General features: G+C 59.9%; 53 protein-coding genes and 1 tRNA gene (1 of these 54 running past the window's edge). 30 read left to right on the top strand and 24 right to left on the bottom strand.

Annotation, left to right across the window (positions count from 1 at the left end):
- The 8 genes in view from xdhA to Q0908_RS14780 are tightly spaced (at most 58 nt apart) and all read left to right on the top strand, a layout consistent with a single transcriptional unit that may run on beyond the window.
- Positions 1–571: the 3' portion of a xanthine dehydrogenase small subunit gene (gene xdhA, locus Q0908_RS14815; RefSeq protein WP_299286016.1), read on the top strand. It extends 809 nt beyond the left edge of the window; the window shows 571 of its 1380 coding nt (coding positions 810–1380); its start codon lies beyond the left edge, outside the window; its stop codon occupies positions 569–571.
- Positions 568–2871, top strand: a complete 2304-nt coding sequence (gene xdhB, locus Q0908_RS14810) for a xanthine dehydrogenase molybdopterin binding subunit (protein ID WP_299286013.1) — start codon at positions 568–570, stop codon at positions 2869–2871. The genes xdhA and xdhB overlap by 4 nt, the downstream gene beginning before the upstream one ends.
- Positions 2864–3787: a xanthine dehydrogenase accessory protein XdhC gene (xdhC, locus tag Q0908_RS14805; protein ID WP_299286010.1), complete on the top strand. Its 924-nt coding sequence runs from the start codon at positions 2864–2866 to the stop codon at positions 3785–3787. The genes xdhB and xdhC overlap by 8 nt, the downstream gene beginning before the upstream one ends.
- Positions 3784–5298 carry an ABC transporter ATP-binding protein gene (locus Q0908_RS14800; RefSeq protein ID WP_299286007.1) on the top strand — a complete coding sequence of 505 codons (1515 nt, stop codon included), beginning with the start codon at positions 3784–3786 and terminating at the stop codon, positions 5296–5298. Before xdhC ends, Q0908_RS14800 begins: the two co-directional genes overlap by 4 nt.
- A gap of 54 nt (positions 5299–5352) precedes the next feature.
- On the top strand, positions 5353–6435 hold the full coding sequence (locus tag Q0908_RS14795; protein ID WP_299286004.1) for an ABC transporter permease: 1083 nt from the start codon (positions 5353–5355) through the stop codon (positions 6433–6435).
- Positions 6432–6839: a hypothetical protein gene (locus tag Q0908_RS14790; protein WP_299286001.1), complete on the top strand. Its 408-nt coding sequence runs from the start codon at positions 6432–6434 to the stop codon at positions 6837–6839. The genes Q0908_RS14795 and Q0908_RS14790 overlap by 4 nt, the downstream gene beginning before the upstream one ends.
- 1 nt (position 6840) lies before the next feature.
- On the top strand, positions 6841–7761 hold the full coding sequence (locus tag Q0908_RS14785; protein WP_299285998.1) for an ABC transporter permease: 921 nt from the start codon (positions 6841–6843) through the stop codon (positions 7759–7761).
- 58 nt (positions 7762–7819) lie between these two features.
- Positions 7820–8902, top strand: a complete 1083-nt coding sequence (locus tag Q0908_RS14780; RefSeq protein WP_299285996.1) for a BMP family ABC transporter substrate-binding protein — start codon at positions 7820–7822, stop codon at positions 8900–8902.
- An 81-nt stretch (positions 8903–8983) separates the two neighbouring features.
- Here the strand turns inward: Q0908_RS14780 and Q0908_RS14775 are convergent, their stop codons facing one another.
- The 5 genes from Q0908_RS14775 to Q0908_RS14755 all read right to left on the bottom strand — a co-directional run bounded on the left by Q0908_RS14775 (position 8984) and on the right by Q0908_RS14755 (position 12660).
- Positions 8984–9703: a hypothetical protein gene (locus Q0908_RS14775; protein WP_299285993.1), complete on the bottom strand. Its 720-nt coding sequence runs from the start codon at positions 9701–9703 to the stop codon at positions 8984–8986.
- Positions 9704–9922: 219 nt separating this feature from the next.
- Positions 9923–11029, bottom strand: coding sequence for a DUF6596 domain-containing protein (locus tag Q0908_RS14770; RefSeq protein WP_299285990.1), 1107 nt, complete (start codon positions 11027–11029; stop codon positions 9923–9925).
- Positions 11026–11379, bottom strand: a complete 354-nt coding sequence (locus Q0908_RS14765) for a YciI family protein (protein WP_299285987.1) — start codon at positions 11377–11379, stop codon at positions 11026–11028. Before Q0908_RS14765 ends, Q0908_RS14770 begins: the two co-directional genes overlap by 4 nt.
- Before the next feature lie 16 nt (positions 11380–11395).
- Positions 11396–11905 carry an SRPBCC family protein gene (locus Q0908_RS14760; RefSeq protein WP_299285984.1) on the bottom strand — a complete coding sequence of 170 codons (510 nt, stop codon included), beginning with the start codon at positions 11903–11905 and terminating at the stop codon, positions 11396–11398.
- 89 nt (positions 11906–11994) lie between these two features.
- On the bottom strand, positions 11995–12660 hold the full coding sequence (locus Q0908_RS14755; RefSeq protein ID WP_299285981.1) for a TIGR02453 family protein: 666 nt from the start codon (positions 12658–12660) through the stop codon (positions 11995–11997).
- A gap of 127 nt (positions 12661–12787) precedes the next feature.
- Between Q0908_RS14755 and Q0908_RS14750 the strand changes: the two genes are divergently transcribed.
- From Q0908_RS14750 to Q0908_RS14740, 3 genes are read left to right on the top strand one after another with little or no spacing between them, the layout of a single operon-like run.
- The gene (locus Q0908_RS14750) at positions 12788–13714 is read left to right on the top strand and encodes an aldo/keto reductase (RefSeq protein ID WP_299285978.1); all 927 of its coding nucleotides are present in this window, start codon (positions 12788–12790) and stop codon (positions 13712–13714) included.
- Positions 13711–14766: an FAD-dependent oxidoreductase gene (locus tag Q0908_RS14745; protein WP_299285975.1), complete on the top strand. Its 1056-nt coding sequence runs from the start codon at positions 13711–13713 to the stop codon at positions 14764–14766. Before Q0908_RS14750 ends, Q0908_RS14745 begins: the two co-directional genes overlap by 4 nt.
- 17 nt (positions 14767–14783) lie before the next feature.
- A complete protein-coding gene (locus Q0908_RS14740; protein ID WP_299285972.1) occupies positions 14784–15551 on the top strand; it encodes a GH25 family lysozyme in 768 nt (255 codons plus the stop codon).
- A 54-nt stretch (positions 15552–15605) separates the two neighbouring features.
- Here the strand turns inward: Q0908_RS14740 and Q0908_RS14735 are convergent, their stop codons facing one another.
- The 4 genes from Q0908_RS14735 to Q0908_RS14720 form a co-directional block, all read right to left on the bottom strand.
- Entirely contained in the window at positions 15606–18107 is a 2502-nt protein-coding gene (locus Q0908_RS14735; protein ID WP_299285969.1) for an FAD-dependent oxidoreductase, read from the bottom strand.
- Positions 18108–18289: 182 nt separating this feature from the next.
- Complete coding sequence (locus tag Q0908_RS14730; protein ID WP_299285966.1) at positions 18290–19705, bottom strand: FAD-linked oxidase C-terminal domain-containing protein; 1416 nt, start codon at positions 19703–19705, stop codon at positions 18290–18292.
- Between the two features lie 28 nt (positions 19706–19733).
- Positions 19734–21521, bottom strand: a complete 1788-nt coding sequence (ggt, locus tag Q0908_RS14725; protein ID WP_299285962.1) for a gamma-glutamyltransferase — start codon at positions 21519–21521, stop codon at positions 19734–19736.
- 51 nt (positions 21522–21572) lie between these two features.
- Positions 21573–22559 (bottom strand): D-glycerate dehydrogenase, encoded by a 987-nt coding sequence (locus tag Q0908_RS14720; protein WP_299285959.1) that lies wholly within the window; start codon positions 22557–22559, stop codon positions 21573–21575.
- A 160-nt stretch (positions 22560–22719) separates the two neighbouring features.
- Between Q0908_RS14720 and Q0908_RS14715 the strand changes: the two genes are divergently transcribed.
- Together Q0908_RS14715 and Q0908_RS14710 are read left to right on the top strand one after the other, a co-directional pair.
- Positions 22720–23178 carry an SH3 domain-containing protein gene (locus Q0908_RS14715; protein ID WP_299286241.1) on the top strand — a complete coding sequence of 153 codons (459 nt, stop codon included), beginning with the start codon at positions 22720–22722 and terminating at the stop codon, positions 23176–23178.
- A gap of 116 nt (positions 23179–23294) precedes the next feature.
- A protein-coding gene (locus Q0908_RS14710) for an IS630 family transposase (protein ID WP_299286238.1) occupies positions 23295–24217 on the top strand; the annotation gives its coding sequence in 2 pieces (ribosomal slippage) (positions 23295–23600 and positions 23603–24217; 921 coding nt in all).
- 12 nt (positions 24218–24229) lie between these two features.
- On the opposite strand, the gene Q0908_RS14705 is transcribed toward Q0908_RS14710, so the two are convergent.
- On the bottom strand, positions 24230–24619 hold the full coding sequence (locus Q0908_RS14705) for a RidA family protein (protein ID WP_299285957.1): 390 nt from the start codon (positions 24617–24619) through the stop codon (positions 24230–24232).
- A 100-nt stretch (positions 24620–24719) separates the two neighbouring features.
- On the opposite strand from Q0908_RS14705, the gene Q0908_RS14700 reads away from it, so the two are divergent.
- The 8 genes from Q0908_RS14700 (at position 24720) to Q0908_RS14665 (ending at position 30448) form a co-directional block, all read left to right on the top strand.
- Positions 24720–25712 carry an NADPH:quinone reductase gene (locus Q0908_RS14700; protein ID WP_299285956.1) on the top strand — a complete coding sequence of 331 codons (993 nt, stop codon included), beginning with the start codon at positions 24720–24722 and terminating at the stop codon, positions 25710–25712.
- The gene (locus tag Q0908_RS14695; protein WP_299285954.1) at positions 25709–27031 is read left to right on the top strand and encodes a mechanosensitive ion channel domain-containing protein; all 1323 of its coding nucleotides are present in this window, start codon (positions 25709–25711) and stop codon (positions 27029–27031) included. The genes Q0908_RS14700 and Q0908_RS14695 overlap by 4 nt, the downstream gene beginning before the upstream one ends.
- A 60-nt stretch (positions 27032–27091) precedes the next feature.
- A tRNA-Gln gene (locus tag Q0908_RS14690) sits at positions 27092–27166 on the top strand.
- Positions 27167–27427: 261 nt separating this feature from the next.
- Positions 27428–27862 carry a hypothetical protein gene (locus Q0908_RS14685; RefSeq protein WP_299285952.1) on the top strand — a complete coding sequence of 145 codons (435 nt, stop codon included), beginning with the start codon at positions 27428–27430 and terminating at the stop codon, positions 27860–27862.
- Positions 27859–28518, top strand: coding sequence for a MotA/TolQ/ExbB proton channel family protein (locus Q0908_RS14680; RefSeq protein ID WP_299285950.1), 660 nt, complete (start codon positions 27859–27861; stop codon positions 28516–28518). The genes Q0908_RS14685 and Q0908_RS14680 overlap by 4 nt, the downstream gene beginning before the upstream one ends.
- A 31-nt stretch (positions 28519–28549) precedes the next feature.
- Positions 28550–28876, top strand: a complete 327-nt coding sequence (locus Q0908_RS14675) for a biopolymer transporter ExbD (RefSeq protein ID WP_299286234.1) — start codon at positions 28550–28552, stop codon at positions 28874–28876.
- 4 nt (positions 28877–28880) lie between these two features.
- On the top strand, positions 28881–29258 hold the full coding sequence (locus Q0908_RS14670) for a biopolymer transporter ExbD (protein ID WP_299285948.1): 378 nt from the start codon (positions 28881–28883) through the stop codon (positions 29256–29258).
- A complete protein-coding gene (locus Q0908_RS14665) occupies positions 29255–30448 on the top strand; it encodes an energy transducer TonB (protein ID WP_299285946.1) in 1194 nt (397 codons plus the stop codon). The genes Q0908_RS14670 and Q0908_RS14665 overlap by 4 nt, the downstream gene beginning before the upstream one ends.
- 49 nt (positions 30449–30497) lie before the next feature.
- On the opposite strand, the gene Q0908_RS14660 is transcribed toward Q0908_RS14665, so the two are convergent.
- From Q0908_RS14660 to Q0908_RS14640, 5 genes are all read right to left on the bottom strand, one after another.
- Positions 30498–31088: a hypothetical protein gene (locus Q0908_RS14660; protein WP_299285944.1), complete on the bottom strand. Its 591-nt coding sequence runs from the start codon at positions 31086–31088 to the stop codon at positions 30498–30500.
- Positions 31089–31468: 380 nt separating this feature from the next.
- Positions 31469–32998, bottom strand: a complete 1530-nt coding sequence (locus Q0908_RS14655; RefSeq protein WP_299285942.1) for a hypothetical protein — start codon at positions 32996–32998, stop codon at positions 31469–31471.
- On the bottom strand, positions 32995–34746 hold the full coding sequence (locus Q0908_RS14650) for a trypsin-like serine protease (protein ID WP_299285940.1): 1752 nt from the start codon (positions 34744–34746) through the stop codon (positions 32995–32997). Before Q0908_RS14650 ends, Q0908_RS14655 begins: the two co-directional genes overlap by 4 nt.
- A 4-nt stretch (positions 34747–34750) precedes the next feature.
- Positions 34751–36490: a hypothetical protein gene (locus Q0908_RS14645; RefSeq protein WP_299285938.1), complete on the bottom strand. Its 1740-nt coding sequence runs from the start codon at positions 36488–36490 to the stop codon at positions 34751–34753.
- Positions 36491–36782: 292 nt separating this feature from the next.
- Positions 36783–37292: a LysR substrate-binding domain-containing protein gene (locus Q0908_RS14640; RefSeq protein WP_299285937.1), complete on the bottom strand. Its 510-nt coding sequence runs from the start codon at positions 37290–37292 to the stop codon at positions 36783–36785.
- Between the two features lie 306 nt (positions 37293–37598).
- Here Q0908_RS14640 and Q0908_RS14635 point away from each other — a divergent pair, with 306 nt between their 5' ends.
- Entirely contained in the window at positions 37599–38009 is a 411-nt protein-coding gene (locus tag Q0908_RS14635) for an aminotransferase class III-fold pyridoxal phosphate-dependent enzyme (protein ID WP_366869282.1), read from the top strand.
- Positions 38010–38198: 189 nt separating this feature from the next.
- Complete coding sequence (locus Q0908_RS14630; protein ID WP_299285935.1) at positions 38199–38570, top strand: hypothetical protein; 372 nt, start codon at positions 38199–38201, stop codon at positions 38568–38570.
- A gap of 117 nt (positions 38571–38687) precedes the next feature.
- On the opposite strand, the gene Q0908_RS14625 is transcribed toward Q0908_RS14630, so the two are convergent.
- Together Q0908_RS14625 and Q0908_RS14620 are read right to left on the bottom strand one after the other, a co-directional pair.
- Positions 38688–39923, bottom strand: a complete 1236-nt coding sequence (locus Q0908_RS14625) for a Tm-1-like ATP-binding domain-containing protein (protein WP_299285933.1) — start codon at positions 39921–39923, stop codon at positions 38688–38690.
- A 1-nt stretch (position 39924) separates the two neighbouring features.
- Positions 39925–40968, bottom strand: a complete 1044-nt coding sequence (locus Q0908_RS14620) for a substrate-binding domain-containing protein (RefSeq protein WP_299285931.1) — start codon at positions 40966–40968, stop codon at positions 39925–39927.
- Positions 40969–41097: 129 nt separating this feature from the next.
- Between Q0908_RS14620 and Q0908_RS14615 the strand changes: the two genes are divergently transcribed.
- From Q0908_RS14615 to Q0908_RS14595, 5 genes are all read left to right on the top strand, one after another.
- Complete coding sequence (locus tag Q0908_RS14615) at positions 41098–42609, top strand: tripartite tricarboxylate transporter permease (RefSeq protein ID WP_299285929.1); 1512 nt, start codon at positions 41098–41100, stop codon at positions 42607–42609.
- Entirely contained in the window at positions 42606–43070 is a 465-nt protein-coding gene (locus Q0908_RS14610; RefSeq protein WP_299285928.1) for a tripartite tricarboxylate transporter TctB family protein, read from the top strand. Before Q0908_RS14615 ends, Q0908_RS14610 begins: the two co-directional genes overlap by 4 nt.
- A gap of 44 nt (positions 43071–43114) precedes the next feature.
- Complete coding sequence (locus Q0908_RS14605; protein ID WP_299285926.1) at positions 43115–44083, top strand: tripartite tricarboxylate transporter substrate binding protein; 969 nt, start codon at positions 43115–43117, stop codon at positions 44081–44083.
- A gap of 70 nt (positions 44084–44153) precedes the next feature.
- Entirely contained in the window at positions 44154–45557 is a 1404-nt protein-coding gene (locus Q0908_RS14600) for an aldehyde dehydrogenase family protein (protein WP_299285924.1), read from the top strand.
- On the top strand, positions 45554–47041 hold the full coding sequence (locus tag Q0908_RS14595; protein ID WP_299285921.1) for an AMP-binding protein: 1488 nt from the start codon (positions 45554–45556) through the stop codon (positions 47039–47041). The genes Q0908_RS14600 and Q0908_RS14595 overlap by 4 nt, the downstream gene beginning before the upstream one ends.
- Before the next feature lie 175 nt (positions 47042–47216).
- On the opposite strand, the gene Q0908_RS14590 is transcribed toward Q0908_RS14595, so the two are convergent.
- The 4 genes from Q0908_RS14590 to Q0908_RS14575 form a co-directional block, all read right to left on the bottom strand.
- Entirely contained in the window at positions 47217–48086 is an 870-nt protein-coding gene (locus Q0908_RS14590; protein ID WP_299285918.1) for a CsgG/HfaB family protein, read from the bottom strand.
- Positions 48087–48176: 90 nt separating this feature from the next.
- Positions 48177–48497: a curli assembly protein CsgF gene (locus Q0908_RS14585; protein ID WP_299285915.1), complete on the bottom strand. Its 321-nt coding sequence runs from the start codon at positions 48495–48497 to the stop codon at positions 48177–48179.
- A gap of 151 nt (positions 48498–48648) precedes the next feature.
- Positions 48649–49284 (bottom strand): hypothetical protein, encoded by a 636-nt coding sequence (locus Q0908_RS14580; protein ID WP_299285912.1) that lies wholly within the window; start codon positions 49282–49284, stop codon positions 48649–48651.
- Positions 49285–49341: 57 nt separating this feature from the next.
- Entirely contained in the window at positions 49342–49911 is a 570-nt protein-coding gene (locus Q0908_RS14575; RefSeq protein ID WP_299285910.1) for a hypothetical protein, read from the bottom strand.
- 594 nt (positions 49912–50505) lie between these two features.
- Here Q0908_RS14575 and Q0908_RS14570 point away from each other — a divergent pair.
- Positions 50506–50919, top strand: a complete 414-nt coding sequence (locus Q0908_RS14570; protein WP_299285906.1) for a hypothetical protein — start codon at positions 50506–50508, stop codon at positions 50917–50919.
- A gap of 455 nt (positions 50920–51374) precedes the next feature.
- On the opposite strand, the gene Q0908_RS14565 is transcribed toward Q0908_RS14570, so the two are convergent.
- The 3 genes from Q0908_RS14565 to Q0908_RS14555 all read right to left on the bottom strand — a co-directional run bounded on the left by Q0908_RS14565 (position 51375) and on the right by Q0908_RS14555 (position 55941).
- A complete protein-coding gene (locus Q0908_RS14565; RefSeq protein WP_366869246.1) occupies positions 51375–54275 on the bottom strand; it encodes a UvrD-helicase domain-containing protein in 2901 nt (966 codons plus the stop codon).
- Positions 54276–54337: 62 nt separating this feature from the next.
- Complete coding sequence (locus Q0908_RS14560; RefSeq protein WP_299285903.1) at positions 54338–55651, bottom strand: type II toxin-antitoxin system HipA family toxin; 1314 nt, start codon at positions 55649–55651, stop codon at positions 54338–54340.
- Positions 55648–55941 carry a helix-turn-helix transcriptional regulator gene (locus Q0908_RS14555; protein ID WP_299285900.1) on the bottom strand — a complete coding sequence of 98 codons (294 nt, stop codon included), beginning with the start codon at positions 55939–55941 and terminating at the stop codon, positions 55648–55650. The genes Q0908_RS14560 and Q0908_RS14555 overlap by 4 nt, the downstream gene beginning before the upstream one ends.
- A gap of 301 nt (positions 55942–56242) precedes the next feature.
- Here Q0908_RS14555 and Q0908_RS14550 point away from each other — a divergent pair, with 301 nt between their 5' ends.
- Positions 56243–57274, top strand: a complete 1032-nt coding sequence (locus Q0908_RS14550; protein WP_299285897.1) for a hypothetical protein — start codon at positions 56243–56245, stop codon at positions 57272–57274.
- Positions 57275–57392 lie beyond the last annotated feature (118 nt).

Genomic DNA, 57392 nt, shown 5'->3' with positions numbered 1-57392 from the left:
GCAGGTGCGCAACGCAGCAACCATCGGGGGCAATGTCGCCAACGGATCACCCATCGGGGATGGTTCGCCCGCGTTGATCGCGCTGGACGCAACCCTGCATCTTCGCAGCGTCAATGGAACGCGCACCTTGTCGCTCGAGGATTTCTTTGTCGCCTATGGCAAGCAAGATCGCGCGGACAACGAGTTTGTCGAGGCCATCAGCATCCCGCGCCGCGCCGATCATCTGCGGTGCTACAAACTGTCCAAACGTTTCGATCAGGACATCTCGGCGGTGTGCGGCTGTTTCTGGATCGAAGTCACCGACGGCACCGTGAGCCAAGCCCGCCTCGCCTTTGGCGGGATGGCAGGAACGCCGTGCCGCGCTGGCTGGGCCGAGGCCGCGCTGAACGGCAACCCCTGGAACGAGGCCACGATTGCCGCCGCGATGACCGCCCTGTCCCAAGACTTTACACCGCTGTCGGACATGCGCGCCTCAGCCAGTTACCGGATGGAGGCGGCACAAAACATGCTGCTGCGCGCATGGCTCGAAGATCAGGGGCAAGCCGCCAACGTGCTTGAGGTCCTATCATGAGCGTTGCGAGCCCCCTGCCCCACGACGCCGCCCATCTGCATGTGACCGGAGCGGCGCGCTACGTGGATGATACACCCACGCCAAGCGGCACATTGCACCTCGCCTTTGGTCTCAGCCCGTCGGCAAGTGGCACGATCACGGCGCTTGATCTGGCAAAGGTCCGGGCCGCTCCAGGTGTTGTGGATGTTGTGGTGGCGGATGATTTGCCATTCGACAATGACGTGTCCCCTTCTGCCCATGACGAGCCGCTGCTGGCCAAAGAGACTGTGCACTATGTCGGCCAGCCCCTCTTTCTGGTGATCGCCACATCGCATCTTGCCGCACGGTTTGCAGCGCGTCAGGCCGAGGTCACGATCGCGGAGAGCACGCCGATTTTCAGCATCGAAGATGCTCTGGCCGACGGTGCGCGGTTCGAGGATGGCCCGCGCATCTATGAACGCGGGGATGCCGCGCAGGCCCTTGCCCAAGCCAAAAACAACCTGTCGGGCCAGTTCCATATCGGCGGACAAGAGCATTTCTATCTCGAAGGCCAAGCGGCCCTCGCCCTGCCCGGCGAGGACGGGGATATGCACGTCATTTCCTCGACGCAGCACCCGACCGAGATCCAGCACAAAGTGGCCGAAGCCATTGGCAAACCCATGCACGCCGTGCGCGTTGAAACCCGGCGGATGGGCGGCGGATTTGGGGGTAAGGAAAGCCAGGGCAACGCGCTTGCTGTCGCCTGTGCGGTTGCCGCGCTACGCACGGCCCGCCCGTGCAAAATGCGATATGACCGTGATGACGATATGATCGTGACGGGCAAACGCCACGATTTCCGCATCGATTATGATGTCGGCTTTGATGCTGAGGGGCGGATCACCGCACTGGACGTGCGTCACTTTACCCGCTGCGGATGGGCGATGGATTTGTCCCTGCCCGTCGCTGACCGCGCCATGCTGCATGCCGACAACGCCTATTGGCTGCCCGATGTGCGCATCGAAAGCCACCGTCTGCGCACCAATACCCAATCCGCCACCGCCTTTCGCGGGTTTGGTGGCCCGCAAGGGATGCTGGGGATGGAGCGGATCGTGGACCACATCGCCGCCCACCTTGGCCTTGATCCACTGCTGGTGCGCCAAAGGAACTTTTATACCTCCGGTGGCGGTATTTCTGGTCAAAAGAAGATGCAGACCACGCCCTATGGCCAGATTGTGGGTGACTTTATCCTGGATAAACTGGTTGCGCAGTTGCGTGCCTCATCCGAGTACGACGCGCGACGCGATGCCATTGCGCAGTGGAACGCTGACAATCCTGTGCTGAAAAAGGGCATTGCCCTCAGCCCCGTCAAGTTCGGCATATCGTTCACCCTCACCCACCTCAACCAAGCGGGCGCGCTGGTGCACGTCTATGCGGATGGATCAATCCATCTGAACCATGGCGGCACGGAAATGGGTCAGGGCCTGTTCCAGAAAGTGGCGCAGGTCGCGGCCAGTCGGTTCGGGGTCGATATGGCCGCCATCAAGATCACCGCGACCGATACCGCCAAAGTGCCCAACACCTCTGCCACTGCTGCTTCATCCGGCAGCGATCTCAACGGCATGGCAGTCAAGGCAGCTTGCGACACAATCCGCGACCGTATGGCTATGCATCTGGCGCACCTGCATCAATGCGCGCCCGACGCTGTGCAGTTCGTAGACGGTCAAGTGATCGCCGGCGAGGCGACCTACAGCTTTGCCGAAGTGGCGGCCCTCACCCATCAGGCCCGCATCAGCCTGTCCTCGACCGGGTTCTACAAGACACCCGACATCGAATGGGACCGCATCAAAGGCCATGGCCGCCCGTTTTTCTACTTCGCCTACGGGGCAGCCGTTACCGAAGTCGTCATCGACACGCTGACAGGCGAAAACCGCATCCTGCGCGCGGATGTGTTGCATGATGCGGGCACTTCGCTGAACCCTGCCTTGGACATCGGGCAGGTCGAGGGTGGATATGTGCAAGGGGCAGGTTGGCTGACCACCGAAGAATTGGTCTGGGACGATGTCGGGCGGCTGCGCACCCACGCGCCTTCCACCTACAAGATCCCGGCCTGCGGTGATCGGCCTGACGTGTTCAATGTCGACCTTTGGGACGGTGAAAACCGGGCCGACACGATTTACAAATCCAAGGCCGTGGGCGAGCCGCCCCTGATGCTGGGTATCTCGGCCTTTCTTGCGCTCAGCGATGCCGCGTCGGCCTGCGGGCCGCACTATCCTGACCTGCAGGCCCCCGCGACCGGCGAGGCTGTGATGTGCGCCATCCACAAGGCGCGCGGCGATGTTTGACCGCGCCCGCCTGATCGCGGAATGCGCGGCGCATGGCCGCGTGGTGCGGGTGGTGGTGGCCAATGTGCGCGGCTCTGCCCCGCGCGAGGTGGGTGCCGCGATGCATGTCTGGGCAGACGGGCAGTCCGGCACCATCGGTGGCGGCGCGCTGGAATTTGAACTGGCCGCACAGGCGCGCGGCCTGCTGCACGACACGCACAGCCGTCACGCGCTTGGGCCAGACCTTGGCCAATGCTGCGGCGGCGCGGTGGATATTCTGAGTGAGGTGTTTGACACGGCGCGCGCGCGCGGGGTGCCCGAGGATGTTTTCGCGCGTGGCACCGGGCCCATGCCGTTGGGCGTCAAACGGGCGCTTAGCACCGTCCGCAGTCAAGGGGTGCACCCCAAGGCAGCGCTGTATGATGGCTGGATGATAGAGCCTGTGCAGCCCCCCGACCGACCGCTCTGGATTTGGGGGGCTGGGCATGTGGGGCGCGCGCTGGTGGATGTGGTGCATCCGGTTCCGGGCCTTGCGATCACGTGGGTCGACACGGCCGAAGACCGGTTTCCGCGCACTGTGCCGGACGATGTCACCACCGTACCCGCCGCCGATCCCACGTCGCTGGTGCCCTTTGCGCCCAAAGACGCAGAGCACCTGGTTCTGACCTATTCCCACGAGATTGATCTCGCGTTGTGTCACGCCCTGCTGCGCCATTCCTTTGCATCCTGCGGGCTGATCGGGTCGGCCACCAAATGGGCACGCTTTCGCAAACGGCTGACCGATCTGGGCCACACAAGCGGTGAAATCGAACGCATTCAGTGCCCCATCGGCGATCCAAGCCTCGGCAAGCAACCACATTTGATTGCGATTGGGGTCGCCTATCGGCTAGCAATGGCGTCGCGAACCATACACCGGCCACTGGAGACCTTTGCGTGACCCCATTGCTTGCCTTGCGCGGCCTGACCAAAGCCTATCCCGGGGTCATTGCCAATGATGCGGTGACGCTGGAGATCGCTCCGGGTGAGATCCACGCTTTGCTTGGCGAAAACGGGGCTGGCAAGTCCACGCTGGTCAAGATGATCTACGGGCTGGTCAAACCTGATAGCGGTACGATGCAAATGCGCGGGGCCGACTATGTGCCGACCGATCCGCGTGCCGCACGCAGCGCCGGGGTCGGCATGGTGTTCCAGCATTTTTCCCTCTTTGATGCGCTCAGCGTGGCCGAAAACATCGCCCTCGGCATGGAAACACCCCCCGCGATGCGCGCGCTCGCGACCCAAATTCGCAAAGTCTCCGAAACCTATGGCCTGCCACTGTCGCCTGACCGCACGGTGGGCGATCTGTCCGCCGGAGAGCGGCAGCGCGTCGAGATCATCCGCTGTCTGCTGCAGGATCCCAAGCTGTTGATCATGGACGAGCCGACATCGGTGCTGACCCCGCAAGAGGTTGATATCCTTTTCGAAACCCTGCGCAAGCTGAGCGCAGAGGGCACCGCGATCCTCTATATCTCGCACAAGCTCGAGGAGATCCGCGCCCTGTGCGATGCGGCCACGATTCTGCGCGGGGGCAAGGTGGTCGGCACCTGCATTCCGCGCGATACATCAGCCCGCGACATGGCGGAACTGATGGTTGGCAGCACGCTGGCCACCCCGAAAGCCGCCGCACACAACACCGGCAACGTGGTGCTGGATGTGACCGGGCTGTCTGCCCCCGCGCCGTCGGCTTTTGGCATGGCGCTCAAGGATGTGACGTTTCAGGTCCGCGCTGGCGATGTGCTTGGCATTGGGGGCGTTGCGGGCAACGGGCAGGATGAGTTGCTGGCGGCGCTGTCCGGCGAAACCCCCTGCGCCCCCGGCATGGTGTCATTTCTGGGCGGCGATTTGTCCACCATCGCCCCCGAAGCCCGTCGCGGGCTTGGCGTGCTGTCGGCCCCCGAAGAACGCCTGGGCCATGCGGCCGCCCCCAACATGTCGCTCACCGAAAACGCGATGCTGACCGGTGCCGCGCGCGAAGGTCTGTCTGTGCGCGGGCTGCTGAACTGGCCCAAAACCCGCGCTTTCGCGGAACGGATCATTGCGGAATTTGACGTGCGCACGCCGGGACCGGACAATGCCGCGCGGTCCTTGTCTGGCGGCAACCTGCAGAAGTTTGTGATTGGACGCGAGGTGTTACAGCGCCCCGAAGTATTGGTGGTCAACCAGCCGACTTGGGGCGTGGACGCCGCCGCTGCTGCCGCCATCCGCCAATCGCTTCTGGATCTGGCGGCAGGGGGCGCTGCGGTGGTCGTGATCAGTCAGGATTTGGATGAGTTGATGGAAATCTCGGACCGGTTCGCGGCCCTGAACGAAGGACGTCTGAGCGCGCCGCGCCCCACGTCGGAACTGGATGTGGAACAGATTGGCCTGATGCTGGGCGGTGCCCACGGGATCGAGGTCGCACATGTTTGAGACCCGCCCATCACAAAGGACGCCCGTGGAACACAAAAACCAAGGATCGCGCCCATGATCCGGCTTGAGGCGCGTCCACAGCCAAGCGCCGTCATGGCCTATGCAACGCCGGTTTTGGCCGTGTTGCTCACCATGATCTTTGGCGGGGTGTTGTTCGCCGTTTTGGGCAAGGACCCGCTTCAGGCGATCACCACGATCTTTTGGGAACCTGTTTTCGGCGAATTCGCGTTTTTCTACCGCCCCCAACTGCTGATCAAAGGGGCGCCATTGGTCCTGATCGCGATCGGTCTGGCCCTCGGGTTCAAAGCCGGCATCTGGAACATCGGGGCCGAGGGGCAGTACATCGTCGGCGCGATCTGTGGCGCAGCAGCGGGCCTTGCCTTTTACCCGACCGAGAGCGCCTTTATCTTTCCGCTGATGGTGTTGGCGGGCGCATTCGGCGGGTGGGCCTGGGCGATGATCCCCGGCGTGCTCAAGGTGAAGTTCGGCACCAACGAGATTTTGGTGTCGCTGATGCTGGTCTATGTGGCCGAGCAACTGCTGGCCTCTATGTCATTGGGATTGCTGAAAAACCCGGAAGGGTTCGGCTTCCCAGGGTCACGCAATCTGCAGCAATACGCCTCCGCCCACAATGCCGAGTTGATCGCGGGCACGGGCATGCACTGGGGCGTGGTGGCGGCCTTGGTTGCGGTTATCTTTGCGTACGCCTTGTTGGCGCGACACCGTTTGGGCTTTGCCATTCGGGTTACCGGTGAAGCCCCGCGCGCGGCCAAGTTCGGGGGCGTCAACCCGGGCCGCCTGATCCTGTTCTGCCTTGGCACATCCGGTCTGCTCGCCGGTCTGGCGGGCATGTTCGAGGTGTCGGGCCCCGCCGGACAGATCAGTATTGATTTCAATGTCGGCTATGGGTTCACCGCGATCATCGTCGCCTTTCTGGGGCGCCTCAACCCGCTTGGCATCGTGGCGGCGGGGCTGCTGATGGCGCTCACGTATATCGGCGGAGACATTGCGCAAAGCCAGTTGGGCCTGCCCGCAGCGGCCATTCAGGTGTTTCAGGGCATGTTGCTGTTTTTCCTGCTCGCGCTGGATGTATTGACGAACTATCGGGTGCGGTTTGGGTCTCAGGAGGTCGCATGATGCATTGGACAGCCCTCGTTTTGACGCTTCTTGCGCCGCAGGTCGCACTCGCCAATTCGTATCATCACTGTGGCGCGCCGCTCGTGAGTGCCGCAGATCACAATGGCCTTCCGCAGCCTGAGTTTTCATTCCGCTTGACCCTTGGTGATCACAGTTATCCGGCACGATTTCTAGGGCAAGGCCACGCCTTTGACGGCACTACCTTCAAACACATGACATGGACCGGGACGTGGGCCTATTTCCAACACGACCTACAATTGGTGGGTGAAGTCTCGACCGAAGGGGACGCAAAGGAATGGCGCGCGTCTGCCGTTTTCTCGGACACGTCAGTCATGATCCTTAATGTAGATCGCGGTGATGGCGACACTCTGATGATCCGCTGTTTGCCAACGGACGGAGCCTGAAATGGACCTTTCTGCCATCAATCCCGTCCTCCTCGTTGCAGCCATGATCGCTGCCGCCACACCCATCTTGCTAGCGGCCATCGGCGAGTTGGTCGTCGAGCGCGCAGGGGTGCTGAACCTTGGGGTCGAGGGGATGATGATCACCGGTGCCGTCTGTGGGTTTATCATCACGGTCAATACCGGTTCGCCCACAGTGGGTTTCATTGCTGCAGCGATCGGTGGGGCGGTGTTGTCACTGTTGTTCGCATTTTTGACCCAGGTGGCGCTGGCAAATCAGGTCGCCTCGGGCCTCGCGTTGACCTTGTTCGGGCTGGGTCTGTCGGCACTGATGGGCCAAAGCTATGTCGGCATCAAACCGCCCCGGATGGAGGCGACCCCGCTTGGACCTCTGGCAGATATACCCGTCATCGGACCAATCGTTTTCGGACATGACATGGTCGTCTACCTCGGGTTGGCCATCGTGGCTGCGACATGGGCCACGCTGAAATTCACGCGTGCCGGTCTGGTGCTGCGCGCGGTTGGCGAAAACCACGACGCAGCCCATGCGCTCGGCTACAAGGTCAAGCGCATCCGCACTCTGGCGATCCTGTTCGGCGGTGCCTGCGCAGGCTTGGGCGGAGCTTATATCAGCCTCGTGCGCGTGCCCCAATGGACCGAAGGGATGACAGCCGGTGTCGGCTGGATCGCACTCGCTCTGGTGGTATTTGCGTCTTGGAAACCCTGGCGCGTGTTGCTGGGTGCCTATCTTTTTGGCGGGATCACCCAATTACAGTTGAACCTGCAAGGCGCAGGCGTTGCCATTCCGGTCGAGTATTTGGCAATGTCCCCCTACATCGTGACGATCATCGTGTTGGTGATTCTTTCGGCGGACAAATCGCGCGCGCCCGGATCACTGGGACGTACCTTTCACGCTTCGGGTTAAGAGGCACATAACAAGCGCGCAACGCCGCGCGGGACATAACTGGGGAGTTATTACTCACATGAAATTCACCACACTCATGGCAGGCGCTGCGCTTGCCCTTGGTCTGGCCGGTGCCGCAGTCGCGGACGGGCACGAGAAAACCAAAGTCGGCTTTGTCTATGTCGGCCCGGTCGGCGATGGCGGCTGGACTTACGAACACGATCAGGGCCGCCTCGCGGTCGAAGCGGAATTTGGCGACGCAGTCGAAACTGTGTTCGTTGAAAACGTCGCCGAAGGCCCCGACAGCGAGCGCGTGATGACGCAGATGGCGCTGGACGGTGCCGATCTGATCTTTACCACATCCTTTGGCTACATGGATCCGACCAACAACGTCGCCGCAAAGTTCCCGGATGTGAAATTCGAACACGCGACCGGCTACAAGCGCCTGCATCCCAACGTGTCGACCTATTCGGCTCGCTTTTACGAAGGGCGCGCCATTCAGGGTCACATCGCCGGCAAAATGACCAAATCCAACATCATCGGCTACATCGCCTCCTTCCCGATCCCCGAAGTGATCCGGGGCATCAACTCGGCCTATATCCACGCCAAGAAGGTGAACCCGGATGTCGAGTTCAAGATCATCTGGGCCTACACATGGTTCGACCCCTCCAAAGAGGCGGACGCGGCCAAGGTGCTGATCGAACAGGGCGCGGATGTCGTGCTGCAACACACGGACTCCACCGCACCACAAGCGGCGGCTCAGGAAGCGGGCAACGTGATCACGTTTGGCCAAGCTTCGGACATGGGCCAGTACGCGCCCCTGCCCCGCGTGTCGTCGATCATTGATGACTGGGCCCCTTACTACATCGCGCGCACCCGCGCCGTGATGGAAGGCACATGGGAGCAGAAAGACACATGGGACGGCATCGGCGCTGGCATGGTCGGTATCGGTGAAATCTCGGACGCGGTGCCTGCCGACATCAAAGCTGAGGCGCTGGAGATGAAAGCCGCCTTGGCGGACGGGTCTTATCACGCATTCACCGGCCCACTTAACAAACAGGACGGCTCACCCTTCCTGGCAGAGGGCGAAACGGCTGATGACGGCACGTTGGCTGGTATGAACTTCTTCGTCGAGGGGATCGAAGGCGACATCCCCAACTGATCCGACAGATACAATCAGAAAAAGGCCCCGTATAACGCGGGGCTTTTTTATGTGGGAAAGTGCGGGTTTTCTCCGGTCACATCAGCCGGAGAAAATCGCCTCCATCCGGGCATCGAAATAGGCCCAAGTGATGCTGGCCTTGTTGCCTGCATAGCCGTGATAGTGTGACTTGCCGGTGTCATTGGGCAAACCCGCCCAGATTTTTGCCAGATTGTTCATGAAGGCGTGCCGCTCAAGCTCCCCCGACACGAAGCGATCCAACCCCGCATCCGTCAACAGAATATCAGCCAACTGGTCCTGCACCTGTGGTGTGAACCTTGCCGAGGGATCAATGCCCGCCCTTTTGACCAAGCGGCGCAGGGTCGGCGGAATGAACTGATACCGGCCAATTGCATGGGGTTGCCCGGGGGTTGCGTCGATCCAGTCATAGATCTGTTGAACGGTCATGCTTGTCGGCGCGTCATCAGGTCGGATCGTGGCCCCATACTGGACGGCATCATAATCCTTGGGCCCGGCTTCGGCCTTGGCGATCAGGGCGCGCAGCTGATCAATGGGCCCGTCGGTTGGGGCCCGCAACGCGGCGCGCGGCTGTGCGCGGGGGGACGGTGCAAACAGGCTTTTGCCGGAAACGCCCGCAAACAGGCTGGGAGAGGCGCGTGTGTTCGGTTGGGGGGCTGCAATCAGCGGCGCACGGGCCACCATCAGACTGGCACGCGACACCATCGGCATCGCCTCGGACCAAGCCATTGCGGCCTGAACACATACCCCAACGCAGGCCAAAGGGCCCCACATCTTGCGCATAGCAACCTCATTCTGAAATCATCGCGTGGGGTCTGAATGACGCAAAGCCGTTGACAGAAGGTTGCCCGCACACGGCGCTCGGGCGGGAAATTACTTCAAATCCGATCTATACCATCGCGCGGACGCTCAGCCGTCGAGGGCGGCGCGCAGGGCTTGCAGAAAGCGGACAAGCGGCGCGTCCTGCGTCAGACAGATCGCCTGATCATAGGCAGCGCGGGCCTACGCGATCTCGCCTGCCTCGGCCAGTAAATCGGCGCGCGCGGCCCAAAGGGGCTGAACATCCGCGCCGACTGATCCCGCCACTGCATCCAATGCCGCGAGCCCCGCAGCGGGCCCGTGGACCTTGCCCGTCACCACCGCCTGCGCAACCAACGCCCCGGCCGAGGGCGCGACTTGAAGCAAAGCGAAATAGAGCTTGTTCAGCGCCGCCCAATCCGTCGCTCCGGTTGCGGCGCGGGCCATGTGGACCTGTTGGATTGCCGCCTCGATCTGGAACCGACCGGGAGCCGCATGCGCCAAGGCAGCCGCCAAATGCCCGTCCCCATAGCGCGACAGGTCCGCATCCCAAAGCGCCATATCCTGCTGGTCGGTCGGCACCAACACATCATCGACGACGCGGGCCGCGCGGCGCGCGTGGCCATAGGCGATCAACGCCGCCAATCCCCGCGCTTCAGGCAGGTCCGGCAAAAGCCTCACCAGCAGGTCAGCCAAATAGAGCGCCTCGCCGCCCATCATGTCCGACGGGGCAAGCCAATCGACTGTGTGGGCGGCATAGACCGCCTCCATCACCGCCTCAGCCCGTTCGGGCAGGGCATCAGGGCCGGGAATAACAAAGGGGATACGGGCGTCGCGGACCTTGGACTTGGCGCGCACCAACCGCTTGGTCAGGGCCGGGGCAGAGACCATGAACACGCGCGCAATCGTGGCGGCATCGAGCCCCAGAACGGTCTGCAACATCAAAGGCGTGTGCAGATCGCGCGCAATCGCGGGATGGGCGCAGACCAGCAGCAAGGCCAGGCGATCATCGGGCAGCGCGTCGGCCCCTGCGTCGTCGGGTGCGACCATCTCCGGGGACTCCTCGGGGCTGTGAAAGCGGGCGATATGGCGTTGTCGATCCGTCATGGAGTTACGCGCCACCCGCAGCAGCCATGCATCAGGAGTGTCAGGCACCCCCCGCGTCGGCCAATGGGTGAGCGCGGCGGCAAAGGCCTCGGCCAACGCATCCTCGGCCAATGCAATATCGCCCGTGCGCGCTGCCAGAAACGCGAGCAGCCGCCCATAGCTGTCCCGCGCCGCCTGTTCAGCAGCGCGGGCGGTTTGGCTCACCCCTCGCTCATGGCCGAGGGACGGATTTCAATGCGCCCATGCCGCGCGGCAGGGCATTTTTCAGCCCAGGCCAGCGCCGCATCCAGATCAGGCACATCGACGGCGAAGTAGCCACCCAACCGCTCTTTGGTTTCGGCAAAGGGGCCATCCTGCACTTGTCGGGTGCCGCCCTTCGTTGTCAGCGTCGTGGCGGTATTGACAGGCTGCAACCAGTCCGTATCCAGAAAGGCCCCCGCCTCGTTGAGGGCCGCAATGTAGGCGCCATAAAGCTGTTTCTCAGCCTCCCAATCCTCGGGTGTCATGTCGGCAAAATCTGCCGGGTCCGAGTACAGCAAAAATGTATAACGCATGGTGAAATCCTTCTTTTCAAATCGCGGTGGCCAGGTTGCCAAGGCCCCGCTCAAAAGTTTTGCCGATCATGGCGTCCATGAACAGACCCATGACGCGCCCAACCGGATTAAAGCCCATATCGGCGTCCATGCTCCACGTCACGACGACCCCGTCGGGAACGGATCGGGCGGCAATCATCTGCGTGGGCTGACCCATCGCGCCAAGGTCGATATCATAGCGCACCGCATCCTGTGACACGGCCGAAACGACCTGCGTCCCGGTCCCGTCCTTGCCATCAAAGGCAAAGCCGGAGCCGATACCGGTCTCTGGCCCGAACGGGTCGATCTTCAGATCGGGGTCGGTGCTCAGATACGGGTTGAAGCGTTGATAGCCGGTGTTCGAGGCCGCCAGCGCAAGCACCGCGTCCGCGTTCCCTGCAAGCGTCGCCTGCCGCTCAACATGTACATGGCGGGGCAGCAGCAGAGCGCCCGCAGCAAGCAGGACAACCGCACATGTGCCGCCCCCGAGAATAGTCCAAATCGTCATTATGTCCGTCCTTCAATCGATGAAAGCATCAGCGCTTTCACCAACATGACGAACGGGAACCGGGCAAATGGACATCTGCGCGAAAAAAATCACAAATGTTTGTCAAACATCTCCCAGACGGGCAGCAATCCCCTAATGCTGTCGACACTCGCCTTGAGCACACCCTGATTGCGCCAATCGGCGGGCATCGGTGCCGACACGGCCAGCGCCTTGCGCTTCAACAACACACCGTGAGGATGATCGGGCTCGTAGGGTTTGGGCACGCGCTTGAGCGGCTCAGGCCCCCAATCGCTAATCTGCGCGTCGATCGATTGTCCGGCCGCGTCAAGCGCGTCCCGAAGCCCATCCCCCCACTTGTCGACAAAGGCGCGGTAGCGGGTCAGGCTTTCGCCCTGTAACCCCATCACCCCCATACCAACGATGAAATAGTCCGGCGACAGGCCCCAGAACCAGGACGGGGCCAGCGCGTCCTTGTCCGCCGGGCTCCACATCAGATGCAGATGCGTGTTGAGCGGCGTCTTGTCATTGGAAAACCGTACATCGCGGTAGATGCGGAACACTTTGGGGCTGTGGGGTTTGCCAGTCAGGCGGGCAATATCCTCGGCCATCAGGTCCGCAAATAAGCCGGCGGGGGCTGCGATGGCGTCCTTGTAATGGGCCTTGTGCGGCTCGAACCAGTCTTTGGTGTTGTTCTTGTCCAGCTTGGTGAAAAAGGTCAGCGCCTCGTCCACCATCTGCTCAAATCCATCGGCCATCGGGGTCACTCCCTCTCGTCGTGTCAGGCGGAAGGTTAGCATCGCGGCCCACCCGAACAACAGGATTTCCGCAGAGACCCGGGATTTCACATTGCGCGCACGGCACCCACATGGCACGAATTTCACCATGATCAGCGCACCCAACGGCACCCCGCTTTCGCCCCTGACCTTTGGCACGATGCAATTCGGTGGCAACGCGGATGCCCATGCCAGTCGGGCCACGTTCGACGCCGCCCGCGCCGCCGGGATCACGCATTTCGACACCGCTTTCGTCTATACAGGCGGGCAGTCCGAAACCCTGCTTGGGCAGATGATCAAGGACGACCGGGACGGCCTGATCATCGCAACCAAAGCCGCCTATGACGGCGGATCGAGCCGCGCCAATATCCTGTCAGGTTTTGCGACCTCGCAACAACGCCTGGAACTGGATTGTGTCGACATCCTGTATCTGCACCGCTTTGACGATGATACGCCCTTGCAGGAAACCTTTGACGCGCTCGCGACCCTCAAACACGAGGGCCGGATCAAGCATATCGGCGTCTCCAACTTTGCGGCCTGGCAAGTGGTCAAGGCACAGGGGGTGGCCGCCCAGTTCGATGTGCGCATCGACATCGTGCAGCCCATGCACAGCCTTGTAAAGCGGCAAGCCGAGGTCGAGATTTTCCCGATGTGCATCGATCTCGGGATCGAGATTGCGCCTTACTCTCCGCTCGGGGGTGGGTTGCTGACGGGCAAATACGCTGATGGCGGCACCGGGCGACTGACCCAGGATGAACGGTATACCGCGCGCTATGATGTGGACTGGATGCACAAGGCAGCCCGGCAACTGACCGCACTTGCCGCCGATCTGGGCACCAGTCCCGCAACCCTCGCCGTCGCTTGGGCCATGGCGCACCCCGCGCGCCCCCGGCCCATCATTTCAGCGCGTAACGTGGACCAGTTGGCCCCCTCGCTGGCCGCGCTCGGCTTTGACATGACGCGCGACCTTTATGATCGGATCACAGCCCTCAGCGTGACACCGCCCCCCGCCACCGACCGCATCGAAGAGGCATGAGGGACGTCATCGTCATCGGCGGCGGGATCGCCGGCGTCTCTGCCGCTGCGCGCCTGTCCGAACACGCCACCGTCACATTGATCGAGGCCGAAAGCGTGCTTGGCTATCACGCCTCTGGCCGCTCTGCCGCGCTGTTTGAAGAAAACTATGGCTGCCCGTCCGTTGTGGCGCTCAACCGCGCCAGTGCGGCATTTCACCAGCCGTATCTCAGCCCACGAGGTTTTCTTCTGCTTGGCCGTGCGGGTGAGGATGCGGGCTTTGACGCTGACCTGAAAGCGCTGCAAACGCAGGAGATTTCGGTCGATACCGCACGGGCGCATGTGCCGATCCTGAACGACACCATCACCCGCGCCGCCTATCACAACGGGGCGCAAGACATCGACACCGACCGGATGATACAGGACTTTGCGAGACATCTGCGCGCGAACGGGGGCCGGATCATCACGGGCCAACCGGTCCACGCAATCAGCCATGCCCGGCATTGGACAGTGCAATACGGAACGGACCAGCTCACAGCCCGTACGCTGGTAAATGCAGCAGGCGCGTGGGCCGACACGATTGCAGAGATGGCCGGGATCAAGCCCGTAGGGATCACCCCGATGCGCCGCTCGATGGCGCGGATACCGGCACCGGGCGGGCACGACGTGTCAGGCTGGCCGATCTTTTTCGGCGTGGGCGAGACATGGTATGCCAAACCGGATGCGGGCAAACTGCTCGTCTCCCCTGCGGACGAAGACCCGATAGCTGCGCAGGACGCGTGGGCCGAAGACATGGTCATCGCCGAAGGGCTGGACCGATACGGCCAGCACGTCACCACACCCGTTTCCCGTGTCGAAACCACCTGGGCCGGTTTGCGTAGCTTTGCACCGGATCGCACGCTGGTATTGGGGCCAGACCCGGCCAACCACTCATTCATTTGGTGTGCGGGCCAAGGCGGATACGGATTTTCCACGGCCCCCGCCGCGAGCCAGCTTGTTGCCGACCTCGCTCTGGGTCATGCTTGCGCCGTGGACGCAGATGTCATCACCGCCCTCTCTCCCGCCCGATTCTGATCACGAAAGGGACATTCATGTTCAAACGCGTCATCGCCGCCCTTGCCCTCCTGGCCGCCTGCACCAGCACCCCGGCCCCCACGCCCTTTTCCGGGCCCATGGTGATCGGCGACAGCGACCCGGTGCGGTTTTCGGGCCGTCAGCCCACGACTTTTCCCGTGCGTGGTATGGACGCCGCGCGGTTCCAGACCTTTGTAGACTGGCCACGCGCCAAAGCCGTCGGCATTGAATTTGTATTCCTCAAAGCAACCGAAGGCGGCGACCTGCTGGACATCAAGTTCAAGGATCACTGGGCCGGGGCGGCGCAGGCTGGCATCAAACGAGGAGCCTACCATTTCTACTATTTCTGCACGTCTCCGGAGGTACAGGCGCAGTTCTTTATCGACACCGTGCCCCGCACACGTGGCACATTGCCCCCGGTGCTGGACATGGAATGGAACCCGTTTTCACCCACCTGCCAGCGGCGACCCGCTGCCGCCACGGTGCGCGATGAAATGCAACGCTGGATCAACATCGTGCAGGCACATTATGGCCAAGCGCCGATCATCTACACAACGCCACGGTTCTATAAGGAGAACGAGCTGGCGGCCTTCCGCAACACCGAGTTCTGGCTGCGCACCACCGCCAAAACTCCTGCCGAGGCTTTCCCGGGCCAAAAGTGGACGTTCTGGCAGTACACCTCGACAGGGACGCTGCCCAACACGCCGGGCGCCATTGATATCAACGCGTTCAACGGATCGACGGCGGCGTGGGAGGCATGGCTGGAGCGGCGCACGCTACGTTAGGGTCGGTGGGCGGGCGCATTTGCCAATCGGCAAACAGAACCGCCCGACCGGCACTTATCCATCCTTGCGGATCGTCTCGTTCTTGGGGTCGTAGGGACTGTCGACGACAATCTCGGCGTCCCACATCTGGTCCAGCATCTTTACCTTCAACTTGGTGCCCGGCACCGCCAGATCGGGGCTGACATAGCCCATCCCGATGGACTTGCCGAAAGCCACGGAATACCCGCCCGAGGTCAAACGACCCACACGCGTGTCGCCGTGATAGAGCACCTCGCGCCCCCATGGGTCCGCATCCTCTGGCCCGTCGATCAAAACGGTCACGCATTTCGAACGCACGCCAAGCGCCTCCATCGCCGCCTTGCCGTGGAAGTCCTTGCTGAGGTCCACAAAGCGGGGCAGATCCGCCTCCAAAGGCGTCGCATCCCGGCCCAACTCGGTCCCGAAGGCGCGATAGGATTTCTCCTGCCGCAACCAGTTCTGCGCCCGCGCCCCGACCAGCTTCATGCCGTGTGGCTCTCCGGCGGCAAGCAGTTGATCCCAAAGGTAATTCTGCATCTCAATCGGGTGGTGCAACTCCCAGCCCAGCTCACCGGTATAGGCCACGCGGATCGCGCGCACCGGGCACATCCCCAACTCGATATTGCGCATTGTCAGCCACGGGAACCGCTTGTTGGACAGGACAGTCGACGGATCGCCGTCCTTGACCAGCGCGTTCAGCACATCGCGTGACTTCGGCCCGGCAATTGCGAACACACCCCATTGGGTTGTTACGTCATGGCACTCAATATAACCAAACTCGGGCGCTTTATCCTCAATCGCCTTGCGCAGATAATCACTGTCATAGGCCGTCCAGGCCCCCGCGCTCACGAGGTAATATTCGTCCTGCGCAATGCGCACGATGGTATATTCCGTCCGCGTCGTACCCGCGCCCGTCAGCGCATAGGTCAGGTTGATGCGCCCCACCGAGGGCAGCTTGTTGCAGGTGAACCAATCCAGAAACGCGGTCGCGCCGGGCCCTTTGACCACATGTTTGGTAAAGGCCGTCGCGTCGATCAGGCCGACGCCCTCACGGATCGCCCTAGCCTCCTCCACCGCATATTGCCACCACCCGCCACGGCGGAACGACCGCGTATCATGGTCGAAGTTCTCGGGCGCGTCGATTGGCCCATAGTAATTAGGCCGCTCCCACCCGTTCACGAACCCAAACTGCGCGCCCTTGGCCGCCTGACGGTCATAGGCGGGCGAGGTGCGCAGGGGGCGGCAGGCGGGTCGCTCTTCGTCGGGATGGTGCAGGATATAGACGTGGTCGTAACACTCCTCGTTCTTGCGCGCCGCGAACTCGGTCGTCATCCAGTCGCCGTAACGTTTGGGATCAAGCGAAGCCATGTCGATCTCGGCCTCTCCGTCCACCATCAGCTGCGCAAGGTAGTACCCCGTGCCACCGGCGGCCGTGATCCCAAAGGAAAAGCCCTCAGCCAGCCACATGTTGCGCAAGCCTGGCGCGGGGCCGACCAGCGGGTTGCCGTCCGGCGTGTAACAGATCGGCCCGTTGAAATCGTCCTTTAGGCCCGAGTCCTCGCAAGACGGAATCCGGTGGATCATCGCCATGTACTGCTCTTCGATCCGCTCAAGATCCAGCTGGAAGAGGTCGGCGCGGAAGCTGTCCGGCACGCCATATTCAAACCGCGCAGGCGCGTTTTTCTCATATACCCCCAAAATCCAGCCGCCGCGTTCCTCGCGGACATAGGACTGCGCGTCCGCATCGCGAATGACGGGATGTTCCACATTGCCCTCGGCGCGAAACTTCACCAACTCGGGGTCCTGCTCCATCACGATGAACTGGTGTTCGACGGGGATGGCAGGCATCTTGATGCCCAGCATCTTGGCGGTGCGCTGTGCATGGTTACCGCTGGCGGTGACGACATGTTCGGCGGTGATCACCTGCTGCTCGTCCGAGGGGATCAGGTTGCCGCCTTTTTCGACCATCTTGGTGACGGTGACCTCCCAGGCCTCGCCATTCCAGTGAAAAGCGTCCGCCTGCCACTTCCGTTCGATCATCACGCCGCGCTGCCGCGCCCCCTTGGCCATCGCCATGGTGACATCTGCGGGATTAATATAGCCGTCGGTCTGGTGATACAGCGCGCCCTTCAGATCCTCGGTGCGGATCAGGGGCCACTTCGCCTTGATCTGGTCGGGGGTCATGAACTCATAAGGCACCCCGCAGGTCTCGGCGGTCGAGGCATAGAGCATGTATTCGTCCATACGCTCGTCCGTCTGGGCCATGCGCAGGTTGCCGACAACGGCGAAACCGGCGTTCAGCCCAGTCTCTTCCTCAAGTGTCTTGTAGAACTTGATCGAGTAGTCGTGGATGTGGGTCGTGGCGTAGGACATGTTGAAATAGGGCAGCAGGCCAGCCGCGTGCCAGGTGGAGCCGGACGTCAACTCGTCCCGCTCGAGAAGCATCACATCATCCCAGCCCGCGCGGGCCAGATGGTAGGCAATCGACGTGCCCACAGCGCCACCGCCGACCACAAGCGCCTTCACATGCGTTTTCATGTCCCCGAATCCCTCAAAAACCTGTTGAGCCATTACTAGAAAATGCGCGACAAACCCGCGCGAGCAAGCCGACCGCTCAGTAGACAAAAACGACTCCGGGTCGCGTGTGTCATTAAGCAGATCAGCGCGGCAGGACGGCCGCAGAGCGTACCAAAGCCGCGCGTCGCGTCATCTTTCTGGCGCTACGTGCCTCCGCGAGGCGCAAAAATCTTGCCGGGGTTCATGATATTGTGCGGATCAAGCGCCCCCTTGATGGCAGCCATGTATTCCGTCGCTGCGCCAAGTTCCTTGACGAGGTAGGGCATCTTGCCCTGCCCGATCCCGTGCTCCCCGGTGCAGGTGCCATCCATGCGGATCGCCTCATCCGCGAGATAGGCAGTGAATTCCTCGGCGCGGGCGACCTCACCCGCATCCTCCATGTCGATCAGCACCAGTGAATGGAAATTCCCGTCCCCCACATGCCCCACGATGGGTGCCAACAGACCCAATTCTTCGGCCTTGGCCTGCGCGCCTGTCACGGCCTCTGCGAGCCGCGAAATCGGCACGCACACATCCGTGGAAATGCCCTGCGCACCGGGGCGCAGTTGCAGCGTCGCCCAATAAAGATCGTGGCGCGCCTTCCACAGCTTGTTCCGCTCTTCCGCCGTTGCGGTGGTGGCGAAATCCGTCCCACCCGCGTCTTCGGCGATGGAGCCGAACATCTCGGCCTGTTCTTTCACCCCGTTGTCCGAGCCGTGAAATTCCAGCAGCAACAGCGGTGTTTCAGGCAAATCCAGCCCCGCATAGGCATTGGCCGCGCGCACGTTCAGCGCGTCCATCAGCTCGATCCGGGCAACCGGGATGCCGTATTGAATCGTCGTCATCACCGCCTGACAGGCCGCATCGATCGACGGGAACGACATGCGTGCTGCCGAGATCGCCTCGGGGATGCCCTGCAATTTCAGCGTGATCTCGGTGATCAGCCCCAACGTGCCTTCGGACCCGATCAGCAGCCGGGTCAAATCATAGCCGGCGGACGTCTTCTTCGCCCGCTGCGCCGTGCGGATCACGCGACCATCCGCCATCACCGCCTCAAGGCTCAGCACGTTGTCCTTCATCGTCCCGTAGCGCACCGCGTTGGTGCCGGATGCACGGGTCGAGGCCATGCCCCCAAGCGAGGCATTGGCACCCGGATCAATCGGAAAGAAGAGGCCGCGATCGCGCAGATAGGTGTTGAGCTGTTCGCGCGTCACGCCAGGTTGTACGACGCAATCCAGATCCTCGTTGTTGACGCACACGATCTGATCCATCTGGGTCAGATCCACCGAAATCCCCCCGGCAGGCGCGTTCACATGCCCCTCAAGCGAGGTGCCGGTGCCGTAGGGAATGACGGGCACACGGTGCGTCGCGCAGACCTTGACGATGTCGGACACCTCTTGGGTCGAGGTCGGAAAAACCACCGCATCCGGGGCCTGCGCGCGGATATAGGTGGTCGTGTGCGCATGCTGGTCGCGCATGGCCTGCCCGGTGTGAAACCGATCCCCGAATTGCTGTTTCAGCACCCCGAGTGCGGTCGCAATCCCGTCCTCATTGCGTGGCAGATCAATCGCTTGCGCCATATCCGTCGTCTCCCCTTGGCAACAAGGCTCAGTCGCCCAGTGCAATCCCTTCACGGCGCGGATCAGCGCCGCCTTTCAGCCCGTCCGGCCCGATCTGGATCGCGTGCAGCCCGGAATTGAGGCCGCGCACGTTGACCTCAAACCCCATCGCCTCAAGCGCGGGGGCCAGATCGGCAGCAGTTGTGCCTTCCTCGAAATCATACGTGCCGAAGCGGTTCACCGCATGTGGCAGATCAATGGCCGCCTGCACGTCCATACCCCAGTCAAGATGGGCGATGATGGCCTTTGCCGTATAGCCGATGATGCGGCTGCCGCCGGGGCTCCCGATGGCCAGCACGGGCGCGCCGTCCTTCATCACGATGGTGGGCGACATGGACGAGCGGGGCCGCTTGCCCGGCGCAATCGCATTGGCGATTGGTACCCCTTCGGCATGGGTGCGAAAGCTGAAGTCCGTCAACTCGTTGTTCAGCAGGAAGCCATGCACCATCAGCCGCGAGCCGAACGCGTTTTCGATGGTGGTCGTCATCGAGGCAACGTTGCCAAAGCTGTCGACGATGGAGATATGCGAGGTCGAGGGCAGTTCGAGGCTTTCATCATCCGCCCAGTTCGATGCGTGATCAAAGCCGGGATTGCCCGGAGGTGTCGTGCTCAGCGCCGTATCCCCGCCCAGCAATGCCGCGCGCGCCGCGAGATAGTCAGGGTCCACCAGCCCCGCCGTCGGCATGGGCACGAAATCACTGTCGGCCATGAACCGTCCCCGATCCGCGAAGGCAAGGCGCGAGGCGTCCCCGATCAATCGCCAGCTTTCGGTGTTTTCTGCGCCTAAAGTGGCCAGATCATAATTGTCCAGCATCCCCAGGATTTGCCCGACCGTCAGCGCGCCCGAAGACGGAGGCCCCATGCCGCAGACCTCATGCGCGCGGTAGGTGGCACAGACGGGCGCGCGTTCCTTCACTTCGTAGATCGACAAATCGACCGCGGACAGAACACCGGGATTGGACGCATGGCCTGTTACCGTGGCCACGATATCCTCGGCGATTTGCCCGGTATAGAACGCATCCGCGCCACCTGCCGCCATAGCGCGCAACGTCTTGGCATAGTCCGCGTTGATCAGCGTGTCGCCCGCCTTCACCGCCACGCCTTCTGGATAGAAGTAGGCGGCGGTGACATCCGATGCGACCGTCAGACGCTCGGCATCGCCCTCCACCAGCCCGGCGAGACGGGGCGAGACGACAAAGCCGCCCTCGGCATGATCAATAGCCGCGTCAAAGAGACCCTCCCACGGCTGACTGCCCCACTTGTCATGCACCAACTGCAACAACGCAGGCGTGCCGGGCGTCCCGACGGACCGTCCGCCCACGACCGCGTCGAAAAAGCCCATCGGCTCGCCGCCGTCTGTCTGGAACAGTGTCGGTGTGGCCGCCAAGGGCGCGGTTTCGCGGGCATCGAGTGTCGTCAACTCCCCCGCCTCGGCATCGTACCAGACCAGAAACGCGCCTCCGCCCAGACCCGAAGATTGCGGCTCGACCAGACCCAACACTGTCTGCACCGCGACCAGCGCATCCGCTGCGGTGCCACCTTCGGCCAACACATCAACGCCCGCCTGCACAGCCAGTGGGTTCGCCGCCGAGACCATGTAAGTCGCGGCAGAGACCGGTGTGCCCGCCTCTTTCGCCGCCTGCGACGCGGCAGCGGCGTCGGACAGGACAGCACCCGCGCCCTCGGTGCCGGATTCCGGTTGTACCGCATCGGCGGTCTGTTGGGCCAGCGCAGCCCCCGCGATCAGAGAAAAAGCAACAGTCAGACAAAAGCGCATGTGGTCTCTCCTTGGGTCAAAATCTCTCGGGAACAGACCGCCCCCGAGGTCTTACAGCATAGATGGCACAACCTGATCGGGCGGGCGGTGGCCATCATCGAAGGTCTTGATGTTGATGATGACCTTTTCGCCCATCTCGACCCGGCTTTCGCGGGTGGCCGAGCCCATATGGGGCAACAGGACCACGTTTTTCAGTTCGCGCAGACGCGGGTTCACCTCGGTGCCCTTTTCGTAAACATCCAGACCCGCTCCCGCGATCTCGCCCGCGCGCAGCATCCGGGTGAGTGCGTTTTCGTCGATCACCTCACCGCGCGACGTGTTCACGATCACCGCATCCTCTTTCATCAGCTTGAGGCGGCGGGCGTTCATCAGATGAAAGGTCGAGGGCGTGTGCGGGCAGTTGATCGACAACACGTCCATGCGCGCCACCATCTGATCGAGGCTTTCCCACCATGTCGCCTCCAGATCCGCTTCGATCTCCGGGCGCAGACGGCGGCGGTTGTGATAGTGGACCTGCATGCCGAATGCGGCGGCGCGCCGTGCGACGGCCTGCCCGATCCGGCCCATGCCCAGAATGCCCAGACGACGGCCCGCAACACGGCCCCCAAGTAAGGCGGTCGGTGCCCATCCGTCCCATGTGCCCGACTGCATGGCCGCCAGCCCTTCGGGCAGACGCCGTGTGACGGCGAGGATCAGGCCCATCGTCATGTCAGCAGTATCATCGGTCAGAACGCCCGGCGTATTAGACACAAGGATGCCGCGCTGGCGGGCCGTGGCCACATCAATATTGTCGACCCCCGCGCCGTAATTCGCGATCAGTTTCAGGCGATCCCCCGCCTGCCCGATCATCGCGCCATCAACCGTGTCAGTGATCGTGGGCACCAGCACATCCGCTGATTTCATCGCCTCCACAAGCTGCGTCCGGGTCATGGGTGCGTCACTGTCGCGCAGTGTGACGTCGAACAACTCACTCAACCGGGTCTCAACCTCGGCGGGCAACCGTCGCGTAACAACAACACTCAGACGATCCTTTGGCATGTGGGCCCTCCCTGACCTTGGCGTACGCGCCGTTTCCATGGCATGGTGGCGGATGTGAGCACGAGGCACAAGAACCTCGGCCATATTCAAGAGGCGCGTGATGAGCAGAACTTCTCTGATGGGATTGCCCGGACGGTTTGCGGCGGTGATATGCGCAGTGATGTGCATGCTTGCACCCGTCGCCGCGCAGGACGTGGGGCCGGTTACGAACCTGCCTCTGCCCCGCTTTGTCTCGCTCAAGGCCGCCGAAGGCAATGTGCGCCGTGGTCCGTCGCTGACGCACCGTATCGACTGGGTGTTTCAACGCCGCGACATGCCCCTGCGCATCACCGCAGAACACGGCCACTGGCGCCGGGTCGAAGACCGCGATGGCCTTGGCGGCTGGATCCACTATTCGCTTTTGTCGGGTACCCGTACCGTGATCATCGAACAGGACATGATGACCCTGCGCAGCCGCCCCGAACCCCAGGCCCCCGTCACCGCCGCCCTTGAGGCGGGCGTTATTGCCCGCCTTGGCAAATGCGATCTGGAGTGGTGCCGCGTGTCCTCGGCAGGATACAAAGGCTGGGTGCCCAAAGCGCGGCTTTGGGGTGTGGCCATGGACGAAGTGCGCGACTAAAGCATTTCTGTTTGAACCTGAAGCGCTTGGGATCCCCATGAGGTTTCAGATGTGATTCATCCTGCTTGGGAGAATGGATCATGTCAGCACCGTTACCCTTGGCACTCTAGACGCGGATTCAGAGGTATATTGAAGAAGGGTTAAGCGGGCGCGCGGCGGCGTTGCGTCTGAGGCTGTCACCGGCGACAGGTGCGCGATGGGCGCGCCAGGTAAGAACCAAGGGCCACGCGGAACCCGCACCCCAGGGACCGCCGCGCGGCAAAGGCAAGCTGGCACCGCATCAGGCTTTCCTTGAGGAGTTGATCGCACTGGACCCTGACATCACCCTCTTCGAGCTACGCGACGCTCTGGCCGAGGCAGAGGGCGTGCAAGTGCATCACTCTTCCATCGCCAACCTACTGTCCCGTCTCGAGTTCACGTACAAAAAAAGTCGCTGGTCGCGAGCGAACGTCGTCGCGCCAAGGTAAGGCAGCAGCGCGGCGATTGGTTCAAGCATCGCCTGCCCGCCATCTCTGAGATACCAAACCGTGTTGTCCTTATTGACGAAACCGCAGTGAAGTCGAACCTGAACCGCCTGCGAGGCAGGGCGAAACGGGGTGAACGCCTGACCATGGACGCGCCCTTCGGAAGTTGGGGAACGCAGACCCTGATCGCGGGTCTGACGCAAGATGCCCTGATCGCGCCATGGGTCATCAAGGGCGCAATTGACGGCCCGGCATTTGCCGCCTACTTCCGCGAGGTGCTTGTCCCCAAGATCGCGCCCGGCACCGTCGTCATCCTCGACAACCTGGCCACGCATCGGAACAAGGACGCGGCGCAGGCCTTGCGCGACCACGGCTGCTGGTTCCTCTACCTGCCACCGTACTCGCCTGATCTGAACCCCATCGAGCTGGCATACTTGAAGCTCAAAGCCCACCTGCGACGGATCGGGGCAAGAACTTTCACCGAGGTCTTCGACGCTATCGGATCAATCTGCGATCTCTACGATCCAGAAGAGTGCTGGAACTACTTCAAGGCTCCCGGATATGCCTCAGGTTAATGTCGAAACGCTTTAGTCCAGCGCGGCAATCACCCGGATTTCGACCACAGCCCCTTCGCGGCGCAAACCTGCGACCTCAACAGCTGTCCACGCCGGGTATGGTGCAGTAAGGTAGGCCGTGCGCACGTCGTCAAACGCCCCAAAATGCGCCCGCAACCCCACGTGATAGCTGGTCATTTCGACGATGTGCGTCAGCGCCATGTCGGCCTCGGCCAGCACGGTGGCGATCTTTTCAAAACACGCATGAAATTGCGCCTTCTCGGTGTCGGGCATCACACCATCTGCGCCAGCACCCGTCACACCCGTCATGAATACGTGCCCCCCAGACAGGATGCCGGGCGACATGCCGGCACTCTCACAGGCATCGCGCAAAGCGGGTGGGATCAGGGCACGTCTGGACATGGAGGCACTCCTGCGGTCGCGGCCCTGCGTTTCACGGCTGGCCTTTTTGGCTGTCGCGGCTAGGCTACACGGACCGACATTGAATTGACGAGACCCATTGATGAAATCCATATCCTATTCCGCCTTTGGCCCCGCATCCCAAGTGCTGCATCTGGTGGATATGCCCACTTCCGAACCCGGCGCGGGCCAGGTGCGCGTCGCGCTGCATTTTTCCGGGGTGAACCCATCGGACGTCAAAGCGCGTAGCGGCAGTCGCCCCGGCGTGACCAAGCCTGCATTTGACCAGATCATCCCCCACAGCGACGGCGCGGGCGTGATCGAGGCGGTCGGCCCCGGCGTGTCCGACACCCGCATCGGTGAGCGGGTCTGGATCTGGAACGGCCAGTGGCAGCGCCCCTTCGGGACGGCGGCGACGCATATTGCGCTGCCCGCAGAACAGGCGGTGCCCTTGCCTGACGATGTGTCGATGGAAACCGGTGCTGTGCTTGGCATTCCGGGCCTGACCGCTGCCCATGCGGTATTTGGTTCGGGCGATGTGCGTGGAGAAACCCTGTTGATCCATGGCGGTGCGGGCACCGTCGGGTTCCTTGCCGTGCAACTTGGCAAGTGGGGCGGCGCGCGCGTGATCGCAACGGCACGGGGCGACGGGATGACCCGTACTACGCAGGCCGGGGCTGATACGGTGCTTGACTACACGGACCCCGACCTTGGCGCGGCGATTCTGGCGGCGAATGACGGCGCGCTGATCGACCGGATCATCGATACGGAGTTTGGCGTGAATGCCGCGCTTGATGCCGAGGTGATTGCGCCCAATGGGGTGATCGCTGCCTATGGGTCCGCCAAGGACCTGTCACCCACCCTGCCCTTCGGTCCGTTGCTGTTCAAAGCCGCCACCATCGACATTCTGCTGATCTACCTGCTGCCGCCACCTGAGCGGGACGCGGCGATCAAACGCCTGCATGCGGCACTGGGGGACGGCGCGTTGGTGTGCCCGGTCCACGACACGTTTGCCTTGGCAGATTGCGCCGCCGCCCATGAGGCAGTTGAAGCGGGCGGGCGGGCGGGTGCAATCCTTGTGGATACACGGACATGATCCGCGCCCTGATCCTGACGCTGTGCCTGATGGGCTCAGTCGCATTTGCCCAGACCGCAGACCAGCCCCAAGGCACAATCACCGTCACCGACAGCGCCACGCAAGACGCCGCCATCGCCGTGCGCATTCGCGACATTCTGGGCGAGCTCGACGGCTATGACGGGGTAACGGTGGCAGTGTCCTCGGGCATCGTGACATTGCGTGGCACCACGGTCGACACGGCCGCAGCGACCCGGCTCAGCGAGTTGGTCACGCGGGTTGAGGGCGTCGTGGCCATCGAAAACGAAGTCACCGAAACGACAGATGTGGCCGCGCGGCTGAACCCGGCAGTCAACAGGTTCCGCACGCGGATTGAACAGGCGGTTGCGCTGTTGCCACTGATCGGGGTCGCGGTCGTCGCCTTTGGCCTTGTATTGCTGGCGGGCATCTTGATCGCTCGGATGAAATACCCTTGGGACCGGATCGCGCCCAATGCGTTCATCGCCAACATCTACCGGCAAGTCGTGCGCATGGTGTTCTTTGTCAGCGGGCTTGTTATTGCGCTGGATATTCTGGGGGCGACGGCCCTGCTTGGCACGATCATGGGGGCCGCCGGGATCGTCGGTCTCGCCATTGGTTTTGCGGTGCGTGACACGGTCGAAAATTTCATCGCCTCGATCATGCTGTCGATCCGCCAGCCCTTTCGGCCCAATGACACGGTCGAGATCGAAGGCGACATCGGCAAGGTGATCCGGCTGACAAGCCGCGCGACAATCCTGCTCAGCTTTGACGGCAATCATATTCGCATCCCCAATGCGACCGTCTTCAAAAGCCGGATCGTGAACTTTTCCACAAATGTCGAACGCCGGTTCGAGTTTGAAATCGGGGTCGCCTCGGACGCGGATCTGTCGGCCATTCGTGACCTTGCGACGCAGACGGTCGCCGACCTGCCCTTCGTGCTGAAAGTGCCCGAGCCTGTAGTCTGGATCGAACGGATCGGGGACGGCGCGATTTTCATGTCGGTCACCGGCTGGATTGATCAGGGTGCCACATCGCTTGTGCGGGCCAAGGGCGAGGCGCTGCGCCTTGTCAAATCAGCCATCGAGGCCGCGGGCGTCGAGGTGCCCGACACGACCTATCGCATCCAGTTGATGGGCGGCGGACAGGCCATCGCCACTGAAACGACAAACGCCCCTGCGCCAACGCCCGCGCCTGCGCCACCGCTCAAGGCCGAAGACGTGCAGGAATTTTCGGACGCCGCTCTGGATCGACTGGTCGACGCGGAACGCAGCGACCCGCAGGCTCCCGATTTGTTAACTGAAGACGCACCCAAGGAATGACTTTTTTGCTGTCAGGGGGCTTGCACGCACGCCGCGAGCAGACTAGTTAGCGCGTCACGTTGGGATGTAGCCAAGTGGTAAGGCAACTGTTTTTGGTACAGTGTACCGTAGGTTCGAATCCTACCATCCCAGCCACCTCCATATCGATGCGCCGCTCGGCGTGAATTGCAGCTGCGATCCAATGCAATTATGGCTTGCGATATCTGAGCGGCGACGACCCTCGCAGCAACACCAATTCGGCCACATTCCGCACCGATACCAGCGACGGTTCACAATGACGTCCGCAGGCCTTTGCAGTGGCACAGCCCTGTACTAGTTTGCCCCAGACATCCCCCGCTCGAGGCGGGATGCTCCGGTTGGTGGCGCGACCGGCATTGATACGTCAGGAGCCTTTGGATGCTTTTTCGCTACACCGCTGCCTGTGTTCTACTCGCAGCAGCATTTCCGGCCCTTGCGCAGGCCGATACCGATGCGCAATCCCCACCCACCGTCGATCTTGAACTGAACACAATCACCGACACCGACTCTGCGTGCCGTCTGAGCTTTGTGGCGCACAATCGGACCACCTCGGCTATCGACAAAGTAGTTTTCGAAACCGTCATCTTTGACGGCGCGGGCGGCGTGGCCACCTTGTCGCTTTTCGATTTCAGGGATTTGCCGCAGGGCAGACCCCGGGTGCGCCAGTTCGATGTGCCCGGCATCCCCTGTGCCTCCATCGCGCGCGTTTTGATCAACGGCGCAAACACCTGCACCGCCGCCGGGGCAGAGAGCGATATCTGTGACAGTGCCCTGTCGACCCGCAGCCGGATCGACGTGGAGTTGCTCGGATGACTGTTTTTGACACTCTCAGCGGTTTTTTCGCACTTGGCGGCCCGGTCGTCCTGGTCCTGTTTGCGATGTCCGTGCTGACGCTGACCGTCACTCTTTACAAGATATGGCAATTTTCCGTGTCCGGTGTGGGGCGTCACCGGGTCTTGTCGGACGCTTTGCACCTCTGGGACAAGGGTAAACAAGGTGCCGCGCTGACGCGATTGGGCGCGAGCCGAAGCTATCTGGCCCCTCTTCTGGGCAATGCGATGGCCGGATCGCAACGGCCCGGGATCGAGGCGCGCCTTGATGCAGAGGCCGGTCTCGCATTGGCGAGCCTTGAGCGCGGATTTCGCGTGCTCGACACCATCGCCCAGATTGCGCCCCTGCTTGGGCTTTTCGGCACGGTCATCGGTATGATCGACGCCTTTCGAAGCCTTCAGGAGGCCGGATCGTCGGTTGATCCCTCATTGCTGGCGGGCGGCATTTGGGTTGCACTGCTGACGACGGCCGTGGGCCTGGCGGTCGCGATCCCCACCTCGATGGTGCTGACCTGGCTGGAGAGCCGGACGGCGCGCGAACGGGTCTTTGCCGACAAGGCGCTGCGCACGGTGCTTGTCCCCGAAATGGCTGCGCCGGAGGTCGCCGACCCGACCTATGGCGCGCGCGTCAATGCGTAACACCGCACCTTTCAAAAGACGCGCGGTGTCGATGACACCCTTGATCGACGTGGTCTTTCTGCTGCTCTTGTTCTTCATGCTGACATCGACCTTTTCGACCTTCGGAGAGATCGAGCTCAACCAGGCCGCGGGCGGGCGTTCTGTCCAAGGTGAAACGCAAAACCGCGCCTTCGTGCAATTGGGCGAGGATCGCCTGACGCTGAATGGATCGGACGTGACACTGGATGAACTGGCCGAAACCATCGAAGAGGGGCAGGTTCTGGTCAGCCTTGATGAGGATGCGACGGCCCAAAGAGTTGTGGACCTGTTGGTCCGGCTGCGCGGGCGCGACGCGTTGAGCGTTCTGGTGCTGGAATGACGCGATGATCAGACCCACGCCGCAGACACGCAAACGCGACCCCTCCATCGCCTTGATCAACATCGTGTTCCTGATGCTGGTGTTCTTTCTGATCGCCGGGACGATTGCAGCGCCTTTGGATCCAGACCTGAAACTTGTCGAAACAGACGAGCTTGAAGGCCGCGAACCGCCCGATGCGCTGGTGTTGCGCGCCGATGGGACGCTGAATTTCCGCGGCGACCAGATGGATGTGGAGGCGTATATGCAAATCCACGCGGATGGCCCTGTGCGCATCGTCCCCGACCGAAATGCGAGCGGGCTGCGGATGATGGAGGTCTCGCGCGCGCTGCGCACCTCAGGTGCCTCGTCGGTCATCCTCGTTACCGAGCGATCTTTGGAATGATCCGCAGATCGACTGCCATTGGCGTTGGCGCGCTGATCCTGTCCTTGATCATCCACGTGGTCGGCCTTTCGCTGACCGGGGCCGACGTGGCGTCGCCCGAAACGGCGGATCAGGGTGTCGAAAGAGTCGAGGTGGGCGATGATTTTGCCGACCTTGCCGAAACCAGCATAACACCGGTCGAACCCACCCCCGCCGAGCCTCCCGAACCGCCTGAGGAAACCCCGCCAGAACCGACCGAAGCCGAAGCCCCCACCAGCGAGGCGCTTGTTGCGTCGTCCAACCCGCAAGCGACGTTTGCGCCAGATAGCGGCCCTGCTGATGCGGTGCAGCCGACCGTGAACGAGCCGGTATCGCCGGAGACCACAGATGGGCAAGAGGGGGGTGCCTCTTCGGACGCTCCGCAAACCACCGCTCCGGCGCCTGCCCCTACACCGCCGGTCGAAACGGAGACACAAGAGGTCGCGGAGGGCAGTCCGGACGCAGACCCCTCGGCCTTACCACCTGTCGCCGCGCCCTTTGCCCCTCCCGCGGTCACAGAACCGGTTGTGACCCCGCCCACCGCACCGCTTGCTGCTGCGCCCCTGCCCGACGTGATCGCCGCGCTGCCGCCCGAGGCCCAGCCTCCGGAAGTCCCGCCCGCTAACGTCGAGGTCCAAAATCAGCCCCCCGAGAGCGAGACGTCAGAGGCCGGCACAACGACCTCTCTGCGGCCGCAACTCCGCCCGACGCCTCCGTCTTCGCAGCGGTTCGGAGCGGTCGACGGAAGCGCAGGCCAATCCAGTCCGCCTCCGCCCGCGCCCCCGACCAACCTGATCGAGTCACCCCTGACAGCCTTTAAACGAGACGGCACAAACCTGTTTGCGGGACGACGCGCACGGTCGCAATCCAGCGGGTCGCGCTCTGGCGGGTCCCTTGGTCCGGGCAATTCGAATGTGACGAATTACGCGGGCCGGGTCCTGATGCAATTGAACCGCGTGCCGCCGGTTGCCGTGTCCGTGCGCGGTTGGGCGCGCGTGTTGTTTCGGATCAACCCTGACGGGACGCTGGCGACTGTGGACATCATCGATGGCAGCGGATCATCCGAAGTCGAACGGGCCGCCCGAGAGCATGTGCGCAGAGGCGCACCCTTCCCACCGCCGCCGGGCGGGCAAAGCAGGGCGCTCAATTTCGTCTACAGGGTTCAGCAGTAGGCGGACCTGAGTGCGTTGCGCGATAGGTCTGCTGTCTGCTCTCCCGGCCCTATCTTTTGACCCGTAAGGCAGATGGCACCAGGCAGGCCACGGCAACGGCGACCGCAAACATGCCGGACACGAACCCAACTTGCTCAATCACCAACCCGGTCAGCACGACAGAAATGGCACCAATGGCTCGTGTCAGCATAAAGCTGTTGCCAAGCACCCGGCTGCGCAGATGTTCAGGCGTCGGATTTTGCAGGACGATATTGTTGCCCGTCCAGATGTAGCTGCTGCCAAGGCCAAGACAGAACAGCCATCGCGATCCATCGCCCAAGCCCGGCGTCAACAGACCCATCCACGCGACACTCGCCGGTGCAAGCCCGGTGCCCACTTGTATCCACAAAACGGATTTCAGGAACTGGAAGCGGTCGCCGCGATCTGCCAAGGCCGATGCCCAGGGCGTGACAAGAACAACTGGAAAGAGGTCACAAAAGAACACAAAGCCGACCCATGCCGCAGACCCCGTCGTCTCCCACATCCACCAGCCGACAGCGAGCAGGGTAATCCAGTACAGTGTGTATGAGATGCCGTAGCCAATGACGAACAGGCGGTAGCTGCGTTCGCTGAGAACGTCGAACCGTCTGGGCTTGTCCAAATCATGTCTCCAACCGCGTGCCCAGTTCCGACAAGCGCCCGGCGAAACGCTCAGTCGGTGGGCGCGGGCGAACAACCCTCAAATCGGCCCACCGCTCCGACATGGCGGGGCGGGTCTGTCGTGGTCAAGAGGTGTTGGTGATCAGCGCTGTAGTGACGGGCTCAGGACCGGGCGCACATCCCTCATCGGCAGTTGCACCCACCCGGCAGACCATTCGTCCCGATGGAGGACGAGCAGCATTGCCCGCCAAGGGTTGCGCTGCAGCAATACTGCCTCTGATCCACACGGTCAGCGGCGCAATGGGGAAGACTGACATCGGATGTTGCCAGCAACAAAACTAGTCCAGCTAATGTTTTCATGCCTTACCTACTCACTTTCGCTCATCGGAACACGCCCATGGGGAACGCACCTTCAATGGCCCGGGACACCGATTTGGCAACCGGTCTAGAGATGGTTGCCTTGGGTCTCACCGAGATTTTTCGGGTCTTCAGCGGGGCCGCCGCCTTTGTTGCTCCGGCTGGTTTGGGCCCTTTGGCAACGTCGCCTTCGATCACTTTGCTGATTGCCGTGCGGGTAATCGGCCCCAGCCGCCCATCAACCGCAACACGCTCGCCCTGTTCATTGAGTTCTTCTTGGATGGCGCGGATGGAATAGCGTTTGTCGGTCATTTTCCAGTTCGCCGGAATCTCTTCGAGGTCGCGGATCACTGTGACCTCCTCGATATAGCTGGGAAAGCCGTCGCCGGTCACCACGACCGCCAAGCGCCCGTTCCTGCTCAGCTTCACGGTCCGGATGGGCTGATCAAAGTTCCAGGCCCCGAGATATTCGAATTGGCGATCGACAAGGCGGAACCGGTGCAAACGCTTCTGGCCCACGCCCGACACAAGGATGACGCCGCCATCATCGCTTCCGGTGAGAATGCCAAAACGTGACCCGTTTTCGATGGTCGGAAAGCTGATGTTTTCCTTCGCATTCACCGATTGGTAGACCTCCAAGAAAATCTCGCCAAAGAAGGAAATGATCGGCGTGGCCACCAGCGCGCGCGTCTCGAAATCGAAGGTGACCAACGAGAAATCGCCCGTCTCCTTGTTACGCGTCAGAACGTGGTTGAGCGAGGGCATACCAACGCTGCCCGGGGTCTTGTCGTCGGATCCGGACTGCGAGATGGACACGCATTCCGCTTCCCCACGTCCGGTTTCCAAAACGTCCAGCGACCCGATTTCAATCGTTTTGCTGCCGCTGATCGACACCACATAGAATTTCTCTTCGCCCGATGGATCACCGATGGACAGCTGGTTCGGCGTGCCACAGCGCGTGATCAGAAACGGATGACGAACACGTTCCGACTCCGACAGTTTCCCAAACTCGATCACATTGATTTCGTTGGATGTCACGCTCGAGATGAAGCTTCGATTGCCGTCGTCAATCTCGAGGATTGTGGCCTGTTCCAAGCGGTTCTTGGATCCGTTGCCAATCGTCTTGTCAAAGGTCAGAAACTGATACTCGATATCCTCCGATGGACCTTTGGGCGAGACACCCAGACCGCGAAAGATCTGGCCACGTGCGTTCTTGGTTTTGCCATCCAACAGGGTCACCTGCTGTTCGACATATCCAAGGGCAAACACGAAATCCTTGGACGCGCGGATGATTTCTGGGACGAAATCGATCTTCTTCCGGCTGACCGTCTCAATCGGGAAGGTGGACACTTCCAGAATTTCAGCACCGACGCTCAGAACAAGCTTGTTGCGATGCTCGTCAATCTCGATTGGTCCAAGGTTCTCGAGATCGAAAATACCATCCACATAGCTCTTTTCCTCGGGTGTCGGCTCTTCTGCAGCAGCCTGCTGCGTGCCCAACAGCAGGCAGGCCGTCAGGATCGTTGCCGTTTCAGTGAATAGACGCCTTATCACACGCAGTTCTCCGTTAACTTCTCGATGTCCTCTTCATTGAGCTTGAACCCGTCGTCGAGATCTGGTTGCTCTACCGCGAGATGGCTCACAGCGACCAGCGGTGCATCCCGCAGTCTTTTTATCTTGCCACACCGTTTCACGGCGTAGGGTCTGTCTTCCATGCGCGCATTCGTTTCGCCTTCAAACACATCGACAAGCAGGCTTGCCATGATGTAGTCGCGCGGGTTTTTGCTCTTTTTCTGCGGGTCTATGATAACCACAAAAAACTCACCGTACCAGTTTTCCCCGTCTTCCAACGTCTCGATGATGTTGTTCAGCTCGCGATGGTCCACCAGACGGGTAAACCGCCCGTTGTTCACCCGCGTGATATCTTCGGCCTCGCTGTGTTCTGCATCCGCGCAAGCCTTTGAACCATTTATGATATCGCGGCTGAGCAGACCCTTGATGTAGCTTTCGTCGCTGGAATCCGGGCCGACAAGCGGGAAGGCGCATATTTGCAGGTATTCGCGGTAGGGGCGGGCCAGCAATGCGCGTTCATAAGTATAGTCAATTTTAAGCTGAAACTTCTTTTCACCATTGAGAACCGCACCGACATTCAGCCCCCAGTCCAAACTGGCAAGGGATGCCTTGAGCGCGCGAATGTCGTCGCCGATGGGAACAAAATCGTCCTGATCCATCTGTTCTTTCAACTGAATGACAACCTCGCTTGTGATCTGCTCGGCCTCGAACAGGTCTTTGCTGTGTACCGAACGCACGGCGACTTCTGATTTGCCATCAACCGGTTCGATCGCTGTGTTGATCCGCGTTTGAACCAGATCGATAAACGTCTCTTCGACCGGAACAGGCAGGCCGTTGATCTGTCCAAAGACGTAACCTTCAAGCGCCTCCAACCGGCTGACAACCGCGTCAAACTCATCGCGCAGCACCCGTGTCGTGCATTCGACTCGCGCATCTGTCGGCACAAGTTCAAGGAAGGACGCAACCGGCGTCAGGAAGATGACATTCTGCTCGGTCGATTTGATCGTGGCCGACAAGAGCCCCACAACCTCGCCCTTCGCATTGACCACCGGCGCGCCGCTGTCGCCTTGCTGAAGTTGCCGCCCATTGGTCGTGCGGCTTTCGCTGTGCACGACCAGCGTCGACAGATTGAGATCAACGAAGTCCGGATATTGCTGCAGGTTGACCTTGAACACCTGCGGTTTGCGCGCGTCGCGCTTTGCCTCGTCGCCATTCAGGAAATCGAACGTATGCACGAAGTAGTCTTCGTCCGCACTCAGCCCGCACGCATTCAGCGGGAGGGTTCCAAGCGCTATCCTGCTCTTGGTGATATCAATCCGGGCCACATCCACGACATCCAGCCCGAAGGGACTGTTGCGCGTCTTGAACCCTCCGGCCTCTTGCTTGAGCGTTCGGGCCGTCAGATCGCCATTTGTATCCAAGGCCGTGTAGCTGACGGCGATTTCGCGCACAAAACTTGGCACATTCGCCAATTGCCCATCCGCCGACCGGGTTGGATTGTTGCGGTCCTGAAAAGCGTGCAGGTCGCCGGGCACATGCCCAGCCGTCAAAAGTACGCCGTTGCCAATCGCAAACGCTATTCCGACGCGATCAATATCCCTCAGATCGGTGTCTTCCGGCGTGCCGGTGACATTGGCCACGAAAACCGCGTTTTTATCGAGCGTGGGCGGGTCGGCCAGCGCGACGGATGCAAGAAGAATGGCGGGAATGAATGAAAAGAAGCGATGCATGAAATCAACCTTCCGATGACAGAACGTAGACAGTCGTTTCTCCAAGCGAAACGCCGTCCATCAGAACTTCGTAAAGATAAATGCCCTCGACCTCGGGGCTAACGGGAGACCCGCGGAAGACCGCGCGCAAATCCGTTTCCTCGGCCAGCGACAACGTATCGCTCAGGTCCTGGGCCGCTTGGTCAGCACCGTCATCAAGACGGGTATACTGAAGACCATAGCGCAGGCCCTCCAAGGCCACCTGATCAAAGGCGTTCCCGTCGCTGTTCACCCTGTCCACAATAAAGGCCAATGGCAGGCTCTGCCCCGGCTCGACGATGCTTGGTACAGCCTCAAAGCTGGTGGCGTCGATCGTGGCACCGGCGATTTGAAGGTCATCCCTCTCAGCTGACGACCAAGCGGGCGGCGGCGCAACCTCGTCAATCACAAATCGCCCCAGATAGCGCTTGGTCGCGCTGTCGCGAAACAGCGCCTGATGTTTGGTGAATGCTACAAGGCCTTCGTTCACACCGGCCTGTCCGGACGCGCCGGGGGCCTTTGCGCTGAATTCATGCACCGTTCCATCACCGTCCAAGGACCCGTCCACGACGACGCTGTCCTGGGCGTTGCGAAACGGACGTTCGACATAGTATCGCGAAGGCGTGTCGCTGGTCTTGGTCCCCCGCAGGACGTGGTTTGATTGCACGCCATCGGGCAGCTTGTCGGCCATGATCTCGTCCAGCAGCGCGCGGTTGGCCAAGCCGATCTCGATGATCGCGGCCCGTTGGTCGCAGTTGGAAAAGCCACAAGGTGACGTTGTGATCGGCACGATCTTACCCATCCAGTGATCGCGGATGAAACTGTCGCGGAACAGGTTGAGCTGCCGAAAGCTGTCGTCATCGGTGCTTTTGATCCAGCAACAGTTTTCATATGTGGGTGTCAGTTCAAAAACGCCGACCATGGATGTCGAGACGTCCTGCAGATGCGTCAGCCCGCCAAGCAAGCGGTTGGCCAGATTGCTTCCCGACCCATCGCGCATCGTCGACACAGTGGCCACCGAGCCAAAATGCGGCACGCCCACTTCGACAAAGCTGTGCAATCGGCTGGACACATCCGGTTTCGTGTCCCACGCGTCCGCGGTCAGATCGAAATAGGCGGCAGTGCAGACTGCTGTCAAATCTGCCCCACCAATATCCGCAGGGTAGTCGGCGTTTGTTTCCACGCATCGATCCCCGGGGCGTTTTGATGACAGCATCGCGCGCGTCACAAGCCCGCCCATACTGTGCGCCACGATATCGAATTCTCCGTTCGGCACCTTCTCTTCGATGAAATGCGCAAAGCGCACTCCATTGGCAAAGACGCTGCGCCGCCAGTCATAGGCAAAGACAAAGAAATTCTGGTTTTCCGTCAGCTCGGGCGAGAACGCCATGTCCTTGGCGGACTGTCTGGTCCCCGTGAGGAAATTAATGAGATGCGAATAGATCCCCACCTCGAACGCGCCAAAGGCCAGATTGAAGTCCCGCAGTATATCGCCCGGCTCAAGTGGGACGGGTGTGCCACTCGCCGGAAGCAGGTTCATCTTTGCGGTCTGCGACTTGCGCAATGACGCCAAAGACCCCCACACCACCTTGGATGGATCGCCTTGTTCGACCAGCTTTGATCCGATGATACCGGGGATGAAAATGATCGGGCGCTCGTCGGCTCGGACCGATAGCGTAGATGCTGTCAGCACAATCATGCTGAGCACCAAAACAGTGAGACGCATAACGTTACCTCAGAATTAACTTTAAACAGTCGACTTTAACAATTCTGCAAATCTAGCATAACGTGTGCGGTCTGTCATCATTTCAGCCGCTTGCGCCGCGATGCGAACCTGCAAGAAAGCGCCGAGACCTGCATATCGCGCCCCTTCACTATAGCTGAACCCGTCCGTGCGACGCGCAGATCATCACGACACAGGGGACCGTCCGGGTGGGTTTGTGAAAGGAGAGAAGGCGTGCGCATATGCAAAGCAGGCTGCGACACCGCACGCAATGGGCGCGTCTCTGAAACCGAGTTCAAACCTTCGGCGATGACGGCGCGTTTGATATCAAACTGTACCACGTCTCGTGTGCGTTCGCTTCTTCCTGCAGCCAGTCCATGACCGCCTCCGTCGCTTCGGACAGTGGCGCGTGGCGTGGCCGGATCAGGAAATGGCTATCATGTAGAGGCAGCGTCGGTAGGAACGGGCGCACCAGCCGACCGCCTTGCAGGTAGTCGCGCGTCGTGACCTCGCGGCCGATGGTCACCCCCTCACCGCGCGCCGCCGCCTCAAGGCAGAGATGGATTTGATTGTAGGTCCGCCCCGGGTCTGCATCGACCCCCGGACCCCCGGCGGCTTTGCGCAAAGCCGTCCACCAGAACCGGGTTTGGTCGTGGATCAGCTGGCTGTCGTCGATATCATCCAGTTTGGGCGCGCGGTCGAGATGATCAAAGAACCCCGGCCGGGCGACTGGAGCACCCGATTGGTCAGGAACGGCGTGTATTGCCAATTCTGCCAATCCCCCCGCCCCCAGATGATGCCGCAATCATAATCCGTATCCGGAGCCGCGTTCATGCCAACCTGCATATGCGGCGAGACACGGATGTTGCGATGCGCCGCCTCGAAGGTCGGCAGCTTGGCAAAAAGCCAGAGCTGTACGAAATCCGCGTCCCCCACGAACCGGATCTGTTCGGCGCTGACCAGACATCGCCACACCGGATGTTCAGTGCGGATGGTATCCGGGTGACAGATGTGGAGGCCAAGAAATATATCGACGCGGCGTCTGCCTTGTCGAGCTGCCCGCTCGGCCTGACGAATGCGCGGATCGCAAAGCGGGCCGCGGCGCAGATGAATACGCTCGGCTACTATCACAGCTTTCTGGGTCGCACACAGCCCCGCCGAAGAGCTTGCCGCGCGACTGGCACAGCAGCTCCCTCATGGGATCAACCACGTCCTGTTCGGCACAGCCGGGTCCGAGGCGGTGGATACGGCGGCCAAAATCGTCTGGCACTTTCAGAACGCGCGCGGCAAGACGGACAAGAAACGCATCATCGCGCGCGAGGCGGCCTATCACGGGTCGGGCACCATGAGTGCTGCGCTGATCGACCTGACCTGCCGGACGGATGCGGATTATGTCGAGGTCGTTGACGGGCTTGGTTGCGCACAGACCTCCGTGGTCACCGCCAACACCATCGCCGTGCGGTTCAACCAGCAGCGTCCCATGACAACGCTGATGTGCGCCGCGCGCTGCAGATGCCTTTGAGAACAAAAAGGTACTCGAACTGGCGATCAGCGATCTGGGCACGGTGCGCGAAAGCCATCACGTCAACACGGTCCATCCCGAATATGCCGAAATGCCCGCGCCCGTCTTCGACCTGGCAGCGGCAAAGGAGATCATCGACGCCGCCGGTCATGCCGATACCGAGTTCGAACTGATCTCGATCGACACCGAATGGCGGCCCAGTTGCGCGATGCGGGCATCCGCGTGCGGTGCAAGATCCTGCCCGGGGCCACCTTCTGGAACAACTGGTCGGGCTATCCGTGGTCGGCCACCGAAAGGGGCCCGCGCCCGCTTGGGGTTCGGATGATGCAGCTGGCCTACAAATCGGATGCGGCGTGGACCGCGTCTGGTCTCAACAACGCCGAATTCGACGCGCTTGTGGATCAGGGCATGGGTATTTCGGATGCCGATGCACGGCGCGAGATCATGGCGAAGATCCAGCAGATCATGCAGGATGAGGGGGTGGTGATCCAGCCCTACTGGCGCTCGCTCTACAACCATTCGAACCGCAAGTTCGCGGGCACGGAGATGCATCCGCTTTAACGGATCGATCTGCATGACAGTCATATGATCGGGTGACGACCAGCGACAGAGCCGAAAGCGCCACATGCGTTTCCGGGTTTCATATGTGGCGCGAAGGCGGTGATAAGAGAAAGCGGATCACGCTTGTGTCGTCACCGTCCCGTCCGCAAGCCAGCCATCAAGCACCGCAAGGGCCGCGTCTGCAAACGCTTGATCGTTGATGTGGCACTCAACCATGGTCAGCTGTGCCGGGGGTTCGATTGCTTTGCCCATCTCGTCCGCCATCGCGGCCAGACCGTCCGGGTCATAGGCTGGCTGACCCGCACGGTCCCATTCCTCGACGCCGTGGGTCGGCATCAGAACATGCACTGGTCCTTTTGCCCGCTTCAGGCGCGCCGCGATATCGCGCACCAGCGCCCGCCGTTCATTCGCGGACAGGCCCGCAGACTTGATCAGGCGGTTGTGCGCATGAAACGGGCGGTCGGCGTAGGCGTCGGGGATGTCCTGCCAGCCCGCAAAGTCAATCAGGTCGGCGCATCCCGGGGACACGATCTGCGGGATGCCGCGCGCGCCTGCATGGGTCAGGCGATCGGCCCCCGCATTGACGACCGACCCCACCATCAGGTTCCCAAGCTCGGGCAATGCAAAATCCATCACGGCGGCAAAATAGCCTTGGCGCGCAAGCGCCTCAAAGGCCATGCCCCCCATGCCGGTCGCATGAAACACAGCGACCTCGAAACCGCGTTCTTCCAGCGGATCGCGCAGCCATGTCATGTATTTGAGGCACGAGGACCCAAGGCTCGTCATGCCGATCACTGGCCGCTTGGTAACCGGCGTCTCCACTGCTTTGGCCGCGCCCAACACCGCTCCCGCCGCTTGGGACAGGGATGATTTGCAGACCGCGTTCAGCCCATAAAGCCCACCGGCCCAGAGGATCATCTGAATGTCCGGGCTCAGCCGGTCCGCCGGGATCAGCGGAGAAAAAGCGACCGTGGAAACCACATATTTCGGCACGCCAACCGGCAGCGCCTGCGCGCAATCCAGCGCGAGGTCAGTGCCCATCGTGCCCCCAAGGGCGAGCATGCCATCAATCCTGCCCTCACCATAAAGCTTGGTCGCCAAGGCCCCGGCGCCACGCGCCATGATCTGCATAGCATGGTTTTCATCTCCGCTGTCTATGGCCTCGGCAATCGACGCCCCTGCCGCTTGCGCGACCATGTGTTTGGAAATGTCTGTCGGGCGTGACGGATCACCCAGCACACTCACATCCATCGAGATCACCTCGCCTCCCTGCCCGCGAATGCAATCGCAGAGGTAGCCAAGCTCGTCGTCCTTGGTATCATAGGTGCCAATGACCAGGATGGTTTTCGTCATTTCACGTCCTCTGAGCCGTCACGCGCGTGTGGGTGGGGAGGTCCTCACCTGCGTTATTCACGCTTCGGCTTGATGATCGAATGATCAGCGCGGGTTTGCAGTGGACCCCCACGGATGTCGAGGTCGACTGAACAATGGTCGACGACAACGCCCTGCCCGCTTCGCGACCGATCCGCTTGGCCGGGATCCGCACCGTTGTCAGGGGCGGTTCGATATCGGCGGATCCTTTGAAATCGCCGATGCCCGTGATGGACATGTCGTCGGGCACCGAAAGACCCGCGGCAGTCGCGCCGTAAATCGCGCCCGTGGCCAAGACGTCGTTCCCGCAGATCAAGGCCGTGGGTCGTGCGGCGCTGGCCAGCAACGCCAATGTATCGCGTTTGGCTGCGGCAACGCTGTAGACGGTCGTCAGCTGCCATTCCGGCCGCACGGACACACCGGCGGCCTGCAGAGTTTGCATGACGGCATCATAGCGCGCGGCGGCCCGGTCGTTTCCAGCCACGGGCGGCAACATGCAAGCGATGTCGCGGTGGCCAAGGCTGAGCACATGTTCCGCGATCAACTGCCCGGCCAGCAAGTTGTCGGTTCCAATCGCCGGGTACCGCGCTGTCTGGGCATAATTCCACATCAAGACCGTTGGAATATTCTGAGCATCGATCAACTGGAACACAGCTTCATCATGGTCGAGCCCGGTCAGAACAATGCCATCCACCCGATGTTCCAGCATTTTGCGCAGGATCGCATATTCGCGTTGCGGATCGTACCCATGAGAGGCAAGCAGGATGGTGAACCCCTGCTCGGCCACCTCATCAGAGAATGCCTGCACGACCTCGGCAAAGATAGCGTGGTCGAGTGTGGGCACCAGCACGCCAATGGTGCCGCTGCGGATGCCGTGGATCGTCTGGGCCGCACGATTGCGGATGTAACCGGTTTTGCGCACCGCCTTGTCGATCCGGCTGCGCGTCGCGGGCTTGAGAAGTTCGGGATGATTGAAGTAGCGCGAGACGGTCGACGCAGAGACGCGCGCAGCCTTTGCCACACTCACTATATCCGCTTTTTTATTAATTTTATCTGTCACTTAAGGTGTGATTTAGTCATTTTATGAAAACATTTGCAAAACTATTTTCATGACTTACCTTGAACAGTCAATGCTCAAGTTGGGAGGCTTTGGCACTTGGACTTCCTGTTCTACATGGGCGATGTCTTTACGCCGATTAACTTCGGCCTGTTGCTGCTTGGGACAATCGGGGGGCTGATCCTTGGGGCCACGCCGGGGCTGTCGCCCACGATGACAGTGGCGCTGATGATCCCGTTTACCTTCAAACTCGAGCCGCAGCAGGGGCTGATCCTGTTGGGGGCCGCCTACACCTCCACGGTTGCAGGCGGGGCGGTCAGTGCCATTCTGCTCAAGATTCCGGGCGCGCCCGCCAACATCGCCACCACGCTGGACGGGCACACGATGGCGCAGAAGGGGCAAGGCGCGAAGGCGCTGCAATTGTCGTTCATCGCATCCGCCATTGGTGGCCTCTTTGGCGTTTTCCTGTTGATCTTTCTGACCCCTGTCCTGGCCAAATGGGCGCTTGCCTTTGGCCCGTCAGAGCTGTTTTGGCTCGCCATTCTGGGGGTGACGGTCATTGGCACGCTCGATTCCAGCTCGGTTGTGAAAGGCTTGCTGTCGGGGTGCATTGGTCTGTGGCTGGCCACCATCGGGTTTGACGACATCATGGGGGCGCAGCGGTTTATCTTTCACTCGTCGGTCAGCGGCGGCATCAACGTCATCCCCGCGCTGATCGGCTTGTTTGCCATCCCACAAGTGATCACGATGTTCGCAAAAGGGCGCAAAGGGACCGACGCCGAGATCATCAGCGTGAAACGCCACCCTATCGGGGCCGCCTTTCGCGAAGTATTTGCCCGCAAGCGCGCCCTGTCTATTGGCACGGCCATCGGTTCGATCATCGGACTGATCCCGGGAGTCGGCGGGCAGATTGCAGGGCTCGTGGCCTATGATCAGTCCAAGAAGATCAGCCCCGAAAGCGCGAAGTTTGGCACCGGCCACCCCGAGGGTGTGATCGCGGCAGAAAGTGCGAACAATGCGATGGTCGGACCGTCGCTGGTGCCCTTGCTGACGCTGTCGATCCCCGGATCACCAACAGCTGCCGTTTTGCTGGGCGGGCTGCTGATCCACGGTATTTTTCCCGGCCCAACCCTGTTCACGCAATATCCGCAGGTGGTTTGGCCCTTTATCAATTCGATGCTGATCGGGCAGATTTTGATGTGTGTGTTCGGCCTGTTGATTGCGGGCTGGGCCGCCAATGTGGCCCGCGTGCCCCCCGCCGTCATGGCCGCCGTCGTTTTGGGGCTTGCCGTCTTTGGCAGCTATTCGGTGCAGCATTCCATGGGTGACGTCTATGTCATGATGGCTTTGGGCTTGGCGATGTTCTTTTTGGAACGGTTCGGGTTCTCTGCCGCGCCGCTGGTGCTTGGCCTGATCCTTGGACCCATCGCAGAGGCGAACTTTATGCAAGGAGCGATGATTGCCAACGCGACCGTGGGGCAGATGGCCTATTTCTTTACCGGCTGGCTGAACTGGTTGCTGATCGTAATCGTGGTCGTTTCAATCGGGTATTCCATCTGGATGGAGCTGCGCCAGCGTCGCTACACCACCAAAGAGGATGCAACCGCATGACCGACCTGCCCCGCACCCAGCATATCGTCGCATCGGGCCTGATCGCGGGCGTGGGCCTGTCGGTGGCCTATGTCAGTTTCACGCAGGAACCCGCCGGGGCATTCGTCTTTCCGCGCCTGATTTCATCCGTGTTCGCGGTATTGGCGATCTGGACCTTTATCAAAGCGCTGTTGGGCCGCACCAAGGTCGGTGCCGGGATCAGCGGGACCGAGATGCGCAACATGGCACCCGGTCTGGCCATCGCCATCATCTACATCTTTTGGGCGGCCAAGGCGTTGGGCTTCTACACGGCCACAACGCTCACCTTCTTTATTCTGCTGACGCTCTATGATCCGGCCCCGCATGGGGACGCCAGGACATGGATCAAGCGGGTGCTGATCACAGCTGGCTTCATGGCCGTCATGTACGGCCTTTTCGCCCTACTGCTGAACGTCTTCACACCAAAAGAGATTTTTTCCTAGCGCCGCGGGAGGCGGCAATAGGATCCAACCAAGGGAGAGAGAAAATGAAAAAATGGATTGCAGGGGCGGCACTTGCCCTGACCGCAATGACGGGCAGCGCGATGGCGGAAGGCCATGGCGACTACCCCGAACGCCCGATCATGTTGATGGTCAGCTATGGTGCCGGAGGTGCGACCGACTTTCAGGCGCGGATCGTGACCATGACCGCTGGCAACGACGACGCGCTGCAAATGCCCGTCGCGATCCTGAACAAGGCCGGCGCCGGCGGCCGCGTCGGCTGGAACTGGTTTGCCACGCAGGCCGAGGCCGATGGCTACACGTTGGGGGCCTACAACGTGCCACACTTTATCGCCCAATCGATTGAGGGTGGCGTGGACTACTCCGTCGACAGCTTTGAGCCCATTGCGAACTGGGGTGCTGATCCGGCGGTGTTTGTCGTCGCTGCAGACAGCGAGTTCAACTCCATGGCGGACGTGATTGCCTATGCGACCGAAAATCCTGGCGGCCTTACCTTCTCTGGGGCGGGCCTGTTTGTGGGGCACCACATCGCCGCGCTGCAACTGGAAAAAGCGGCCGGTGTTAAGCTGGCCTACATCCCGAACAACGCAGGCGGAGCGGGTGCGATGCGCGCCGTAATCGCAGGCGAAGTGCTGGGCGGTGTGAACAACCTGTCCGACGCGTTCCGCGCCCGCGAGGCGGGCACGGTCAAGATCCTTGGGGTGTTTGATCTCGAGCGGAATGCCTTCCTTGAGGACGTGCCCACGATGATGGAACAGGGCTATGACATCGACAACGCTTCGGTGAATTTCCGCGGTGTGATGGTACCCGCAGGCACCGACCCTGCGATCATTGATCACCTCGCCGCAGTGGTGCCAACCATGTTCGAAAACAGCCGTGTGGCCAGCCGGATGGCCGCAGGTGGTTCGCCAATGCAGATCATGACACGCGATGAAGTGATCGAAATGTGGGCGCAGCGTCAGGAAACCCTCGAAGAGCTTCTGGCGGGTCTCTGAACCACCGCCTAAACCAACCGGCGGGGCGCATCACTGATCGCGCCCCGCGTCACCCACAAAAGGATATCCCATGACCGCCGTAGAGCCGATTGCCGAGGTTGAAGCCATCGTTGCCCGCGCAAGAACAGCGCAAGCGGCGTTTGAGGCGCAAGGGTCGCAAGCGCTTTATGATCGCGCGGCGCAGGCGGCGGCCTGGGCCATCATGGAACCCGGTCGCAACCGCCATCTGGCCGAACTGGCGGTCGAGACAACGGGCCTTGGCAATGTGCCCGACAAGATCACCAAGAACCATCGCAAGACGCTTGGTCTGATGCGCGATATTGCGGATGCAAAAACCTTTGGCGTGATCCGCGATGATGCGGACACAGGCATCACCGAGATTGCGCGCCCCATCGGCGTGATCGGCGCGGTTGTGCCTTCCACCAACCCCGGTGCGACACCGGCCAACAATATCATCAACGCGCTGAAATGCGGTAACGCCATCGTCGTCTCCCCCTCGCCCAAAGGTGTGCCCACCTGTGAGGTGTTGCTGGGCTATATCCATGCCGAATTTGACAAGCTGGGGCTGGATCGTGATCTGGTCCAGATGATCCCCGGTCGTGGGTCCAAGGAAAAGACACAGCGCCTTCTGGAAATTTCCGACCTGATCGTCGTGACCGGCAGCCAAAACAACGTCAAACGGGCCTATACCTCAGGCACGCCAGCTTTGGCCGTGGGGGCCGGTAATGTCTGTGTGATCGTGGATGAAACCGCAGATCTGGCGGCGGCGGCGCAAAAGATCGCGGCCTCGAAGACCTTTGACAATGCCACGTCGTGCTCGTCCGAAAACGCCATCGTCGTGGTCGACGCCATCTATGACGCCTTTGCAGCCGAGCTGGCGCAAGCGGGTGGTGCGATGATTGCTGATGACGCGCGGATCACTGAGCGCTTGTGGGTCAAGGGCCACCTCAACCCGCGCGCCATCGCGCAAGACGCGGAGGTGATGATCGACGCCTTGGGGCTGACCGGTGAGGTGCCCGCCGACGCCCAGTTCATCGCGGTAGAAACGAAAGGGATCGGCCCGGACGCTCCGCTATCGGGGGAAAAGCTGAGCCGGGTGCTGAGCGTCTATCGTGCCCGCGATTTCGAGGATGCCGTCGCCATCACGCGGCGGGTGCAATTGCATCAAGGTGCAGGCCATTCGGTCGGCATTCATACCAGCGATGACGCCCGCCCCATGACATTGGCCAACGCCATTCCGACCAGCCGCGTGATCGTCAATCAGGCCCATACGTTTGCGACGGGCGGCGCATTTAACAACGGGATGCCCTTTTCGCTTTCGATGGGGTGCGGGTCATGGGGCGGCAATTCCATCGACGAAAACCTGCATTGGAAGCATTTTCTGCAATCCACCAAGATCGTGCGCGAAATTCCTGCGCGCGAACCGACCCTTGACGATATCTTTGGCGGCTATTGGGACCAGGTCGGCAAGTGATCTTTGACCTCGCAACTCCGCCTGTGGGCACGGTCCGTGACTGGCTTAACGCCCGCGCGGACGGCGATGAGGTTGCTGTCGTATTCGCCGAAACGGGCGGAACGCTGTTGTGGCGAACCTTGCGAAATGAAGCCCGCGACATCGCCGCGGGGCTGACCGGACTGGGCATCGCAAAGGGCGAAAGCGTGGCCATCGTCCACCCCAACGGGCGCGCAGGTCTGGTCGCGGTCTATGCCACGCTTTACGGCGGATTTCGCGCCACCATGATCAACCTTGCTGCAGGGCCCGACGCGATTGCCTATGCCCTGGATCATTCCGGCGCGCGGTTTGCGTTCGTGCACGAAACGCAAGCGGACACATTTGCCAATGTCGCGCCCGAGGGCACGCGGGCCCTGCAGGCTGGCGATCTTCAAACGCACGCGCCGCTTTATGAGGTCGAGGCCGCAGACCACGCGCTGCTGATGTACACATCCGGTACGACCGGGAAACCCAAGGGCGTCGTGCACACGCAGTCCAGCCTGCTTGCCGGCGGATGGACAACTGCGGTCGCGCACGATTTGAGGCCGCAGGATCGAGGGTTTTGCGTGCTGCCGATCTATCACATCAACGGTCTGTGCGTCACGGTGATGGGGGCGCTGGTCTCTGGCGGGTCGCTGGCGATGGTGTCACGGTTTTCGGCCGGCAAGTTCTGGGATCAGATCGACAAGGGGGCCGCGACCTGGTTTTCGGTGGTGCCCACGATCATTAGTCATCTGCTCCATGGTGCCGCCGATCCAAGCACGTCCGCGCGCGCGCGGCTCAGATTTGGGCGCTCGGCCTCCTCCGCGCTTGCGGTGGATACGCAAACCGCTTTCGAGACCCGCTTTGGGGTCCCGATCATCGAAACGATGGGCCTGACTGAAACGGCGGCGCAAATCCTGTCCAATCCGCTGCCACCCGGGGTGCGCAAGATCGGATCACCGGGCGTGGGCTATGGCAATGACATCCGCATCATGGCCGGCGATCTGACCGAAGCGCCACGCGGGTCAGAAGGCGAGATCGCTGTGCGTGGACCCAATGTGATGCACGCCTATCTGCACAACCCGGATGCGACGGCTGCGACCTTTGCCGGGGACTGGCTGCGCACTGGTGACCTTGGGCGTATGGATCGCGATGGCTATGTCTTTGTGACGGGGCGGCTCAAGGAGCTGATCATCAAAGGCGGCGAAAACATTGCCCCCCGCGAAATTGACGAGGTGCTCTACAGCCACAATGACATCGTCGAGGCCGCCGCATTCGCGCGACCTTGCGCGCAATACGGCGAGCGGGTCGAGGCGGCAGTGGCCGTACGCGACGGATCATCCGTGGTTGAAGCGGATTTGTTGGTGCTGTGCAAAGACCGGCTTGGTCAGTTCAAGGCCCCCGAACGCGTTCATTTCCTCAGCGAGTTGCCGAAGGGGCCATCGGGGAAAATTCAAAGGCTGAAGCTGGCTGAATTGCTTTGAGGCGCGTGCGGGCTGAGGCGGTTGCTTTGGTGGCAGGGCAATAGTTGAGGGAGGTGGACAGTGTCCCTGAAACAACCGGTGCCATCAAGTATGACAAGCCGCTTGAGACCTCAACTCCAGCGACCCTATCGCATCACGTTCGATGCGATGAACGCCCCTTAACGCGGATTGTCCGTTATGGCAAACCTTGGGTCCGCGCCGCTTTGTAACGTCCTTTGTAGCTTGCGATGATCTCCTGACCGGCGGCTTCTGAGGCAAAGGCCCACTGGCCGCTCTCTGCGCCTTCGATGATCAAGGACAGCACGGCCAATTCCATCGCGTCACGGACCGCAAAGATTTCAGGCTCGTTACGTGTCACGCCTGTTTCGATCTCAAGCAGCTCGTCCACGGATGTAAACCGGAACACGTCATTTTGGGTCTGCACCGAATAGATCGTCTTGGTGGTGGTAACCGACGTCAGGACGCGCCCGCTCGACACGCTGACGGCGCGCAGAGAGACGGTGACAACATCCTTGCGGTATTGCTGCAGGAACCCGATGCCAAGAAAGCGAACGCCAGCCCCGCCCGTAAACAGGTTGGAATCGTATCCAACGATGGATCCTTCGATCAACGTCCCTGCAAAGCGCAAGGGCGGCAGGTTGACGTTGCCCGAATACGCCTTTTGCGTCTGTTCGATGATCGCACGTTCGCGCAACAGGTTGTCGACACGGCCACGCTCGATCACGTTGAACCACTTGCCGTGGCCAGCGGACATAAGCACATCGGCCAGAATATCTGCGCCACCTTGGGTCACGGCACGGGAAAACTCGGCATACCCTTCGCTGGTTTCATTCTTGCCGGTCAGGTCGGGAAAGGCATAGACCGCGACATCAAGGGCACGATGCGGCGCGGTGAGCGTTTCCAGCTGCAACCCGGTCTTGGTGCGCGCCATCTCTTCCGAGGGCTGGGCAAGACTGTAGTCATAGGACCGCGACGTCGCTTCGCTGAAGGAGTTGCCATCCGCGCAGGCGGCCACTGCGAGTGTTGCAATCACGCTCGCAATCATTCGGAATGATCTTTTCATATGCTCGCCAATTCTCCGCAGCTTTTTATAGCCGCTGCCTGTTAATAGAATATGTTGTTCTTTTTATGGCGATTACGGACTCGTTCCGCCCGTACCCACCGTCAAATCGCTAGCACCCAAATTCCCGATGGGAATGATGATTGTCGGGCCACCAACTGCTGCTCCGCCAATTCCGGGGATCGCGCCACTTCCTGCGGCCGCTGCGGCGGTGTCCGTGCTCGCGGTTGCTGTGCGCTGCGCATCAGCCGCACCCAGCAAAAAGGTGCCATTGAACGGGTTTCCGCCGAAATGCGGATTTTTAAACTGTACTGAGAAATCCTGGGCAAAAGTAAGTGATGCGCTGAACGCTCCGAACACGCTTAAAGCCAAAACAATCCAATTTGATTTTTTCATTTCCGGTTTCCATTCTGCCACATTTCGCAACGGCTTTTGGTACACTAGCGCAAATGCGCAATTTTTCGCTCATCCAATGCCCGGAATTGCGGCAAAGTCCCTGAATGTTGCATCACAACAACGCTCATTTCGCGTTAAACTAGGAATGCCACTATCTAGGATTGATAACAATCGTCCCTGACGGGAGACGCGCGATTGAGGCCGCCACAGGCGCGTCGTTGCGCCCCTGAATAACGCCAACCTGAAGCCGCCCGGCTGCGCTGGATGGCGACGACGCTGCGGATGACGGCACCATCTGGTCCTCTACACTCAACGAAAGCCGTCTTCCAAAGCCGGACTGCGCCACAGTGACGTCCGTGTCATTGCCCCGGACTTGTACGGCGGATTGGTTCAGAATACCCGATTGAAAGGTTGTGACCGTGTTGTTGACCCCCTGGATGCCGGTGATCGCCTGGTTAAATGCGCCGAATTGGACTGTGTTGGTCGTGTTCGAAAGCCCGACATTCAATGCGAGGGCTGCGTTCTGTCGTCCGACCTGCACAAGGTTAGATGTGTTGCCAATACCCATCGCGATCTGAACGCCCGTGTTCTCAATGCCAGCCTGAACGACCCGCTGCGTGTTTTGCAGACCAAGTGCAAGATTCGCACCCGTATTGCCCTCACCAATCTGCGCCATGTACGCGTCTTGTGCCGCCGCACTGTGCGCCGCGAAAATACCGGCGAAAGCGATGGCTCTTATAATGAAACCCGTAAAATCAAATTTATTAATCATAACAAACCTCGCCATCAGACATAATGTCCGCACCCATCCAGGAACGGGTGCGGCCGAAAGCCTTACGTCAGATCAGTTGACGGAGACTGACGAGCTGAAGGGGATGCTGGGGCTCAAGGATGGGCCTGTCGCCAATGTTGGGACAGCCGACAACGACACTTTCGGTGCCGAGATAGAGCCGATGGACTGACGGAACATCGCACCACCGCTGTTTTGTGCCCAGTTCAGAGCGACGTTATTGTTACCCTCTTGAATGATCTGGGACACATAGGTGCCGTTGGGGCCCGGGCTTTGCGCCGCAATCTGAACAGCAACGGCGACGTTGCGGCCGTTTGTGAAGCCGTCAGCGGATTGCCAGATCAGCGAGTCCATGGTCGCGCCCGATGGCTTGCCTTCGTTGACGTAGCCGTTTGTCGCGTCCAGCTGATACGTATGTGCAGAGTTGCCGCTGCCACGTGTCAGTGTCGCAGCTGCGAAACCTTCACCTTGCTGGTTCACGACCTGCAGGTTGTCGTTGCCGACCGAATACTCAGAATAGTTGATAGCGACGTGATCGTTACCAAGCTGGGTGATGTAAGCGTCTTGCGCATAAGCCGCGCCGGAGGCCACGACCATCGCTGCAGAAATAATCAGAGTTTTCATTAATATCTCCATACCAACATTGAAAAGAGCCGGTGGCTTCCCCTTAACCGGCCGCGAGGCACTTCTTTTTCGGCCCCGCGGACCAGACGCTACCGTTTCGCAGCATAAAATCACAGGTCGTTTACGGTTTTTTCGCCCCTTTTCTGACCAAAAGGTCGAATTTCATACCTTTTGATTAGGATTGTCGAGAATATTGAGACAATTACCAAAATCGAAAATCTACTGGAGCGTGAATATGATCGCTTAGCGGGAAATCGCCCACCTGACCCCCGAATCAATAAACCTATTGACGGCAAAATTAGGGCGCTCTTCGCGTAAATCTGTGTTTTGGCGCAGATGTTTGGGCACGCCGCAGCATGGATTGTCCACGGAACGTGGCCCAATTTTCAACACAGCAATGTACGAAAATGGTCTGGTGCCAGTCATGCGAATGAGCCGATTGCCTTTCTATAGTTCGACATAGACGAGAATTGGAACGAGCAGCTTCAGCCACTCTAGACTTTGAAGTGTCCCTTTTTCGTTAAAGGAACCTTGAAAGGGTAAAATATGTATATTCGAGCATTTGCCGGCCTCGCCATTGCGCTTCTCATTCCGATGAAAGGCTATGCGCAAGAAGCGTTTATCACTCAGATTTCAACGTCGTCAGCAAGCTTTGCGATTTCTTCGCCCGCCGTTTCGACCAATGCGCAGCAGGTCATTCAAAGCCTCGAGACGCCATCCCTAAATCTGCAGCCCTTAAATGTCGACACAAGCGCCTACCCGATCATCGGCGCGCCCATCACGGGTCCGGTCGCAAGCGTGACATCCATAGGCAATTCGAATTCGTCCCTGATCATGCAGACAGGAATGCAGTCCGCGTCAATATATCAGGTCGGCGACGGCAATGCGGCAGCGGTCGTCCAGGCAGGCTCCGGCAATCAGGCGTCCGTCTATCAAACAACATCGCTCGGCACAGCGTCCATGTTTCAAAGTGGACAAGGCAATTCCGCGCTTATCGTGCAGCGGTAAGGTTTATCCGCGCTGGTGCCAGCTGGAAGGCTGGATCGCGGTGCTTTGCAGTGGCTGCATCCTCGTGAGGGATTTCAGCCACGCGGCGCTGTCCGGCTCGTTTGAGAGCCCACTGAAGTCTTAAAGACTGCAAGAGGCGGTCGGCGACGTTCAATAAGGACGTATGAGAACAAGCACTTAAGAGCCTATGATCAAGCCTAAGCGAAGTGATGACGCTCCACGTGTTTGATTTTATGGTGCCCGGGGGCGGGCTACACTCAGCTTTATAAATCAACATCTTAGCGGAAAATGGGACAGTAAAAATCGCAGTATTTTGTGCTGTTTTGTCCCACGCTTGACCCATTCAACTTGTAAATGGATAGGCTCACATATGGTTGGTTTGACCGCCGCTCAACACTAACATGACGTGTCCGCCTTGTCATCCACTCTGCCACCAAACCAATGTCACGCCAAAGTCATGTCGCCTTCATCTTTCCCTTGCAGCGAGGATAGCTAACGCACCCGTAGAACTTACCATACCGCCCCCGCCTTTCGCCCAGCCAGCCATTATCGCATGTTGGGCAACTCGGATACTCAGCACCACATCCACATATCTTCAGCCCTGATTTGCCTTGCAGCACGGGCATACCGTTGCCGCACTCCGAACAGGCATTCAATGAAAACCCACACAGGTCTGCGTGTTCACATTTATACCATGTGCGTCCATCCTTGGTTGGAACTGCAACGAGGTGACCGCCACATTCCCCGCAGGTATGGTTGGCTTGATCTTGCCCAGCATCACCGACGACCCCGTATTCAGGATCGTCCAACAACTCCGTTACAAATGCCGACTGCTTCGACGCGGCGCTCATCAATGTCACTGAATGACGCGCACGGGTGAGTGCGACATACATTACACGGCGTTCCTCGGCGCTCTCGAAAGGTTCGGCTTCAGGTGATACCAAGCTCAGGAGTGGATCGTCCACGATTTCCGACGGAAACCCTGTGCGACCCCGATAGAGATTCACAAGGATCACATGATCCGCCTCTTGCCCTTTGGACGAGTGGATTGTCTTGAACGCGATGTCGAGGCTTGGGAAGCCGCGTCGCAACTGTCGGAGATCGGACGGTTCGTTATACCTGTTACGTCCAAGGAGAAGCACCGATGACCTTTTACCCTCCGTCGCTGCGATATCGTGCAGTGACCGCAGCACCAGCCTCAGTTTCTCATCGGCATTATCACGCAACGTTGAAACCACCCTCAATGCTGGGACCTCAGTCGTGCCAGCGGGAATAACGGTTTTGTTCAACTGTGCTGGGTTTTGAAGAACGAACTTCTTGGCCGCAAATGCAATCTGATCCACGGATCGGAAGGTTCGGCCTAGGTCAACAACGCGGTGCACCCCAGTCCGTCCATTGAACACGCCGCCAAACTCGTTGCCGAAATTACGCATCATATTGATGTCTGACCCCGCAAATCGATAGATTGATTGCCAGTCATCGCCAACCGCAAAGACCTTTCCGTCGGAATGCTGCGCCTTCAGTGCCTTCACCAACCGCCCACGGCTGCGGGAAATGTCCTGAAACTCATCGACCAATATATGCTTGAACGGACTGCGATACGTTCCGTTTTCAACATAGCCAGAGGCTCTCAGGATCATGTCTTCGAAATCGATCCGACCCCCCAAACGTTTTTGATACTCCGCATAAAGTGGTTCGAATATTGACAAGAACGAACTGGCCCGCTTGCCCAGTTTCATCTTTCCAGCTTTGTCCGCGCACTCTGCCAGTTGGTAGCCGCCACCTTTGTAGTGCTTCAGAAACGTACTGATTAGCTGCACAAAGCTGTCAGCCTGCTTCATCTCAATCACAATATCGAACAGAGTTTCAGGTGAACGGGGCATGACCTTTTCGAACGGCGCGATCTTTTCTGCCAAAGCCTCCAGCAACCGATCTTCTTCACGATCATAGCTAAAGGTCTCAATGAGTTGGGTGTCATGCTTGGCGTGAACGCCACGCTTCCATTCCATCCCCTCAAGATATTCCTCACGGTTAACAAATGGGGCGGTGGTTAGGTGATATGTCCCATCTGCGGCTTTTGTTCGTCGCACCCCAAAATGTTCAATGTAAACGCCGCTCTTCGTGAGGCGGAAATCGGGGCAATAGTCACGATAGCCCCCCTCTGAAACTTTGTGTTCGTAGTCGGGTTCATACTCGTATTCGATCCCGTTTTCGAAAAGCCAGTTGGCGATCATCAACTCTTCATAGCTTTTGACCTGTTCGCCCTGAAGCGTCCGAAGGTCCAGCTTTTCGACATAGGTGTAATAGTAATGTTTTTTCTTGAAGTCCCATTCACTCTTGCCTTCAAGACGGGCGTAGGAAAACCAGCCGATGATAGACTTTGATACCCCAGCCACGCTGTGAACCAGCGCCCGTAGGATGTCTTTGATGAGTGCGAGAAAGGCTTTGTCATCGGTGGCATGTGCTGCCAGTGCAGGTTTGCTGCCTTCGACAGCCCCAATGATGTCGTAGGCCAATGAGTGGAATGTGCGGGCTTCGAGTGGCTCACCACACCGTTCCTCAATGCGTTCTGACATCTCCTTTGCAGCTTCTCTCGCGAATGCCAGCAATAGGATTTCCTCTGGTTGTCGGATGCCAGATTTAATCAGGTAGCCTGCCTTAGCCGTGATAACACTGGTCTTGCCCGATCCTGCGCCTGCCAAAACAAGTGTGGCGTCTTCATCGGCAATGATCGATGTGCGCTGTTCGGGGGTCAGAGGATTGCTTTCGAAGGTATCAAAGAACGTTTGCCATTTGGGCAGTTGTTGATGTTCAAACTTCTTGATGGCGTCGTCGCGCATCGGACCTGCGTTTAGCAAGAACCCTTGGATGGTCCGAATTTGATTGAAAATCTCTTCGCCAACCGCCTCCTCGGACAGTTTCGAGAGGAGTTGCTTATCCAGACCCCGTGCCTGTTCGAGGGTGGGTGACACAAAACATGCCGACGGATATCGCGTCGGCTGGGATAGCTCGGTTATGACGCGCAGAACTTCGTGAATGGCCAAACGTTCAGCATTGAACTTCGCAATGTTGTGGGCAGTCCAACCCGTTTTGACGCGGTCGCTGAATGATCGGGCGTCTTTGTGATTGGCACCCCGAAGCAAGACCTGAGTGCCCTTATCAACAGTTATTTTCATCGTGCTTCCAACAAACCCTCTCGTAACCAACGGAGGTGCTGAAAGGTCGGCGACTTGGATGTCCTGCTTACGCCTCGCATTGATGCTCACCACACCGTTTTCGTAATCAATGCTGCGGGCGTGGGTGCCAAATGGGTTCAACAGAAAACCTATCAATGGCTTGGATTCAATACGCTTCAATCTCAAATCTCGTTTCTTATCATTAGGCTTCGAACGTGCCGTGAAGTTTGGTCAGGATATCCCTATTCCTTTAGACGCCCAGCGATCCGCAGTGCATTTTGTTCGACCAGCACTGCCACATGTTCGACCATGCCCCGCTCTGCACCTTGGTGCGCACAGACAGCCTCTACAGCTTCCACACGCTTTGCCACCATCGCATCGACAAGTTCCTGCACCCGCAATCGAATGCCCCGTGGGCTGAAGCCTGCTGCATCAGCAATCCGTTCCCAGTGCCGCCGTGCCATGTCAGCAGGCTTGCGTTTGCGCCCCCCCAGCTTCTGGGCATGGTATTGATTCACATGATCCCAATGCAGCACGGTCGATACGTCATAGAGCGGTGCCATCGTCGGCCCGCCGCTGAGTAACATCGAATAGTTCTTTGCGTGGGCATCGGTGTTGGCGACAAGGATGTTAAAAATTACCTGATCTTGCAGCGTGAGCGCGTCCTGTGCAGGCAGATGTTGCGCGGTCATGAGAAGCCGATTGAGGTCTAAACCTGCCACGGTGCCCTGCTCATATTTCTGGTTTGGGAAGATACCGTTGGCCTGCGCGAAATCCTCTTGGTGAAGGCGTCGTAGTGACCCGTCCCTACGGCTCGTCCGATCATACCGTGCAACGGTAAGTGCGGTCCTGTCTCCAACATCCACGATGCTGACATCTGCAACCACCATTCCAATCAGTTTGGCTAACGTCAGGCAGTAGGCTTCGTTCTCGACGATGCCAGGAAGGTTCGGATTGTCGGGCTTGATGATGATGGTCGATGGCGCACCTGACATCGGGATCGCAAGTTGATCGCCCTTTTCTGGCAACCCCAACTTAGGCGCACCTGCGGCATCCAACACTGCAAGTGCAGTCTTCTTTTGTCCCCCAGCAAGGGACAGCCTGACACCATCCTCTCCTGCGAGGAAGGGACGCTGACCAAGGTCCTTGAAGTGCGCTGTGAGGGCGTCCTGTGGGTCCTCCGTGCCATAGTAGTCTGTGATGGGCCGATACGACCAAGCAACCTTGTCGCTGGGTTCACCGATTGAAATGGCACCTGCGGTGTCCCCGCCGATCTCCTTGAGTATGGCGAGTGCATCGGTCGATGATAGGCCCAATGCCCTTGAGAGGGTCAGCAACTGCTGTTCTTCAGGCAGAAGGTTCGCAAGCCAAGGCGTGATGACCTGATCAGGGTAGATTGCCTTGGCAAGTGGCATTGTCACGGACAGTGGAGAACTGCTCTTGGTGGCCAGCCATCGTTTGTCATAAATGAACGTCAGTTTGCCATCGTTGTGGACATCAATCTGTCCGACGCTGAAAGCCTCATAATATACGTCCACCTGATCAATGATGGTCATGCGTCATCTTCCAAATCATAACCATCAATGCTGCTATGGGTGTCGGAGCTTGCTTCGCGTCCTTTAGGGGCCACAAGGTCCGCCAAATCGATGCGAAGTGCATCGGCCAATGCAACAAGGGTGGACAGCTTCACGTCCCGTGTTCCCCGTTCGATGTGTGATAATGTTGATGCCGTGGACCCAGACAAGCGTGACAGGTCGGTCAGGCTCAACCCCACTTCCTTACGCCTTTTGCGCAATCGTTTGCCGATCTTGGCAGCCCACTTTGTCAGGTTTGTTTCGATGTTCATGTTGCACCGTAATTTATCACTTAGGATAAATTAGCAAGTTTTGAGCCTCCTGTCATCAGAATTTATCTCAGAGGATAAAACTTGGTATGTTATGCCTGATAACAAACAAATTTACTCCGCACGATAATTATCGCACGATAGGGGGATCGACATAGTCTGGAAAGATGCTCGTGTAAAATTTGATGCAGGTCTCTTTGGCTAAGATCAAATCACCTGGCAGAATCGTCTAGGCTGTGTTCCGCTGCGGATACCTTGAGGACGAGTTTTTTTGAAGAAGTTATTTCGCACAATGCGGCATCGGATGTCTTGGACAAACGCAAAGAAGATTTTGAACGCCAACGGTATTTCGACAAGTCACGGTTGGGATGGGACCCTAAAAAAGGTCGCAGACTCAGGCTTGCAGGTTGAACATGGCAAGTTGGAAGATGCGCTGGTTGAACATCTCTTGTGTGGTGAGAAATATACCAAGCTCTACCCAGTGCCATCATCCAAACGTCATGCGATCCAACAGACGATCAGCAATATTTCCATCGACGATGGTCCTGCATACCAAGCCTATCCTCACCTGATGGAAGATGATGCATTGCATAAAGGCACAGGCGACATGTCTGTTGTTCAGGTCGAAAGCAACGAAGACGGTGTTGGTGTAGTTTTATCATCCGTGTTCTGGGTCAAGAAGCGCGAAGAAATCCTCTTCGATGACTTTGAAGACCCATCCGCGATGCGCACCCGCTACGATGAAGTCGTTGGGCTGGTGCGTGAACCAATGCAGTTATTTCATGTTGTGTGGATGCCCCACCACCGTGATTTCCTAGAAATTCGCGTTGATCACCCGCGTGGCGTCGCCGAGGCTGATGTGCATGGCCTGCATTCCGTCCTCAAAACTATGGTGAACAAGTGGGCTGGTATTGAAATCGACCAACCAGTGAATCTGTTCCCCGCTGTGCTGCCTTTCTATGATGACGCAAAAGAAGGAACGGTCACGCAGATGACGTTCCAGACGACCACGGGTGGCATCAAAGATGAGAAGATGCCACGCCGCCGTAAGGACGCGGATCAACGCACTGAGGCTTACCATGTTGCTGGGAAAACTGCGGTAGAAGCAATCGCGATATATCGAATTACCGTCGAGTGGAACTTTGCCGAGGACAACGTTTTCTACATCCCTGCCATAAGCCTTTCTGCCAGTGGACCCGCAGGCAACGGGAAGAACGGAAACCCGATCATTAGTGGTGCATTGATCAACAATTGTGTCCGTGCCGCAGATTATGAATTTGTGATCGACCGCCTCGGAAAGAAGGCTCAGCTAGAGTTAGTCGAAGCGGCTGAGTGATGTGATGGCCTTCGCACAGTTCAGGCAACGATTGGAACGGGTGACCTGCTCCCCTGAGAGTCCGTGTTTATAAGTTAGCACTGTTCAGGTTTTGGTCCTCTTCTGACCGGTTAGCATA

Source organism: uncultured Tateyamaria sp., from assembly GCF_947494755.1.
In the GTDB taxonomy this organism is placed as follows: Bacteria; Pseudomonadota; Alphaproteobacteria; order Rhodobacterales; family Rhodobacteraceae; genus Tateyamaria.
The sequence above is the reverse complement of the archived record's forward strand: the minus strand, read 5'-3'. Positions and strand labels throughout refer to the sequence as shown.

Excerpts from the sequence above, each read along its gene's own strand:
- Q0908_RS14555 (WP_299285900.1), bottom strand. The coding sequence starts at position 55,941 with ATGAACATCGAAACAAACCTGACAAAGTGGGCTGCCAAGATCGGCAAA.
- Q0908_RS14775 (WP_299285993.1), bottom strand. The coding sequence starts at position 9,703 with ATGCGCAAGATGTGGGGCCCTTTGGCCTGCGTTGGGGTATGTGTTCAG.
- Q0908_RS14600 (WP_299285924.1), top strand. The coding sequence starts at position 44,154 with ATGACCGCCGTAGAGCCGATTGCCGAGGTTGAAGCCATCGTTGCCCGC.
- Q0908_RS14765 (WP_299285987.1), bottom strand. The coding sequence starts at position 11,379 with ATGCGTTATACATTTTTGCTGTACTCGGACCCGGCAGATTTTGCCGAC.
- Q0908_RS14790 (WP_299286001.1), top strand. The coding sequence starts at position 6,432 with ATGATGCATTGGACAGCCCTCGTTTTGACGCTTCTTGCGCCGCAGGTC.
- Q0908_RS14575 (WP_299285910.1), bottom strand. The coding sequence starts at position 49,911 with ATGAAAACTCTGATTATTTCTGCAGCGATGGTCGTGGCCTCCGGCGCG.
- Q0908_RS14675 (WP_299286234.1), top strand. The coding sequence starts at position 28,550 with ATGACACCCTTGATCGACGTGGTCTTTCTGCTGCTCTTGTTCTTCATG.
- Q0908_RS14750 (WP_299285978.1), top strand. The coding sequence starts at position 12,788 with ATGATCAGCGCACCCAACGGCACCCCGCTTTCGCCCCTGACCTTTGGC.
- Q0908_RS14580 (WP_299285912.1), bottom strand. The coding sequence starts at position 49,284 with ATGGCGAGGTTTGTTATGATTAATAAATTTGATTTTACGGGTTTCATT.
- Q0908_RS14795 (WP_299286004.1), top strand. The coding sequence starts at position 5,353 with ATGATCCGGCTTGAGGCGCGTCCACAGCCAAGCGCCGTCATGGCCTAT.
- Q0908_RS14605 (WP_299285926.1), top strand. The coding sequence starts at position 43,115 with ATGAAAAAATGGATTGCAGGGGCGGCACTTGCCCTGACCGCAATGACG.
- Q0908_RS14745 (WP_299285975.1), top strand. The coding sequence starts at position 13,711 with ATGAGGGACGTCATCGTCATCGGCGGCGGGATCGCCGGCGTCTCTGCC.
- Q0908_RS14705 (WP_299285957.1), bottom strand. The coding sequence starts at position 24,619 with ATGTCCAGACGTGCCCTGATCCCACCCGCTTTGCGCGATGCCTGTGAG.
- Q0908_RS14680 (WP_299285950.1), top strand. The coding sequence starts at position 27,859 with ATGACTGTTTTTGACACTCTCAGCGGTTTTTTCGCACTTGGCGGCCCG.
- Q0908_RS14760 (WP_299285984.1), bottom strand. The coding sequence starts at position 11,905 with ATGACGATTTGGACTATTCTCGGGGGCGGCACATGTGCGGTTGTCCTG.
- Q0908_RS14685 (WP_299285952.1), top strand. The coding sequence starts at position 27,428 with ATGCTTTTTCGCTACACCGCTGCCTGTGTTCTACTCGCAGCAGCATTT.
- ggt (WP_299285962.1), bottom strand. The coding sequence starts at position 21,521 with ATGCGCTTTTGTCTGACTGTTGCTTTTTCTCTGATCGCGGGGGCTGCG.
- Q0908_RS14550 (WP_299285897.1), top strand. The coding sequence starts at position 56,243 with ATGTCTTGGACAAACGCAAAGAAGATTTTGAACGCCAACGGTATTTCG.
- Q0908_RS14730 (WP_299285966.1), bottom strand. The coding sequence starts at position 19,705 with ATGGCGCAAGCGATTGATCTGCCACGCAATGAGGACGGGATTGCGACC.
- Q0908_RS14560 (WP_299285903.1), bottom strand. The coding sequence starts at position 55,651 with ATGACCATCATTGATCAGGTGGACGTATATTATGAGGCTTTCAGCGTC.
- xdhB (WP_299286013.1), top strand. The coding sequence starts at position 568 with ATGAGCGTTGCGAGCCCCCTGCCCCACGACGCCGCCCATCTGCATGTG.
- Q0908_RS14715 (WP_299286241.1), top strand. The coding sequence starts at position 22,720 with ATGTGCATGCTTGCACCCGTCGCCGCGCAGGACGTGGGGCCGGTTACG.
- Q0908_RS14630 (WP_299285935.1), top strand. The coding sequence starts at position 38,199 with ATGGCGGCCCAGTTGCGCGATGCGGGCATCCGCGTGCGGTGCAAGATC.
- Q0908_RS14695 (WP_299285954.1), top strand. The coding sequence starts at position 25,709 with ATGATCCGCGCCCTGATCCTGACGCTGTGCCTGATGGGCTCAGTCGCA.
- Q0908_RS14700 (WP_299285956.1), top strand. The coding sequence starts at position 24,720 with ATGAAATCCATATCCTATTCCGCCTTTGGCCCCGCATCCCAAGTGCTG.
- Q0908_RS14755 (WP_299285981.1), bottom strand. The coding sequence starts at position 12,660 with ATGGCCGATGGATTTGAGCAGATGGTGGACGAGGCGCTGACCTTTTTC.
- Q0908_RS14590 (WP_299285918.1), bottom strand. The coding sequence starts at position 48,086 with ATGATTGCGAGCGTGATTGCAACACTCGCAGTGGCCGCCTGCGCGGAT.
- Q0908_RS14570 (WP_299285906.1), top strand. The coding sequence starts at position 50,506 with ATGAAAGGCTATGCGCAAGAAGCGTTTATCACTCAGATTTCAACGTCG.
- Q0908_RS14670 (WP_299285948.1), top strand. The coding sequence starts at position 28,881 with ATGATCAGACCCACGCCGCAGACACGCAAACGCGACCCCTCCATCGCC.
- xdhC (WP_299286010.1), top strand. The coding sequence starts at position 2,864 with ATGTTTGACCGCGCCCGCCTGATCGCGGAATGCGCGGCGCATGGCCGC.
- Q0908_RS14780 (WP_299285996.1), top strand. The coding sequence starts at position 7,820 with ATGAAATTCACCACACTCATGGCAGGCGCTGCGCTTGCCCTTGGTCTG.
- Q0908_RS14645 (WP_299285938.1), bottom strand. The coding sequence starts at position 36,490 with ATGCGTCTCACTGTTTTGGTGCTCAGCATGATTGTGCTGACAGCATCT.
- Q0908_RS14735 (WP_299285969.1), bottom strand. The coding sequence starts at position 18,107 with ATGAAAACGCATGTGAAGGCGCTTGTGGTCGGCGGTGGCGCTGTGGGC.
- Q0908_RS14720 (WP_299285959.1), bottom strand. The coding sequence starts at position 22,559 with ATGCCAAAGGATCGTCTGAGTGTTGTTGTTACGCGACGGTTGCCCGCC.
- Q0908_RS14740 (WP_299285972.1), top strand. The coding sequence starts at position 14,784 with ATGTTCAAACGCGTCATCGCCGCCCTTGCCCTCCTGGCCGCCTGCACC.
- Q0908_RS14665 (WP_299285946.1), top strand. The coding sequence starts at position 29,255 with ATGATCCGCAGATCGACTGCCATTGGCGTTGGCGCGCTGATCCTGTCC.
- Q0908_RS14650 (WP_299285940.1), bottom strand. The coding sequence starts at position 34,746 with ATGCATCGCTTCTTTTCATTCATTCCCGCCATTCTTCTTGCATCCGTC.
- Q0908_RS14785 (WP_299285998.1), top strand. The coding sequence starts at position 6,841 with ATGGACCTTTCTGCCATCAATCCCGTCCTCCTCGTTGCAGCCATGATC.
- Q0908_RS14610 (WP_299285928.1), top strand. The coding sequence starts at position 42,606 with ATGACCGACCTGCCCCGCACCCAGCATATCGTCGCATCGGGCCTGATC.
- Q0908_RS14625 (WP_299285933.1), bottom strand. The coding sequence starts at position 39,923 with ATGACGAAAACCATCCTGGTCATTGGCACCTATGATACCAAGGACGAC.
- Q0908_RS14585 (WP_299285915.1), bottom strand. The coding sequence starts at position 48,497 with ATGAAAAAATCAAATTGGATTGTTTTGGCTTTAAGCGTGTTCGGAGCG.